Here is a 57,671-nt window from a genome sequence, read left to right on the forward strand (position 1 = left end):
AAATCACATTTATTATAGCAACCGAGTTATTAAAAACAAATAAGCCCAAGTGCTTAACTTGGGCTTATCACTCTGAAGTTGGGACAGCTTAGGGCTCGCCCGGTTCAATCCCGGTTCTAGTCCTCATATATCATTTTTCGGGTCATGCCTCCATCAATAACGAGGTTGGTCCCTGTGACAAAGGTATTGCTTGGGTCAGACAAATATAAACAAGCACGGGAGATATCCGAAGGAACACCCACACGACCGGAGGGATGCTGTTCATGATCCTCCTTTTTCAATTTCTCCACGTCTCCTGTCTCAATCCATCCCGGACTGATACAATTGACCCGAATTTGGTCCTTGCCCAGTGAGACCGCCAGCGCATGTGTCAGAGCTACAATCGCTCCTTTGGATGCGGCATAAGCTTCGGTATCCGGCTCAGACATCAGTGCACGGGTAGAAGCCATGTTGATAATGGCACCCCCGTGTTCATTGCTTTTCATATGTTTGGCTGCTTCCCGACTCGCCAAAAAGCAACTTCTCACATTGGTATTGAGTACATCGTCCCATTCTTCCAGCGTCAGCTCATAGGGTGACTTCCACTTGGCGAGTCCTGCATTATTCACCAAAACATCAATTTGTTTGAATTCTTCCACGGTTGTCCGAAACAGATTCGTAATATCCTGCTCGCTCCGAACATCACATTGGACAAAGATGGCTTCTCCGCCTTCGTTACGAATGGAAGCTGCCGCTGCCGCCCCTTCTGCTTCCTTGTAGTCGGCAAGTACAACTTTGGCTCCAGCGACTGCATAAGCCTCAGCCACACTTCGTCCTATTCCCTGAGCGGCCCCGGTTACAACAACGACCTGATCTGTAAATGACATATTGATTGCCTCCTCTATGGTAATGATCTTTTGATCATAATCTTATTAAGCCTCTTCTTATATAAAAACACGTTAGGCCCATTAAGAAACGCTTGTCCAGTAAATAATCAAAAAAAGCTCGCGCCATTCTGGCGCAAGCTGCTCAGTTTAACCCCGTAGGCGTTCAGAATATACGCGATTATATCGCTCGAAGCCTACATAACGCGTTCCTTTGAACGAGAGCCGTCCTTCATCCCCCTCAGCACACAAACCATACTCTTCGCCATTGACTTTGAATTCGAGCCGATCTCCACTTTCTACTTCAAAGGTGACGTAGTATAACGTTCGTGCTGTACTGCCCGGTTCAGATTGCGACTGACTCATCTTCATCCGTCTGCTGGTGATTCGTGAAGGCACGGTCAATAGCGGCTCCGAGTTGTTGCGTCCCCACCTCCATACCTCCTTTCCCATCGACAGAAGGACTATACCTATAATCAGAACAAATACAACCGGAAAGACGGTTCCAAACAAATCAAACATCCAGGATGATTCAATGCCCATGTCTCTCCCTCCGTTCATACAACTTAGGACAGCCGGAGTCTTGACCCGTCTCCTGTAATGTATATGCACGTAAACAAGGAACTTGTTATCCGGATTGAAATCGAACGGTGTGAAGGGAAAAACCCTCCGGCAGAATACCGAAGGGTTGCTTCATACGAAAAATAAGTACTATTTCATTATCTAATACCCTGCTGCCTAGCAGCCATGTTTTAATTAAAGGTTGTTGCAAATCGTTGATCCGACAATATAACCTGATTAACCTGTCCCTCTTTTGTCAGCATAAACGATGCACGATAGATAGCCAGATCATCTTTTTCCGCTTGCAGTGACTTCTCATCCAGGAATGTTTCCTTCTGAATATGATAGGCATAATCGATATTACGTTCAGATTCGACCAAAACATGTTCCTTGCCATACAGATCGAGAATCTCTTGATGTGTCATCCCCGCCTCTGCCCCGCGAGCCGTCTTAAAGTACCCTTTCGAGTCCTTATTCAAGATGATACTAACGACTTTGGCATCCCTATAACCAATCGTGATCCCGTTATTGTATTGATAGGATTGACCCACACCGGTTGATGTTCCCTCACCGAGGATTTTCTCCGCCTCTTCCTGACTCATTCCATACGTAATCTTATCCTCACTGTCGGTCTTCATCACAGCCAGATCCTGTTCTGAAAATTCGTTTGGATTGAATTTGCTATTGCTGCAAGCCGTGACCATGATTAATAATAATGCTGCAACAACCCATGTAATTTTTCTCCAGTGTCCATTCTTCATGCACTCACCTCTGATGTTTTTCCAATATTTTATCATATTATCTACTGAAAAAATAATTAGTAGTGACGTTTTCACCATTCCTCAAAAACAAAAAGGGTATCCGATATGTACTTACTCCTGTACCATTATCCGCTCCAACTGAGATAACAGCCTCAGGTAAAGCACTGCTATCTCAGTTCAAGCAAACCCATGTTACCGTTGTGGATGCATATTTAATAAAGTTGAGGAGAGTTTGCTAGCCTGTTAACGGACTCATGCTAATTGTGTGATCACAAGATGTGCGGATACAGGTCTAGTTCCGCCCGCAAGTGGCGTGATTGTTAATGCTGTAGCATTACCAGCCGGGTTCCGCACGGTCAGAATAGAATTAATCACGGTTGTCTGCACCAAAGCCATACCAAAAATCTGAGACGTTCCCGTTGCTCGCCCAACTACAGTAGGAGCCAAATCTGCCCCATTGAGAGTTAAAATTAATTGACCGGCTTCATTAATGCTCACCTGGAACAAAATCTGATACGTACCAATGGCTGCCAGATTGAATGAACTAGGCCCCGTACGTGCGATAGTTGTTCCACTTGTCGGCCCATCCTGAGGAAAGCTTACATCAGTACCGGGAGCAACCGTTGCTGCATTATCAGGTGGCATCAGTGCGAAAAAGTCAGCAAATCCCAGTACGCTTCCGGCTGCTCCTGTTGCACCTGTACCTCCCGTGGCTCCAGCTGGACCCGCTACTCCTGTAGCACCAGTCGGGCCTACTGCTCCTGCTGCACCGGCTGGCCCTGCCGGACCTACTGCTCCTGCTGCACCGGCTGGCCCAGCAGGGCCTACCGCTCCTGCTGCACCGGCTGGGCCTGCCGGGCCTACTGCTCCTGCAGCTCCTGTCGCACCCGTCGGCCCAACAGCTCCAGCAACACCTTGAGGCCCAATTGCCCCGGCAGGTCCAGGATTACCCTGCGGACCTTGTGGCCCTACGGCCCCTGCTTCTCCCGGAATCCCCTGTGCTCCCATAGGTCCAGCAGGCCCGACCGGACCTTGAGAACCTACCGCTCCAGCAGGACCAGGCTGTCCCTGAGGCCCTTGTGGTCCAGGTGGCCCCCCTGCTGGTCCTTGAGCTCCAGTTGGCCCTTCAACCCCTTGTTTACCTGGAATACCTTGTACGCCCTGTACGCCTTGTATACCTTGTGGTCCTGTTGGGCCAACGACAGTAGGGGTAGATATATTCACTTCTGGAGGCGGACATTTTACTTGAACGAACTTTTTGACCACTTTCAATCGGCGTTCTTTTCTTTTAACTTTACACGGATGGAATGTTGCCTTTTTTCTCTTCATACGTTTCTTCACTTCTGAATGACTCACAGTGTGGACACCTCCCTATAGACATGGTTTAACGTACGTATGTAGATGAAAAGATGCGTGGACGAACAACCATTTTAACTAAAAAACTCCGCTAATTATCAGGTAAAACAATAAAATCAGTAGCAACTGCCTATACGTTTGATCTATTTTGTTCAAAACCATTAATTGAGTCGAGCTGGTTTACGTGAGGAGATTTGTTCAAAAAAACTCATGCCATTTGGGCATGAGTTGCTTGGTTTAACTAAGCAGACGTTCCGAATAAAGCAGATTAGTTCGTTTAAAGAAATATATCTTGTCCCTTGAAAGAGAGCCGTCTTAAATCTGCATCGGGTGTACGACGATATAGGAGTTTTGAGAAAAAGGTAACCACGACCTCCATAACATGTTGAGTTCATTTATGCTGATTTTTCGATTGTAATATTCTTCATCACAATTAATCTTGTGGTCTAACGATTCTGCCAAGTAAAAATGCGTTTCATCATAACCAACGACGGGAACAAAATGCAAATAACGTTGTTTGGGATGTACTCTAATAAATAAAATAACAGGCACACCCTGGCTGATCTGTTTCTTTAACGTATTCACATTACCACGTAAGTACATTGCCTGATATCCTAGCTTCCTGAAAAAAACAACGACCGCTTTGGGATATACCGTCCCATCCAGTAATTTGCGAGGATAGGTTTCATATAGCTTTGTTCCGTTGGACTCCAAACCGAAATGTCTCAAGACAAACGCACTGGAAAATGCAGCGCATTCGTAGTTTTTCTGAATATCCAACCGATTTGAAGATTGAATGTAATATGTGCTTGGCACATTGACTGTGTACATGCGATCTTTCTTAGGAAAACTGAAATAAAGGGAGATCACCCAGAGAATAATCAACCAAAATAATACATTGAGAAACAATTCTTGACCTCCTTCGTCTCATCAAGATGTACTCTAACGTTTAAGTATGCCATTCACTAGACAGCAGACTATACGTCACAATATTCTCATAATGATCGTAAACCCATTGAGCTTCTCTGGATGTTCCCTCATATGAAAATCCGATTTTCTCAGGTATAGCCCTGCTTTTAAAGTTGTTTTCTGCACATTGAATGATTACACGATTTAACTTCAACTCGTTAAAGAGATATTTAAGCAATTGTTCTATTGATTTGGTAATGATTCCTTTGCCCTGTGCTGACTCAGCTAAAAAATATCCAATGCTCGTTGCTCGATTCGTCCAATCAATATAATGCAATCCTAACATCCCAACCAATTGTTCATTGAACCATATTCCGGAATCAAAACCGTTCTTCTCTTCATAATTATGTGTCCATACTTCAATTACAGAATCTAAATCGCTGGGTGATTGTCGTTTATCAACCCAGAGTAACCACGCTCTCAAGTACTTTCTATTCTCATCAATTAACGCATACAACTCATCTCTATCTCGAGATTGGATCAGCTTTAATACAATAGATTCATTCACTTGAAAAGGTAGCATCCTGTTCCTCCCACTCAATCTAACTATTAGGTTATTTTAAATGTTCATTCAACACACCAGTTCTTTAAAACCCATTCTTTAATTTGTTCAGCTACTCCCTCTACTGTAACTTCTGTCGTATCAACTGTTTGCATTGGCGGGTCAAACGCAGTTTCCGAATTCTGGAGTAACCAATTGGCAAAATTCTTGTGATCTTCAACCAGGTTCTCGTCCCACCCACGGGCTCTTAAACGCGTCTCGCGAGTAACATCGTCACAATGCAAATTCATATATAGAATTCGATCAAATCGATCTATGTAATCCGACGATGCAATGTTTTCCGGAACCATCGTTCCGCATAAAACAGTCCCTCGTCCACTTAGCGATATGTTATACGCAATCCTCAACCAATTCTCTTTGGCAATCTGCCAATCCACGTTATCGATGATATCCATGTCAAAGACGTCAAATTCGGGAAGTTGCTTGCGAACAAGCGAAGAGATCGTTGTTTTTCCTGTTCCACTTGCGCCTGTCACTACAAACAGCGGTAATTTTCTCATAACTAGCCCCTTTAGTTAAAATAAAATTTGATCTATTACGTTCTCCATTGATCTGCTTTCAACCCATAAATAATCCTGTTTAAATATGTACCGTTAATATATTCGTAATCTCTTAATTCACCTTCACGTTGAAAGCCTAATTTTTCAGGAATTGCGCGGCTTTTGAGATTATCTGTTGCTACGCCAATTTCAACTTTATTTAATTCAAGTTCATCAAATGCGTAATCAATTAAATTTTTAATCGATTTTGTAATAAGTCCCTTACCCTCATATTCCTGACCAAGCCAATATCCTATTTCAGTCTTCTTGTTTTCTTGATCAATGTACAAGTATCCAATAGAACCAGCAAGCTCGTCTCCACACCAGATTCCTAACCAATAACCATCATCTTGAGCATAGCGTATACGTGTTCTCTTGATGAAATTTCTTGAATCATCTTCTGTTAATGTCATGCTGGGGAACTTCAACCACGCTCCTATATGATCCCTGTTTCGATCGATCAGATTATATAATTGGGGTGCATCTTTCATTGCCAATAGCGATACATAGGTAGCAGTATCCATTTGATATTTAAACATATCCCACTCTCCGATTCATTTCATTTAATCATCGTTTTCTTGCTTTAATTACAAAGGATACAGGTAACATCTTCGCTCTTTTAAGGAGACTATCGCTATTATTATGTAATTGCATGATATCCTCATCGGATTCTTCTATCATTTGTTCAATGACAAATCCCGCTTTCGCTAACGCATTGACATAGGTTGATAGTTGACGATCAGCCAAGGTTAATTCACCCTGACAAAAGTCAGGAGATATCGCATACCACGATTCATCAGAATATGGCTTATTGAAGACAAATCTATCATTTTCTTCAACGACACATCTATGAATTGGATGAGACCAACTGAAAATAAAAATACCATCTTTCTTTAAATAAGAAGCGATTCGGCTGAAAGTACCTTCAAGATCGGTTGTCCAACCTATGGCATAAATCGAATACACAGCGTCAAAATAATTAGTAGGAATCCCACATTCCTCTTCCATGGGTGAACATATCAATGTTGCAGGAATTCCGTATGTCCTCAAGTGTTGTTGTGTCTTTTCTATCTGTTTCTGGGATATATCCATACCCCACAGTTCACCTGCTTTGCGGTCTCCATGATACTGCAAGGATTGACCATTTCCACAGCCCACCTCTAACATCTTTAATCCTGAGACATCACCAAAAAGTTGGTGTTTTTCTTCTGAGATAAATGCTCCATAATGTGGAAGCACGATTGCTCTCAAAAAGTCATTCCCTTTTGTATCCCAATAAAAGCTGTTTGTTTCATAAACACTGTACTTGTTCATCTGATAGTCTCCTTTATACACCACATTCAGAACATCACTTGTTACCTTCGTTGAAATATGTAATCTACATCGACTCGTTTCATTGATTGAACTTCCTTTCCGGAAACTTTTAAATATTATTCTTATCACTGAACTCAATGCAAAAAGGCTGCATCTCAGGTTTTAAGCAATACTCTATTCTTTCTCTGAAGTTTTTCCATTCGACTTTTAAAATGGCTTCATCGATCGGAAAGAAACCAGACTCTAAACTCTCCGATGATGTGATTAATTCTCCTCCTATTGGTCTTGCTAGAAATAATGTGTTACATATTGAATTTTCGATATTCTGAAATATTCCACAGAATTTGATGATTTCAATGTCGATTCCAGACTCCTCTTTCGTTTCTCTGATCGCAGCTTGACTTAGGGATTCTCCTTCTTCTACTTGACCGCCTGGCATTTCCCATCCTCTTCGTGGTCCTCTAATAAGTAATAATTCATTTTGTTCGTTGATCACGATTGCAGCGGCAGATAAGATATGTTTTGGAGGGCTCATTTATTCGACTCCTTCTAGAAAGATTAATATACGTTTGAAGAACAATTTATATCCAGGCTAAAAGAAGTTATATATCCCGTCTTCAAAATAATTGTATTCTTCATCCGTTATTCTTAAGTTTCCATACCCTTTATAAAATATTTCTCTATCTCTTTCATTGTCAAACGCATTATGTTTCGGTCTAATGGCTAATGCTACATCATATCTTGGGTCGCCATAAGCTGCTCCTGCCCAGTCAATAACTCCAACAATATTGCAATCATTAACTAGCACATTATCTATAGTGAAATCTCCATGAATGAAAGTGTTCTCTATTGGTTTTGGTCTTGCTTCCTTCAACTGTTGAAGTAGTTCTGCTGAGCCGACTACAGCAAAGTGAGTAAGATTATATTCTGCTTTATTAAGCATTGTATCTAACCAAGGAGTGTTATTGTTCAATAATTCAACAGGACAAGAGCATTCATGTATTTTCTTTAAACAAAGCCCAAAGTTAAAAATCGCTTTTTCTTTACTTTGAAGGTCAGGCATCTTAGAGAGAAATTCTCTTAAACTTATTCCATCAATATAATCCATCAGAAGCCATCTTGATGTGTCCTCAGTATGAAATGAATATACCTTTGGAACAGGGAGTCCCGTATGGTAAAGGTATTGGAGCACCTTATATTCATCGGATAACCATTCATTATAAAGATCGTTTTCTGTCTTCTTGATGATGTACTTTTGATCAAACGTATCCAGTATAGCCACAGTAGAAGTATGACCTTGCTTAGGAAAAGTGATTTTCTGGACTTCCCTATATGTTCTTTTATTTCAATTGGGAGATCTTGAATGTTCATAGTTTTATCCTTTCTACTATCTCGGACCTTTATCACGAATTCCACATTTTGAGTAATTTACCTTAATTATTTCTATAATAACCCATGCTGCAATATTTGCGAAGTGAATTTAAAGCGTATACATTTCTCTCCAAATCAAAAAGAACCCTCCCGCAGGAGCGTTCTCCGTGATTGATCCGTGTATCATTAGCCTAAGCGTACATTAGATCCATAAACCCGCGAGTTACTTCTCCACCTTCAGCTGGTTCGGCCTGGTCTGCCTGTGCGTGTTCTGCCATGCAAGCCTTCACTGCATCCTCTGTGGTACAACGATTCGCATCGTCACATGTGTAGCATAATTGAAGCATATATCTGGTTAATTCATCCGCCTGCGTGAATTGAGTTTGACCGTTGGTTCTCATCTTCATCACTCCTTCTCTTGTTGAGTTAAATATATCACCTTCTAGCGAATTTATTTGTGATTTATTTCACAAACTAAGCAAAAAAAGAAAAGAAACCCTTAGGCTCCTCTCCTTTCTCCTATCTTTTCACATCGATAACACTCTACTTTAGAGTACTTTCCAATGTACACCGCCATCTACCGTTTGCAATAACAACGATCTTTTGGCATCTGTATTTTCAACCAATATCCAGCCAAGCTTGGGGGTAACCATCTGCATCTTCACAATCTCCGGATAATCTTCGAGAATTTTCTCCAGTACACTGCTTGCAGGAAGAGCACTCCACGTTTTGCCCGCATCCTTGGTGTGGTAGGTTATGCCCTTTTGCATCGCCCAACCTTCCGATGCGTTCAGAAATACCGGTGAAAGGTTACGATTCGCACCCGTTTGTTTGTTTAAAGTGAAATTGGACAGCTTCCAGCTCTTTCCGCCATCGGTGGTAAAGAATCCATTAAATGTCGTGCTCTCGCCTTTAGAACAGGACATTGACATCCAAGCTGACTGCGCTTCACGTCCAAAAAATTGTGGTGAACTAACACTGAAATTACCACACCCGTTGAATTTGTTTCGATCAAAGAAGGATGGTCCAGTATTCCAGTTCTCTCCGCCGTCTGATGTTATATACAACTTCGGTGTGCCGAACTCCAGCGCTGTTAAGAAACCATGTTTTGGATCCGAGAAAGTCATGCCCGTGGTGTATCCACGTTTGGAAATCTCTTCTGCTTCCTGTTTGCCATCTTCATCACTGGATGACATCCGATTCCAGGTAATTCCACCGTCCTCGGTGAAGTAAAGTTTCTTATCCTGTTTACCAATAGCGGTATCGACCGTGGTGAGAATCCAACCTTTTTCAGGAGATACAAATGAGATCGCAGTCACTTTATCCGTCTTGGACAGAGAAGACAGGCTCCAAGTTACGCCTCCATTATTGGTGCGAAGCACCATGGTATCTGTTCCACCCATGCCTTCACGAACAATCCAACCATGTGCACGATCTACAAAATAAATGCTTTGTCCATACTTAGGGTTAGCCGGAAACTGTACATTTTCCGAAGGTGAAATATTGGTCCAGGTCTTTCCCTGATCCTGAGTGTAGTACAGGCGCAGCGCATTCCGCGTCACCCCCCACGCCAATCCTCCGTTGTCATTGAGCAACTGAAAATCGGTCAAACGGGTCTGTATTTGGTACTTGGCCATATCTGCAGATTCTGTACTGTTCACAGGGGGAACGACAGTTAATGTCTGCCCTGTATTCCCGGCGTCCTCCTGCTGCTGCGGAGGTTCTGCTACCGGAGGTTGATCTGAGTCGGTGCATGCAGCCAATACAGCTGCTATACCTATAGACAGTAATGCTGTCTGCGCGATTTTAATCCATTGCGAACGCAAGTGGGTTCCACCTCTCTCATCCAATATACAGGCGCGCATGCCTGTCCTATGGCGTTTTATTTACGATTCATCAGAATCCACTGCTCCTATTCTACCACAAACCTTATGTAAAAGGCTCATTGGCCACTTATGGTTGGCCCGCTCCCTTTTTCCAGCTCATACTCTGGGCTATAGGTCGCACATTTATTACCATTAATTTTATCCTAAACTGTTTTTCGACGGAATAATTGGTAAAAAGACATGAAATGTGAACTATTTTATAGACAACACTCGCTTTATATTCTCTAATCCCTTAATATGGATGGGAGTATAACCCAAAAAGGAGAGGATATTGAACATGACAAATAGTGCAGCTCTGAAACCAAGTCGTGTCGTAATTGTAGGCATGGGTGCGGTGGGAACAACAACGGGATACACGCTAATGTTGAGACAGCGTTCGTCCGAGTTGGTATTTGTGGATGTGAATCATGATAAAGCAACCGGCGAAATGCTGGATATGAACCACGGTCTTCCATTTACGGGAGGCGTGAAAGTATGGGCTGGCGATTATTCCGACTGCAAAGATGCAGATATCATTATTATTACAGCCGGTGCTTCCCAGAAGCCGGGCGAAACCCGGATTGATCTGCTGAAGAAAAATGCAAGCATTTTCAAAGATATTATTGAGCGCATTACTGAAGTGAATTCTCATGGTATTTTGCTGATTGCAACCAATCCTGTAGATATTTTGTCCTATACTTCATGGAAACAAAGTGGATGGCCTGCTTCCCGTGTCATCGGTTCAGGTACATTGCTCGATAGCGCACGTTTCCGTTACCTGATTGGTAAAAATAAAGGGATCGACCCGCGTAGTATTCACGCACACATTATTGGTGAGCATGGAGATTCCGAAGTACCGGTATGGAGCCTGGCTAACGTTGCAGGAACAGATCTGGAATTGGATGAAGAAACACAACAGGATATCTTCGACCGTACCAAAAATGCAGCGTATGAGATTATTAATGCCAAAGGAGCGACTTCCTATGCAATCGCCCTTGCTCTGGACCGCATTGTAGCTGCAATTCTCGGCAACGAAGGCTCCGTTCTGAACGTATCCACGTACCTTGAAGATTACAATGGTGTATCGGATGTTTATCTGGGTGTTCCATGTGTTGTCGATCGCAACGGTGTGCGCGAAATTCTGCCTCTTCCGTTGAATGAAACCGAAAAAGTGGCTTTCCAGGCTTCTGCTAACAAATTAAAAGAACAGATCGCCGGACTCGAGTAATTCAATCGCGCAATCATTCATATCGTGAACGATTCAGCACGTTAAAAGTTGTAAATTAAGATATCTGTCTTAGCCAAAAGGGCCATTTGTTTCTTCTAAAGAGAAGAGGCGAATGGTTCTTTTGTTTGATTTCTATTATAGGCCTATTTAGATTTCAGATATTAGTTTACATAATATTAATTATGTTTAAATATCCATCATCCAAATCAATAACAAAAAAAGCCTGTCACTTGGACAGACTACTTTTCGGATTAAATATTGGCTTTTTTCTTCTAATATGTCGGAAGTTTTACGTCCAGCAGAGCCATAGCCTCTTCTTTCTCCCTACTGGTGACGTGTGTGTACACGGTTGTTGTTTGAATCGATGCATGACCAAGCAGTTCCTGTACCGTACGCAAGTCGGCTCCACGCCGTAACATCATGGTCGCGAAAGAGTGACGCAGCTTATGACTGGAGTAGTTTTGACGTTGATTGGCTGGTGATTCCTGCTGGAAACGTTCAAAGGTTTCCGTAGATATGAGCTGGATGCTGCGAATCGACAGTCTCTTCCCTTTTTGCGAGACAAATAGTGCTTCCTCTTTTGGCCGCCAAGGATCGAGACGCTCAGCCATCGCTTGAGATAATACTTTTGCCACAGTCTCCGGTACAGGGAGTGAGCGCCATTTACGACCTTTACCAAATACATCCAATGTACGCCGCTCTGCATTATAGTCTTTGCAATCCAACGCATGCACTTCTCCAACCCGTAATCCCATATATCCCATCAATAGAAAAACAGCCAGATTACGTGTACGATACTTGCCTTCTACCGACTCCAGAAAACGTGTCAGCCCACTTTCATCAAGGAAAACGGGCGCACGGTTTTTCTCGGTTTTGGATTTTTTGATCCCAAACGCCGGATTATTCGTTAACAATTCGAGTTCAATGAGGGACTTGTAAAAACAGTTCACCGCCGCATGTTTGCGATTTCTCGTGGCATCACTAACCCCACGCTCCCGCGCGCGGGACAGAAAAGACAACACATGCAGCTTTTTGACCTGCTCCAGTGACTTCCCTTGAATGGAGACCAGGAATTCCACCACGTCACCCGTGTATGATTTTACCGTATGGCCTGTATATCCGGCGTCCTTCATCCATATGTGAAAAGCTTCTAGCTCGTCCGCATATTGCTCCTGAATCTCCTCGGTCATCATCTGTCTACGTCACCTCAATTCGGTTCTTTATAAATTGACTAAGATTATTTACACGGGCACTGCGATGACAGAACAACCTTCCAATCGCTGTTATCCCCAGATTTTTCTGATTCCCTTTTCTCAAGGGAAAAATCCGTGGATAAAGGCGAAGCGTATGCTTCCGAAGTAGCTTTCTTGCAGAAAACTTTTAGCTTCACTTTTTCAGGTTCTTTCTGTCCTCTCCGTTTTCGTGTAAATGATTAGTTCAATTTATATATTTATTATAAAGCAGTGCTCTACGCTTCATCCACAATGACAACATCAATCAGTGGAATGATCGTTTCGGGTTTGCCTTGATTGCGAGTAAGTACAAACGATGGCAATGGATTCTCGTGCAACCCATTCACGGATTCACAGATCTGAGTATACAGATCCATATGCAACGTCTCGCCTTCACCCGCCACATCAATAACAGGCCAATCGTTCTGAACGCAGGCAGGCCAATAAGCCAGCTCATTCGCAGGTACGATACTTAATTGCTGAATGGACGGATCAATACGGTAGATCCCTTGCCGTTCAGGTTCATCGCCCAGCTTGTCCACGGCGAGTATTCGAGCAGACTGCTCATCTGGTGCAGAATAGAGTGAATAACACCACGGAGTCACGCCCCAGGCAATTGCCATCAGCCCCTCTTCCAGCAACGTATCTGACAGATTCCCTTCGGCAAATTGCTCGATCAGATTATGGTTACCCGGTCCCATCAGTGCCTCTACGCGTTCAGCGAGTCGAGGCAGGTCAGCGAGAATAAATCCTCCTCTCCCGTAGGAGTCAAACACATGATGGTTTCTGCTCCATACAGCTTGAGATGGTGAACTCAACGACGCTGCTTGTGCCGGGAAAAGCGATATATATACGGTGATAACTTGCGCATACTTAACCATTGCAAGTTGTTCAGGTTCGAGTGTACCTTCAGCAATACGAGGTGTTTTCATATGCAGGGAGATTCGAAGTTCGTATTCCCCCTCTTGAAATGCTTCCCAACCAAGATTAACAGACTGTTCAACGCCTTCAATAGATGCAATGGAGATTGAACTATCCGGTTTCAGGTTAACAGCATACTGCACGTATGCCAGCTCCTGACCATAGATGATATTGGCATCCTGACGATTGACCGGTGAATCCAACTGTTGTGCAATGACAGATACCTTACGTCCATCCTTCAGAAGACGCTGCGGATCAATATCTAACTGTAGGTCACCTGCACCTCCTGATTGTGAAACAATTAATTGTGCCTCTGCAAGTACAGATGAGTCAGCTAATGCAAATCCAAAAGCTGCGTTTTGATGATTTGAATTCGTATGTAATGGTGTGTTCATGATACATCCCCTCTCTTATGTCTGATGGCATGTCACATCCCCAAATATATTTCATATTTGGCTTAGCCGCAACCCCGCCCCCGTGATTAAGTTCGTCACGTCCCTTATTACTTACCCATATATGAAGAAAATCCCAACCCTCCCCTGCTGTTATCTTCCTTTATCTTTCTATATAAAAAAATCCCCATCCCGCTTCGCCTAAGCGATACGAAATGAGGAAAATTGAAGATGTTCTCGGTTAAAGACGTTCTCAACTAATCTATTTATCCTTTGCCCTGAAAGCACTCGAGATCCGGCGTTTCGGATTCAGATGACTGTAATGCCTTCCATACGCAAAGTAGATAATTAATCCGATGATCAACCAAGCAAAAAACGTAATCCATGTCAGCGCCGCAAGGCGTGTCATTAAGTATACACAACCCAAGGCACTCAGAATCGGAATCAGCGGCACAAGTGGAACGCGGAATCCGCGTTTGAGATCCGGGTTATTTTTACGCAACACAATAATGCCCAGACTTACAACTGCAAAAGCAAACAACGTTCCGATGTTCGTAAGCTCCGCCAAATGACCCAACGAGATGAACCCGGAGAACAAAGCGACGATAATGCCCGCAACCCATGTCCCTACCGCTGGTGTCTGACTCTTGCCACTAACTTTGGAGAAGACAGGTGACAGCAGGCCGTCACGAGACATGGAATAGAGCAGACGTGTCTGACCATACATCATAACCAGCAATACGGTCGTAATGCCGGCAATCGCTCCAAGAGATACAATCCAGGACAATCCTTTCAATTGAACAAATTCAAATGCAAACGCAACTGGATCACTTACATTCAACTTGTTATAAGGCACAATCCCTGTGAGGATCAACGATACAACAATGTAGAGAACCGTACAGATTGCCAGTGACGCAATAATTCCAATCGGCAAATCCCGTTGTGGCTGCTTAACTTCTTCTGCCGCTGTAGAGACCGCATCAAATCCGATGTAGGCAAAAAATACCGTCGCTGCCCCTGCAGTTACACCCGAGATACCAAAAGGCAAAAATGGCTGCCAGTTGGTTGGCTCTACATAGAAAACACCTACACCAATGAAGATCAACACCACGATAATTTTAATCGCTACCATAATGCCGTTCGCACGAGCCGCTTCCTTCACCCCTCGGGTAAGCAGAAAAGTGATAATTAACGTAATGACCGCAGCTGTGATGTCAAAATAGGTTCCCTTTTCCGGGCTGAACGCACTCGTAAGCGCATGGGGTAACTCCAGCCCGAATCCGGACAACAACGTTTGAAAGTATCCAGACCATCCACTGGCTACCGCCGCACTCGCAAAACCATACTCCAATATCAGATCCCATCCCAGAATCCAGGCAATCACCTCTCCAAAAGCCGTATAGCTATAGGTGTACGCACTGCCCGAGGCCGGTATGCTTGAGGCAAATTCCGAGTAACATAATGCCGCGAATGCACATATGATACCTGCCAGTAAAAATGACAGTACAAGTCCCGGGCCGGCATACGTTGCGGCAGCTACACCAGTCAACACAAAAATCCCTGTGCCGATAATGGCACCTACCCCGAGTGTGGTTAAGTCCAACGGACCGAGCGCCCGTTTCAATGCACTGCTGTTATCGCCCCCGGAGGCAATTGGTTTTTTGCGAAATAATGAAGATCGTTGTTTGTTCTCACGCATAGTCATGTTCCTCTCGTCATGAATCTTGAATGTGCTATGGATGTAGCAGCGATTGGATGGCTTCCCATCTGTTCTATGAAAAAGTCATTTGTTCTATCTTATCGATCACCTATAAAAACCTATCGAATTCTACACGTTATCGCGTTGCTTGGTTAAATTTATTTTTGAAGATCACTTATTTTGTTCTTTTTCCGCGAAATTTATCATGATCTGTTGCACGTGGATGAATATGAAAATGGATTTAAAACAAAACTGCGTATAATTTATATTATGCGCAGTTTTTATGAGCCTTAATTTTCGTGAAAAACACCTTATAATCCCTGTTATCCGAAGTCAAGAAAAAGAGAGCTCTTTTCGTCTTTTTCTGCTGTCCCTTCCTACCTTATCCTGTCTAATTCCACGATATGAAGGCACGTAAAAGAGCCACATATCATTATGCGGCCCTTTATTTCTTGCTATAGGTAGAGGTGTATATAAAAATACGAACTGACTTCATTTCAGGTTTTTATGAAAAAGTAAATTATGAGAAAGCAATTCTCTCTGCATCTGACATCCGGTATTGGGTTAACAAATAATCTTTGCTCTGCATCGCCGCATGACGAATCGCATCCAGATCAACATTCAACAGCTTACCCTCTCGCTTCACGAGTCTACCTGCCACAAAGACCGTATCCACGTTGGATGGATTGGCAAATTGCACAACAGCGCCGATTGGATCATGAACGGGGAACATATTCAGATCGCTGGTACGAATCATGATCAGATCCGCTTCCTTCCCTGGGGTCAACGTACCCACCTTCTGCTCCAATCCCAATGCCTGGGCACCAGCTGAAGTTGCAAATCTCAGTACTTGGCTGGACTGCAAGTTCAACTCACCAGGCATCTCACCCTGCTGCAAAAGTTGTTCATTGGCTCTGGATCGTTCAGCTTGAAGTGCAAACTTCATCTGCGAGAACATATCTCCGCCTGTAGACGTCACTACATCTACACCAAGTGTAGGTGTTCCCCCATGTTCAAGAAAATAGCCGGTGGCCGGATATCCATGACCCATCATCATTTCAACCTCAGGTGTGACCGACAAGGAAGCGCCGCTATCTGCCAGCATTTTGTATTCATCCATGCCCATGGTGTTACCATGAACGATATTCACCCGTGGACTTAAGAGTCCCGCTTCGTACAAGTGACTGATCGAGCGATCCACAGATCCCCAACTGCCAAATCCGGCATGCATGGAACAGATCGCATCCAGTTCTTGTGCTAGCTCGATCTCTTTCACGGTTGTATCCCAATGACTGAACTCCGGACCACGAATGGCAAGCCCATAAGTAAGCAATTGATCCCGTGATGAAAAATAACGTTCTTTGACTCTTCTCACATCATTGATCGAATACGTGAGTTGACTATCCCGATTCCAGTAGTCCGTCTCACCAGGGACTCCGTGAGCAAATACCGCCCGAATGCCAGCATCCTGAAGTCCACGAATCAGTTCATCCGTATGGTCAGGGGAATATGGCATGCTCCAATCCATTACTGTCGTCACTCCTGCGTTAAGCGCTTCCAAGGAACCGAGCAGATTGGCAATATAACTATCTTGTGGGCGGAGCTTGCTTCCCATCGCACCATAATAGAGATTTTGCAAATAAACTGGTAACGACCAGTTGGTTCCCGCTGTTTTGACAAGTGATTCCCACATATGCCGATGCGTGTCCACCAGCCCAGGCATAATAATCATCGATGAAGCATCAATGATCTCCGCATCCGGAATATCCAGGTCGGGCTGAATCGCCATGATCAGTGAATCCTGAATCAGAACGTCCGCCCTCTTATACTGTCCAATTTTAGCATCCATCGACAACACACAGCCATTTTTCAACAGATAACTTGTCCGCACAAGAAACATCTCCCATCTATTTTGGTTTGAAAGACGATCACATCCTGCTTACGAATCTGTACTGCTTCTGACTATTTTTTCGCTAGTATATATACATTATATAGTTATTGTTAGTATTTATCAATTTTGGAATTTGCGTTTCGCCCGAAATCTTCTGACCTTCATCAGATTGCCACACATCTTATCATCACAGTACTTCTGTGTTCTGCTTCGGGTATCATCATAGAACATCCAGCGACAATCCGAATTATCACAGATCCGAATCCTGCCGCCTTCTCCCTCCACCAAAGTCATGGCAAAATCAGCAGCTACCTCAGCCATAACCTGATGCCAATGTGCTTCTACAGCTACCAGTTTGAGTTTCAGTTCCTGATCAATTGTAGTCAATGTCCTTCTCACATGCCCTGATTCCATAACGCCGTTCAACCATTGTTTTTCTATATCCGTTAATGATGCTCCAGAAGATAAGCGGGCTCCAAGAGCTATCAATTCATTCCTGAAATTTCTCATCGACAACTCCTCTTCTGGAGATGCAGGGACAGAAGCGTTAAGTTGCCATCGTTCCAGAAAATCTTGCTGCCAGTTCGCCTTCCCAAGTCTGTCCTCCGATCGATCTCCCCCACGCCAGTCGTGATAATCGCTGTTTACAAAATCGGTCCATAACCTGTCCATATATACCTCCGTTTATTGTAACCATCTAATTAAACAAAGAAAGTTACAACTCGTCTTTGATGTGTTATATTAAGTGTAACCTTATTAATCAGTTTTAGCTAGTTACATCACAAATCACAATTATACGCAAGGAGGAAAAGGCAATGACGAACACAACAGCACTAGATGTGTTACTTATTCAAAAGGATGATACTTGGGATCAATGTAATTGGATTGTACCTTTGTCGAAATCCTTGGAGGGCCTTACAGCAGAACAAGCAGCCTGGATTCCACCCTCAGGGGGATTAAGCATCTGGCAGTTGGTTAACCATATGTATTATTACAACCATCGCTTATTATGTCGCATGCAAGGTAAGGAGCCTACCCTTCCTGCTGTAGACTCCAATGAATACACATTTGGGAATCCGGGAGATGCAACGGATGCAGCTGGTTGGAATACACTGATGCAGGGTACAACTCGATTAGCCCAGCAGTTGCGAGATCAATTAGCTGCACTACAAGAGTCTGATCTTGAAGCCGCATATATGGACTCCGAAGAGAAATGGGCACACGAACTGGCTCGCTGGGTACTCCATGATGCGTATCACGCAGGCCAGATCGTGCTCCTTCGCAGACAGCAAGGAAGCTGGAAAATCGTTTTCTAAAAAAAATGCTTGAACTGCTAGCGCTTACAGGAATAAGATGAACTTATTAATGTTACAGCTTGTTCAACACACTATATAATTGAATAGGATCTTCGGGGTAGGGTGCAATTCCCAACCGGCGGTGATGTTCTTCGGAACCAGCCCGCGACTCGCTAATTGTTCTTAACGAAGGACATTCAGCGACTGACTTGGTGTGAATCCAAGGCCGACGGTACAGTCCGGATGAGAGAAGATCAACACATTGACATGCCGTTCACGGGAAGGCCTCTTTCCTGACGCATGTCCTTGGATGAGCCCCCGTTTATTTGGTATATACCAAAACGGGGGCTTTTGTCGATTTTGCCAACTGAAGATTCCGTGTTCTGACGAAGGAGTCCTGAATATGGAAAAGACATCAGCAGCATCACCTGTTTACCGCAAGGAACGAAGTAATACCGGATTCTGGCTTGTAGTTCTCGGCGCCGCCTTATGGGGTGTCGACCCACTCTTCCGCATTATTTTGCTAAATACGATGACCTCCACGCAGATTGTACTGGTGGAACATATCATCGTCAGTCTTATTGCCATTCCCGTACTGTGGAAATTTCGGGCTGATCTGAAAAACCTGCGTGCTCGCCACTGGATTGCCGTGATTTTTATCTCATGGGGAGGATCAGCACTCGCAACGGTATTGTTCACCATGGCACTAACACATAACGATCCGAATACGGTACTTTTATTGCAAAAAATGCAACCACTCTTCGCTATCGTGCTGGCTAAACTGTTATTAAAAGAAACGTTGCCACGTCGCTTCGGTGGATTGTTCTTCATTGCATTAGCAGGAACGTACCTGCTTACATTTGGCTTCACATTGCCATTAGGTAACTGGGACAACTGGATTCATGCCGGAAGCTTGTTATCCCTTGGGGCTGCTGCCTTATGGGGAGGTTCAACCGTTATGGGACGATTGATGCTGGGTCAGGCGCGTTATGAAACGGTCACCTCCCTGCGCTTTGTCGTTGCTCTTCCCCTCCTGATCTTTATGACGTGGAATGAAGGTGCAGCATGGACGTTCCCGTCCGGAACGGGTGAACAGACCGCTGTCATCCTCAACATTCTCGGTCAGGCATTGTTGCCAGGTTTGCTCAGTCTTCTGTTGTATTACAAAGGTCTGTCGTCAACCAAAGCCTCTGTTGCAACACTCGCAGAACTTAGCTTCCCGATGGCGGGTGTGTTGGTGAACTGGATTGCTTTCCGTACACTGATTACATGGGAGCAGCTGCTTGGTTTTATTCTGATCTGGGTGGCCCTCTTCGCCATTTCTAGACAGCAGGAAAGATCATCAACTGCGGCCGATGCTGCACCAAAGCTTCGTACAGAGTAAGTGGATATATGTGAGGTTCTCATATCAACAAATAGTCAAATATAAAAATAAAACCATTGCACATCAAATAAGATGAGCAGTGGTTTTTTATTTCCATGACTCGATATTACTCGATCATTTTCTCAATTAGCAAAATGATCTATTAACCCTTTGCTTTATCTCTATTTCGCAAATGCAAATCCCCCTCTTTTCCCTCCAACCTCATAACGAGTATGCATATCATCGCACTACGTCTCTTCTATCTTTTGTCTTTTGTCTAATCCGGTGGTACGATGACATATGGAATAAACAGATGAAATATATTCAGAGAGGAACGATCATAATGTCTTCATTCTCATATACCTCCTACGACGCCGTAGGTTTGGCTGAACTGATCCGATCCCGGGAAGTATCCCCGGTTGAAATGCTTGAAGCGGCGTTTGCACGCCTTGAAGAAGTGAATCCGCAACTTAATGCGGTTATTCGTACATATGAAAATCGCGCACGTGAGGAAGCTGGTTTGGTTCGCCCTGGAGAACAACCTTTTGCCGGTGTGCCCCTGCTCCTGAAAGATATCTCGCAATCCTTGGAAGGTGAATTTCTGACTTCAGGCTCCCGTTTGTTCAGCGAGCATCGTGCATTACGCAATTCCAATTTTGTCACTCGACTCCGTGATGCAGGCTTTATCTTCATAGGACATACCAATACTCCTGAATTTGGTTTAAAAAATATTACCGAGCCCCGTCTTCATGGTCCAACTCGCAATCCATGGAATATCAATCACTCCCCAGGTGGTTCAAGTGGTGGTGCCGCTGCTGCTGTAGCTTCGGGTATTGTTCCTCTTGCCGGAGCCAGTGACGGAGGAGGTTCGATTCGTATCCCGGCTTCCTTTAGCGGATTGTTTGGGTTAAAGCCAACCCGCGGGCGCACACCTGTAGGACCGGGAGTTGGTCGTCAATGGCAAGGCGCATCGATTGATTTTGCCCTCTCTCGCTCGGTTCGGGACAGTGCTGCATTGCTTGATACGTTACAAGTCATTCAGCCCGAAGCTGCGTTCCATGCTCCACTCTTTCCAGGCAGTTACTTCGCTGATATGAGCTATCCACATCAACGCAAACTGAAAATTGCATACACAACGGATTCACCCGTGGGTACACCTGTCAGCGCAGAAGCCAAAGAGTCTGTATACAAGCTCGTGCGCTGGTTGGAAGAACAAGGTCATCATGTTGAAGAAAAACTGAGTCCCGTCAACGGAGTTCGGTTGATGGAGAATTATTACATGATGAACAGTGGTGAGATGGCTGCGATGATCTCTTCCATGGAACGATCCATGGGCCGGGCTCTGACCTCCGAGGATATGGAGATTGAATCCTGGGTTCTCGCTGAAGCTGGCAAAAAGGTGTCCGCTGCGGAATTTGTACATAGTCTGGCTGAGTGGGATGTAGCTGCAGCGCAGATGTCCACTTTGTTTGAACGCTATGACTTCTACGTCACACCCGTTAATGCTTTTCCTGCGCCTAAGATTGGTGAATTAACACCTCATGACGAACAGATCCGTAATCTGATGCGAATTAGTGAATTGGACAAGACCCAGCAGCAGCAACTCATCTATGAAATGTTTGAGCCAAGTCTTACGTATACACCCTTCACCCAGCTTGCAAATCTGACAGGCCAGCCTGCGATAAGTGTGCCTCTGCATATGACACCTGAAGGTTTGCCAATGGGCGTTCAAGTGATGGCAACCAAGGGACGCGAAGATTGGTTATTACATCTGGCTGGACAGCTTGAACAATCAGACCTCTGGATCGGGATGAGAGGTAATCCACTATTTCCAGCATAAAGACGTATTATGTGGTGTGTTAAATTTACCATTGGATGTTCCTGCCTGAGTACAGAGTGCATCGCCATAAAAGTGCATGAAAGCATCATCTGCTCCACATACTGAAAGCAAACAGTAGCGGAGGAATGTAACAGATGAATACGAATCAGCGCCATAAACAGTCTTATCTTATCCCAGCCAAAACGGGATATGCCTTGAAAGTAAACAAGGGTTCTTTACTACGCATAACGGATCTGGAGGGACAGCAAGTCATTGATTTTGTGGCATATGATGCTACGGATGCTAACCATCGCTTGGATCCCGGCGTGACAATGGACGTATTGCGTACTTATCGAATTAAACCAGGACAATTTGTATATTCCAATCAGTATCAACCTTTACTCAAGATTGTCCGTGACACCGTTGGGGTACATGATTTCTTCAACTCTGCTTGTCGTCCAGAGATGTATGAGGTGTTATACCACAAAAAGGATCACGCCAGTTGTTATCACAATCTGAACACGGCACTAGAACCCTTCGGAATCTTACCGCCGGATCAACACTATCCATTTAACCTGTTTATGAAGTCCGTTGTAGACAGTGAAGGCAAGATTGATGTTGTAGCTCCCGACTCTCGTGCAGGTGATTATATCGAGATGGAGGCATTAATGGATCTCACAATTGGGCTCTCCGCTTGTCCTTGTGAAGAAAGCTCATGCAACGGATACAACTGCACCCCAATTCAATTGGATGTGGAACTTTAACAGAATAACAAGGCCTTGACGCAGTATGAGATAAAAGTAGTTTGTTCTAATTCACTCCTTACGGGAATACGATGACTTGTACCCATTTTCTGTGACGACTGGTACAATTCATCGAACCCGTTAAGGAGTGAACGTGTTTATGTCTGTACTGTTCAGTTATATCATTCTGGGAATATCATTGTCCGCTCCAATCGGTCCGATTAACGCCGCCCAACTCGACCGTGGAGCCCGCCACGGATTCATGCATGCTTGGATTCTAGGGCTCGGAGCTATGTTTGCAGATTTGGTGTATATGCTGCTGATTTATTTTGGAGTTGCCCATTTTCTGGACACGCCGTTCATGCGCTCTTTTCTCTGGTCATTTGGCAGTTTTATTCTGATTTACACGGGAGTGGAAACGCTCTCGAAGCTAAAGCAAGGCATTCAAGGTACATCTACTGCGGAAGCAACTGTTCGAAAATCTTTTATTTCCGGATTTTTGATGGCCCTGTCCAATCCACTGAATATATTATTTTGGCTGGGGATCTATGGCTCTATTCTCGCGACAACTGTGAAGCATACGGATACTGCTCATTTGCTACTCTACAGTTCAGGCATATTCATTGGTATCCTGGTATGGGATGTCATTATGGCTGGAATGGCCAGTCGATTCCACAAACATAGCAGTGAGAATGTATTGCGCTGGATCTCTATCATTTCGGGAATCTGCCTGATCGGATTTGGTTTGTATTTTGGGTACGAAGCTGTACGTTCCATATTTTTCTGACAACAAAATCAGGCTGGACAGTCACCCAACTTCCCCGACATTAATACTGTAACGGTATCATGTGGAATGGAGTTGGGAATCAATGGCGGAGCTGTATAGTGCCGACGAAATAAACACCTTGTTTGAGCGTCTTCCATCTTGGCAGCAGGACGCTTATTCGCAATTTGGTAAAATGATCGCCGACGAAGATAATACGTATCCATGTGTACCTGGACGAATGGGATTTCTGTCAGGACATTTGAGGTACGGATTTACGTGTGACCCCCGATCTGAACATGCTGCCGAAGATATGGCCGATCTGCTTAGACAATATGGTCCTGTCTCCAGAGACACCGGTCATTACGCTTCGATGGTCGTGATCTGTGAGACACCAAGTGATCTGAAAGATCATACAACGGTAGAGCAATATCAGACGTTATTCTGGCAAATGCTTAATCGGGTAAGTTCACACGATACCGAGCCGTGGCCGGAACATATTTCAACCGATCCTCATGATTCATCATGGGAGTTTTGCTTTGGCGGAGAGCCTTACTTTTGTTTTTGTGCAACTCCTGCACATGAACTCCGAGCCAGCCGGCATTTTCCTTATCTCATGTTTGCTTTTCAACCACGGTGGGTATTCGAATCCATTAATGACAACACCCCTCTTGGCCGTAAAATGAAAACCTTAATTCGCAAACGTCTCGCTGCATATGATGCTGTACCTGCTCACCCTTCGCTGATGTGGTATGGTCAGCAGGATAATCTGGAATGGAAACAGTATTTCCTGCCTGATGATGAGCAGACACCTTCCAAATGTCCATTCATGCGGATGAAGCAAGCCTTAGGCAAGTTGACGAAATAATCTTAAAGCACTCATTAATCCGTTGTACGACCTCCACGAAAGTTGCTGAGAGTTGCTTATGGTTTGGATGGTGCTGACTGCGATGCTTTCGAGCCACGTACCTTATGAACAACATACGTGATGATCCCAAGGAACACCAAAAGTCCCACACTTGCCAGCAGACCCGTTCTGCTGGCTTTTTCCATCGCTGTCCCAGCCACAGCAGCCACAATTAATACTATGGCAATCCACACTTTGATGCGATTCCACTTCACGGGCTTCATTTTTTTAATGTACGTGATGCAGATGAGCAGCCATGTATACATTAATACCAGACTACCTGCTGTCGTCACATATTCAAACAAACTCTTGGGCATCCATAATGCCATCAACGTAGACAGGACTAATCCAGCCGCTGTGCAACACAATGCCTGAAGTGGCATGTCCTTTTTTCCCCAGGTCTTCGTGAACAGCTTTGGTGCATCTCCATCTTCCGCGAGTTTCACCAACATGGACGTAATGGCATATAACGAAGCCACCATCGTCGAGAATCCGGCTATAATCAGAATTCCGTTGAGAATGTGGACCACAACAGTGAATCCAATGGTTGACATGGCTTTGACAAGCGGACTTTCATCTGGAGTTAACTGAACTGAAGGCACAAGCAACAGGATCAACGCAATTGCAATCACATAGAGTGTACTCACCGTCAATAGCATTACTCGACCTGATTTCACTGCATCTTTTGGTTCTTTCAGGTTAGCTGCCATCAAACCCATAACCTCGATCCCGGCAAAAGCAAAGAATGCATAGATGAAACCGGTCCATACGCCTTTACCTCCATGCGGGAACCATTCATTCTTCAATTGCTCGGGTGTGACTTTTACAGGTAACCAACCCAGACAAGCCGCTCCTGCTATAGCTATAAATGCAACCGTTGCAGCAAGTTTGATTACAGCAAGAATATTCTCCGTTTTGGTTAATCCCTTCGCTCCCAGTGCAGCAATGAACAGACCTATAGCGGCATAGATCGCAACAAATGCCCATAGCGGAAACTTGGGAAACCAGAATTGAGAGAACAGCCCAAGTGCCGTTAATGAGCTGCCCATGATGAGCATTTCAGAGAACCAGTACATCCATCCACTACCAAAACCAGCCCAAGGTCCGAATGCTTCGCCCGCATACGTTCGAAAAGCGCCTTCCTTTGGATCATCTGCAGTCATCTGTGCCAGCGCACCAAATACAAAGTAAGTACCTGCCGCCGCCAGCACCAACAATATAAGTACGGATATGCCGGCCCAATGAATCGCTAGACTGGTTCCCAGAAAAAATCCCGTTCCCAGTGTGCAACCCGCGCCAAACAAGGATAGGCTGAACCAACTTAGTTTTTCGTCGTCGTTTTTACGGTGTTGCTGACTTTTCATGAAGCTCCTCCTTCTGCCTTATCCCCTTACGATTTGCAGGTCATGGAGGTTTTATGTCTGTATTGCCAAAAGAATTATTATTAGTTTACATAATAATTAATATGTTATTATCATTCTTATAATTAATTTAAGCTGTATGCTTTTAGAGATTATTCATAAAGATATATTTTCAATTTGATTTAAACCCGCAAAAAAGTGGTTGACTTCAATCGCTTAAAATGGTTTTCCTTTTAAACTTGGTGGTGCGTCAATGTGGCTATATGAGAGATGGTAACTAAGGTGAGAAAATGATCTTTCTATTGTGAATTTTTCATATGTTGAAATATTATAACTTATTCGTTATTTCTTTTAAATTGAACGTAGATTGCCTATTTTTCGTATTTTCTCAATATCTTCGTCGTTTTTTATAAATTTAGTCGCTTATAAGAAGGGATATTTCCTGGGATTTTTCCTCTTTCATCCTTTGTCACCCGTTCCGTTTCGGACTAAGCTGACGTATAGACATTATCCCCTAAAATTTTTCTCAGCCCCTGATCCGAAAGTTGTTGTGAATTTTTCATATGTTGAAAATATTTTATGTTATTCATAAAAAAGCCGCCATATGGCGGCTTCGCTAATATTTCTGATTTAAGTCCGGCCAGTCCAATCTGCTCCGGCGATTTCTTTCCATCGTGCTCTAATTTCATCATACAATTCCTGTGGGAGTTGCCCTTTAGCCACAAGATCAGCATTTTGCTGCCAGCGATTGGGCTTGGCTGTTCCTACAATAGCTGTGTCTACACCTTCGGTACTTAGCGTAAAACGCAGTGCTGTTTCCACCGCTACCTGGGCATCTTCACCCAGAAAACCATAGTTCAGTTCACTTAAGCGCTTCCAGTATATAAATGGATAAGCCTCTTCTGAAAGTGTATCATACGTCCAGGCCGCATTGGCAATTGGTCTTTTGGCGATGACACCCATGTTTCTTTTTCTTGCCTCAGGCAACGTAAGATCAATTGCTTCCTGATCTGCGATATTTAATGAAGTCTCCAGGCTGTCAAATACTCCGGTCTGAATCGCATATAGCGCATCTGTTGTATCCCCACTGTATCCGATAAACCTGGTCCTACCTGATTCCTTGGCACGCTGTAGCACTTCGATCACTGCTCCTTGTCGGAGTACTTCTTCGGAGCAGCTATGCAAATGGATAACATCCACATAGTCCGTTTTCAGCCTTTTCAGACTACGGTCAATCGTTTGCTCCAGTACTTTGGCATCCCAATCCGGACCTTCGATCCCGGCAGCATGTCCACATTTGGTGAACAAATAGTAGTCATCACGCCGATGTGACAACACCTCGCCGATTAATTCCTCGCTGTCACCGTAACATTCAGCCGTGTCTATCACGTTTAATCCAGCATCCAGGGCACTATTCAGCAATGTTGCTACATCCGTTTTGGATACATTTTTTCCTATTTCCGCTCCGCCAAATCCAAGTGTACTTACGTTCATGCCAGTATTACCGTACTTGCGCGTTTCCATGGTTATCTTCCTCCAAGTTCAGTGAATTGGGTACAGATAAATAGAAATACAGATTAACTTCAACTTCCCTTATGTTATTACCCATGATTTGGTTATGCCACCCACTTTTCCAAACTGCAACCAACTTCATTTATTTAAAAGCCATAAATGGACATTCCACCGTCAACCAATAACGTCTGACCCGTTATGTATCCCGCTGCATCTGATGCCAGGAATACAACCGGCCCTACCACTTCTTCCAGTTCTCCCACTCGCTGTAACGGTGTACGGCTTACAATTTCCTGCAAATAATGGGGATCATCCAGCAACTTTTCAGTCAAAGGTGTTCGGAAATACCATGGCCCTACTGAATTGACACGGATTCCATACTTGCCCCATTCCAGTGCGAGAACTTTGGTCATATGAATTAATGCAGCTTTGGTCGCACCATATACAACCCCTGTCCGCAAAGCCGTATGCCCACCTACCGAAGAGATGTTAATGATCTTCCCAGTCCCACGTTCTTTCATATGCTGTCCCGCTAATTGCGAAGCGAAGAAAGCCGATTTTAAGTTTGTCTGCATGATGGTCTCCCACTGCTCGTCTGTTACTTCAAGTGCTGGTGTCCGTATGTTCATACCTGCGTTATTCACCAGAATGTCCAGGCTACCCATCTCCGAGATCGCCTCTTGAAACGTCTCTTCCATTTGTTCTTTTGATGTCACATCCGCAGTCAGAGCGAGCGCTTTACGCCCTGTCTGTTCATAGATGTAGGCTGCTGTCTCCTCAATTTCTTTCATCGTTCGGGATACAAGTATAACGTCACTGCCTGACTGGGCAAGTCCAATCGCAATTGCTTTTCCGATCCCTCTCCCTGCACCTGTCACCAGTGCTGTCTGTCCATCGAGATGGAATGTGGGTACGTTCATGTCACTCACTCCTTCATCAGATTCTTTATTTCAGCATTCAAGCAGAATGCTTTATATGTAGGTAAACCCCGATGGGAATCAGGTTACAAAATACTGGCTTGGATTGCCCAGTTCCGGATGGAACTTTTCTCGAAAGCGGCCTCCGGTATAATCCCCTATAATTTTTCGCCAGAACGCCTGGGCAATGACATTGTTACGAACCTGGGTCACTTTCCATCTTCCTGGAAAACGTTTGAACAGTTCATAGGCTGCCCGAGTACCCACTCCACTGCGCCGATATTTTTGCATCACAAAAAACTCAGTCAAATAGTAGTCATTATCCTTACTACCAGGCTCCAATTTCTCCACCAGAGCAAACCCTGCAGGTGCCCCATCACTTGTAATCAAAAAAGGAAACTTGCGGTCCTTTTCTGCCCAGAATGCCTCCAGACCGGGATATTCCGGAAAAATGCCGTTACTGTCCACATCAATATTCAGGTATTTGGTAAAATCATATAAATAAAATTGCATTAAATGCCGAATCACCTGACTGCGTTCCCGGGGAACCAGTTCTATTTTCATATTCATCCGGTTCACCTCCTCTGCTTTACGTATACTAATTACTTTAAAGGTTTACGCGCCGAAGGGCAAGGAAGCATACCCTACTTACTGCATGCTTTGGTGAACAAGCTGTGAGCATGTAAATTATGGTACACTAGAGCATAGAATACTATTAAATTGAATATTCATTTTATATGTTTTTCACATGGAGGTGTCGAACTTGACCAACGTGCAAAAAGAGATTGATCGACGCAAGCTGGATGACAAACTACCTTCCATGCCTTGGTTCGTTCAGCAATTCATGGACTACAAGCTGCCTGACCTGTCCCCCTCTACCCTACTCGAATATCTGAGAGATTACGAAGCTTTCTTCGGATGGTTGCGAGCAGAAGGGCTGTCCGAGGCAAGCTCTAATAAAGAAGTTACCTTGACTGAACTGGAAGTCCTTCGCATGGATTCGGTTACCGCCTATCGGTTATTTCTTACAACCAAACGGGAAGGAACCAATTCCAGAATTACCGTATCTCGCAAGCTCTCTTCCCTTCGCTCCCTTTTTCATTACCTGAGCCAGATTGCGGAAGATGAAGACTTTTATCCTTTGCTGAAGCGGAACATTATGGCCAAAATCGAGATCAAGCGTACCCATAAACCCAAGGACACCGCTGCCAAACTCAAAGGTAAAATTCTGGAGGAAGAGGAACTGCTGGAATTCATCGGCTATATTCTTGAAGGTTACGCTGTCGATATGGAGAAGAATAAGCAGGCCCTATACTCCCATGAAATCAACAAAGAACGGGACGCCTGTATTGCCAGCCTGATTCTGAATTCCGGCTTACGGGTGTCGGAAGTTGTGAACCTGAACGTCGATGATCTCGATCTGAACAACAAACTCCTGTATGTTTATCGCAAAGGTAACAATGATGAGACGTACAAAACTCCCGTTTATTTCAGGGAACAGGCCAAGGACGAACTCGCAACTTATATGAACCTGCGGCAATCACGTTACCGTACACCCAAGCGGGAGAAAGGTCTGTTCATTGCTTTGCGTAACGGAGATTCAGAAGGCAGTCGAATGACCAAAAGAGCGATCCAGGCCATGATTATGAAATATGCCAAGCGCTTTGGTAAACCCTACTTGACCGTGCACAAATTACGCCATTCATTCGCAACCGACTATTATTTGCAAAATGATATTTACAAAACAAAAGAGCAGCTTGGACACGCTTCTACGGAAACAACCGAGATCTATGCTCACCTTACCGACAAAACGATGTCCGAAGCCATTGAACGTCGTACCGACGAAGGGATGTAACATCCCGAACATAATAAAAGCAGCAAACCGCATCAAGGATTTCGATCCGAGAAAGGTCTGCTGCTTTTTTGTTTTTTTTGCATCATTCAAGGAGAAGAGCATAAGTAGAAATAATTATAGTTTACATAATAAATATTACGTTGTATTAAAAAGAATCAATCACGCTCTCTGTAAATTCAATCATATCCAGCGATCATAATATCCTACTTTTTTAACGTTTCTACGATTAGACTTCACCATTCTGCCTTCACTTGCTTTCAACCATCGCTAACAACGCTTTGGCTATATCCTCCGTTTCATGAACCGAGTACCATGTTATCTCTCTGCTTACGGCGCTCCGCTCTATAAACTGCTCTGAAGGTAGCCATGAGATTATACCCACTACCCCTTCAAGCTGATCAACCAAGGTCAGATCTTTCTCTTCTCGAACCATCACAAATTTGGGATAAGAAACATTCTTGAATCCTTCAACAACAATCCAATCATAATCCGATAGATAGCTCAGCATATCCTCCAGCTTGGTTGCCTGTCGCTCCATAATCGCAGTACGTTTCTCTGACATGATAACCACCGCCGAAGCCCCAGACTCTCCAAATCGATAAGAATCCGTTCCTTCTTGATCCATCTCAAAATGGTCATGACCATCATGCTTAATTGCTGCTACTTTAAGTCCCATAGAAGAAAAGTGCCCGATCAGCGCGGCTGTCAGGGTTGTCTTGCCTGTGTTTTTGTATCCAACAATCTGTATGATATGTGGCTTTGTATCACTCATTGTAGTCATCTACCACTACCTCACATGACCTGAGGGCAGTTTGAGAATACGTACCTGCTCACCCGCAGGAATGCCTTTTTTCTCAGGTGGAACAACAATCAGGCAATCACTGTCCTTAATGGTGATCATCACGCTGGATTCATCTACACGGGCGGCAGCCGGTATCGCGTACACCATGCCGTTGCGGATCTCTGTGCGTCCACGTACGAAACGTGTAAAATTATTAACTTTGGTGTACTCTTCTTCCAAGATCGCAGTCCATTCTTCCATATAAGGATGAGCATCCGCCTGCATGGAACGAATGGTTGGACGAACAAACAGACCAAAACCTACAAAACAAGCCCCCGGGTTACCCGAAAGTGCAAAAAGCAATTTATCTTTATATATAGCAGCTGTGGTCACACTGCCTGGTCGCATCGTCACTTTGTTAAACAACATCTCCACATGTTCTTCAAGCACAAGTTCGCCCATAATATCATAATCCCCGACGGATACTCCGCCTGTGGTCACCACGATATCATTATCTTGAATGGCTTCTTCCAGTTTGGCCCTTGCCGTATTCACATCGTCTGCAATAGAACCGTACATCACAGGCTCTCCACCTGCCTCTACAACCAGAGAGCGCAACATGTAACTGTTGCTATTCCGAATCCGACCTGGTTGTAATGGCTCATCTACATCAAGCAATTCCGTGCCGGTTGCGAATATCGCCACCTTTGGACGTTTAAATACAGGAACTTCTGCTATGCCAAAAGTAGCTAACACGGACTGCTCTCCTGCCCTGATGATCGTTCCTGCTTCGAGCAGTTGCTGTCCCTCTTGGACTTCCAGTCCGATTGGGGTGATATTAGCACCCGACAATATGTGCCGTTTCAATGCAATCCACTGTTCTCCATTCTCTACCTTGCTCTCGGTCATCTCCATCATAACTACCGCATCCGCACCTTCCGGAACCTGTGCACCCGTCATGATGCGAGCCGTCGTACCTGAAACAATGGTGTGATCCGAGGTGTAGCCGCAAGGGATTTCATCAATGACTCGAAACCAAACTTGATGATCACTCGATGCATTTATGGTATCTGTACTTATAATAGCGAATCCATCCATACCCGATCTCCGGAAGAATGGATACGGATGGGGTGCCTGAATCGTCTCTGCAAGTGTGCGGCCATGAGCAGATTCAAGGTGAACTTTCTCTATGGAGCCTACAGTAACTCTTGCAGCTATTTTGGCTTGGGCATCCGGTACCTGTACAGCTGTACGATTGAATTTGGCAGTTGTCATATCATGTGAATGTGAGTTCATTTTCAAAAGTATTCTTACCTCCTAAAGACTATCATCCTTTAAGAAAGTGTAGCCCGAATACAGTAAGATAACAAGTACATCACTTATTGATCCTGTGACAAATCTTATTTCTTACAGGTGTAACATTCCTTGACCTATGTTCAACATGAAAGGCATCTTGTCTGCCCATAATATAAGTGACAAAGGGAGGCGATGATCATGAGTAATCGATGTGAATTATGCGAAAGAGAACCTGTGAATACGACCATTCATCATCTTACACCCAAAGAAATGGGCGGAACATTTCTACCAACGGCCAACCTGTGCATCCCCTGTCACAAACAGATTCATTCGCTATACACCAATCGCGACATTGTAACCCTTGGTCTCACTGATCTGCAATCCTTGAGACAGGATGAACGAATGATTCCATTTATCCGCTGGATTCGCAAACAACCTGCTACAACGATTCCCCGCGTACGCAAGTCCAATCATGTTCGCAAATCGTAAACCAAAAAGAACAGTTCCAAGGTAAATGCGCGGATAGAGATAAATCCGTCATACCTTTTCCTGTTCTTTTTGGATTGAACTATATGTTGGGCAGCCAAGCTTATAATTAAATCATTATCTTCGCCTCTTAATTCGGCCGCCGCCCACTCTGGTTTTTGGTTTTTTGTAGGATTTCTTAGGTGAATCAAACAGCCCACCACTGCTCTTGTTGCGATCAATGGTTCCCTTACTCTGATCCTTGTTGCGGTTGAATAATCCTCCGCCAGATCCCACGCTTGAATCTTTATCGCTTCCGCGCCTTGTAATCGTACCTTTCCGATCAACAGTAATAGGTGGAGCAAGCTTCTTGTCATTACTTGTTGGTGCACGATAAGATCCTGCACTCGGTTTATACGTATCTTTATTGGTATATCCTCGATAGTTGCCATAACCTCGCCCGCCAAAAGAATCGAACAGATTACCAATTAATGTAGCGGTGAGGTAACCTTGTAAAAAAGATGAATCGTAGTTCTGCCGAACATATTCCTTGGAGTCCACCTCAACCAAGGTATCCTCCGGCTTGTTCGGGTCTTGTTGCAGGTGATAATACTCGTCCTGATACACGAGGAACATACGCTCTGTGTTCTCCGCCGATATCTGATCCGGTTGCCTTTGGTCAGACAATTCCTGAGCCACTTCCGGAACGGTACGGTCCGAAGCACGGTACACATAGGACGTTGAGTTACCACTGCCGTTAACCGATTCAAGCGGATATGTGTCCTGAACAGAAGGTGCTGCTCCGCACGCGGACAACAGAGACATGACAAGGCTGAGGACCAGCATTAATTTTAATCCATGTGCCAAGCGTTTTTTCATTGGAACCTCTCCTAGCTCGAACGAATCACTTTGATATCCGCAGGAAGAATGGACTCACCCTCATACAGTGTAAATCTTCTGTCTTGCCACTCCACGCGAAGAAGCATATTATCATCCGACTGATACTGCCATACCAATTGTTCTCCAGCCTGGCCATATGGAGTTCTACCTGCCGTTGATACCATGCCTCCATACTCTTCCTCCAGATGATATGCGCGTCCATCCAGGTCCAGCAATGTGGGCACCTCATCAGGTGCATCAAGCCTGCCATCAATTGGTGTATATAGGGCGTAACGTGTGAGTTCCCGTTCTTCGATATGCAAATATCGAAATGCGGTACCATCCTGCAGCGTGAGCACAACTGCATTTCGAGCACGATTTTGTACCCGACCAACGACTTCATAAGTGACCAGAGAAACCTCACAGATATCACCAGGTGCAAGCTGAAGCATCGTTTTCTCTGCCTGCGGTGGTTCAGGTTTCGTTAGTATTCCTTTAATTCGTTTCCATACACTCATGAGAATTACTCCTGTTCCTTATCTTATAAACAAGCTGCAATAATCAGTGCGCCCACGATATGTAAAGCGCCAGAGAACAATCCGTACCCTGTCTTCCCTTGCTGAATTCCCGTATCCAGATCCAGATTGGCCCATTTGCGAATCATAAAGTGTACAACACTCTCCAGAATCAACAAAATGATAAAGGATACAACGGAGACCAGCAGTGCTTCTCCCAGGTGACCGGCCGTAGAAATGGACGTAGCGAGTACATATCCTTGTGCAAATAATTTCATAACCATACGTGTAGTAACGGCCATATTGCCAGCCTTAACTTCAGCAAAATCCTTATATTTCGTGAACAGTGAATCAACATACATCAGGACAAACAGCAAAACCGAACCAGATCCGGTCCAGACCAGCATCGCCAAAATGTTCAAATCCATTTACACAGCCCCCACATATCAACATGAACCGCATTTAAAAGCGAAGGAGAAATACTCTTCTCCTCCGCTGGTTAACCTTGCTGACAACCAAGGTATTAGTTCTTATTATCGTACTGTTTCATCAATGCTGCGAGTTCGTCTTCAACAGCCTGATCTTTACCCAACTTCTCGAACTCTTCATCCAAAGATTTTCCTTTGGAAGACATTTCGTTGCTTGCTTCTGCCTGTGCTTCCATCTGCATCATCTTCTCTTCCATACGCTTCATACCAGCACTTGCGGTATCAGAGCCAAACCCATTCAACGCTTTGTTGATTTCCGTTTGGGCTTTTGCTGCATTGTAACGCGCTACCAGTGTTTCGCGTTTGTTCTTCATTTGAGTCAGTTGCTTACGCATCTCGTCGAGCTTGCCACGCAGGTTATCTGCAGAAGCCTTGTTTTGGTCATAGCTGGTTTTGTACTCAGCCATCTTCTCTTCAGCAACCTTTTTCTCTTCCAGAGCACGTCGAGCCAAATCTAGATTCTGAGCACGTGCCGCCGTATGCGCCTGCTCTTCACGTTTCTTCACAAGAGCTTCCTGCTCTTCGAACAACTGCTTGAATTTCTTCTCAATGGCGATCTGTTGAGCTACTGCTTTCTCCGCATCTTCCAGATCCTCTTGCATGTCACGGATATATTGGTCCGTCATCTTGATTGGATCTTCCGCCTTGTCAATAATGGCGTTGATGTTAGACATGGTTAGATCACGCAAACGTTTGAAAATGGACATTATGTTATTCCTCCTAGTCGATATTACATCGTATATAAACATACATACGTAACAATCTACAACTCGTTTCAATTTTAGCAAATAAAATCAAAACATTCGATGGCTCTTATGTCAGGAAGATCGTTTATCTTTGTTCAGATGATCCTCCATCAACCTCTCTGCAGTCTGCACGATTTCGTCGATCTGCATCCGCGTGATGGAATCAAAATGGATACCCATGATCACCGTAACGGTTACTTTCAGTTGCAAGGCTGCCTTTCGGGCAAGCCGCTCACACAGCTCTTGTTCTTTATGCCCGGGAATATGTACCGTCGTCCCGCTTACGCGCTCATGATCCACATAGAACGTGGCTACGGCGCCAATATGCGCCTTTCCTCCGGTAACGAGAAAAACCTTATCTTCTCCTGCTTCAATCACCTGTAAACGTATGGATTTCAAATCAGATGTACTCATACCCATCCACCTATCCTTTTCTATATGTTATATATGGAGGAATTATGGCTGTCATGAGCTAAATCCACAATGAAACTTCTCACACTGCGCATATTTTATGGAGCCCCCGGGTATACCAAGGAGAACGTCATTTTGAAAAAGGAGGCCGATATTATGCGCGTACGCCTCATTATGCTGATGGTTATCGTTATTTTTCTCGGGGGATCTCATGCTCCAGTTTCATCGCGGGATGTTTCAAGCCCGCCAGGTGAATCCGTATCAGGTTCGGATTCTGCGGAAGAAGAACAACTGACATTGGGACAATTACGTCAAAAATATGCCGATACGTTCAAAACCAATGGTCCTTCAACCAAGAAGGTTGCACTGACTTTTGATGATGTACCTGATCCACGGTTTACTCCACAAGTGCTGGATGTATTGAAGAAATACAATGTCAGAGCTACATTCTTCATCGTGGGTAGTCGTGCTGAGAAACATCCGGATCTAGTGAAACGCATCGTTAAGGAAGGGCATATGGTTGGTAATCACAGCTACAATCATCCTGAATTCAGTAAGCTGTCGATGAATGCCTTTCGCAAACAAATTTTACATACCGGGGATATTATTCAACGTTTGGCGGGATATACGCCCAAGATGATTCGGCCACCTTATGGAGACATTAATGAAGAACAGCTGAGATGGGCTGCCAAACAACATTATAGCATTGTGAACTGGAACGTAGACTCCCTGGACTGGAAAGGCCTTTCAAAGGAACAGGTGAAAGATAACATCCTCTCTGCCGTGAAACCTGGCTCCATCGTTCTGCAACATGCTGGAGGCGGTGTAGGGTCAAACCTGAACGGCACGATTGAGGCTTTGCCTGAAATTATTGAGGAACTACGTAATCGGGGATATGAACTGGTCACCTTGGACGAAATGCTGGGATTGCCCAAGGCCAAAGATTAGGATGACCGTGATAACAAATAATGAGAATATTAAAAGGGTGCTGTTCAATCGCGAATTAGCGACTGGCAGACACCCTGTTTGAATTCATTTTAAATGTTATTTTCTCTCTACTTCAGAATGTACAGCTCGATATCCTGAAAACCAAATGAGCTTACAGACTGTTTGCTACCCGGGATAAAGATATCAATCCGGTGACCCTTGATTGCACCGCCCACATCCCGCGCTGTGGCTACAAAAGCCTGTTTTGGCAATCCTGGATGGCTGTGACCAGTTACCAGTACTTTGGTTCCAAGTGGAATTACACTTGGATCAACTGCAATCGTACCCAGTTCAAGGTCATTTCCGAAATAATCGACTGCACCCCAGCCTCCATTTTCAGACGGATCTGCAGAGTATGCCGTTGCTTTTACGTTCACAGCTTTGCTGTAATCGAATGTTTTACCCCAGGCTTGAACAACTTTATTATCTGCGTTGACGTCCAAGCTTGCTGTAGTAACAGTCTTCGCTTGGGTCTTGCTCTCCGTTGCCGCAGCGTCTGCTACATTGTTTGCCTTACCGGGAATCGTAATTTTCAAACCACCATAAATGTTGTAAGCCGAAATGTCGTTGTTTGCTTTAATTAACGTGTTGAGTGCTACTCCATATTGTTTTGATAAGGTGTAGAAGGTATCCCCTTCTTTGGCCACATGAACTGAATCGGCGTGAGCCGGAACGGCTTGAATGAGCATTGCTGTTGTCATTAATGCTACTGCTGTTTTGGCTATACGTTTCTTGTTAATCATGGTCTTCCTCCCTCATTGTGCCTGCGAAGTTAGTTGTCGGATTCGGATGAGGAGCCCACCCTATAGGTTCTTCGTTACATTTGAAACGTTATGTACCCAATTCACCCCAAGCAGTGTGCTGTAGATCTTCCCCCTGCACAATCTGCATCGTTACATCCCCCGCACTCCCTGTCCGGAAGTTTCGGCAGAGTTCAATATATCACAATTTTGTAACCTGAACTTGTAGTAATTCTTACCAAATGGTTTTTAGCATGTAAGCATTTGTAAGAATACTGGTTAATTCAGAAAGTTTGGTTGACCCGATTCCTTTACATTTGGTAACAGAATAGTTACTTTTCCGAATCCATACGTCATTATTATCCATAAAAAATAGCGTTACCGACTCGAAGTCAGTAACGCTATTTGATCACATCGTTTAGAGTACTTTCGCAAGAAAATCACGTGTACGTGAATTTTTGGGTGCTCCAAACACCTCATCAGGTGTTCCCTCTTCCACAATAACCCCGCCATCCATGAACAAGATGCGGTCTCCCACTTCACGTGCGAAACCCATCTCATGGGTTACGATGACCATCGTCATTCCGCCTTCTGCAAGACGTTTCATGACATCCAGCACTTCGCCGACCATCTCAGGATCCAGTGCCGACGTAGGCTCGTCAAACAGCATCACATGCGGCTGCATGGCCAATGCTCTAGCAATGGCGATCCGCTGCTTCTGTCCACCAGACAGCTGATTCGGGAATGTATCTTTTTTATCGTACAAGCCCACGGTGTTAAGCAGATCAGCAGCAATTTTTTCCGCTTCCTGAGTGGATTGTTTCTTCACTTTAATTGGAGCAATCGTAATGTTTTGCTCTACCGTTTTGTGTGGGAACAGGTTGAAGTGCTGGAACACCATGCCCATTTTCTCACGAGTTGCGTTAATGTTATGCTTGGGGTCCGTGATTGACACGCCTTCAAAATCAATCTCTCCTGAGGTAGGCTGTTCCAGCAGATTCAGACAACGCAAGAACGTACTTTTACCTGAACCAGAAGGACCGATGACCACGACAACCTCACCTTTGCCAATCGTCACGTTTATGCCCTTAAGCACATCGTTATTTCCATAAGATTTGTGTAATTGTCTAACGTCTATCACTTGCACTCAACTTCCTTTCCAGTCGTCCCAGCAGCTTGGACAAAATGAACGTCATTACAAAGTAGATGGCTGCTGCAATCAAAAATGGACTCAAGCCTTGGTACGTAATGTTCTTGACTACACTTGCCTGATACATAATGTCCACCATACCGATAACGGAGATAATGGAGGATTCTTTGATGATAGTTATGAATTCATTACCGATCGCTGGTAATACAGCTTTGAAGGCTTGTGGCAATATGATATAACGCATCGCGGCGCCTCTTCCCATACCTAATGAACGCGCTGCCTCCAACTGACCACGATCCACACCTTGGATACCTGCACGGAAAATCTCCGCCAGATAGGCACCACTATTGATTGAAAGTGTAATGATACCTGCCTGAAGTGCAGTGAAGTTAATGCCAAAGCTCAGGGAAAAACCATAGTAAATAATCATCAACTGTACCAACATCGGTGTGCCACGGATCACTTCAACGTAAGCCGTACCGATCCAGCGCAAGATTGCAGCGTCATGCAAACGGAACAAACAGATGATCAATCCAATAATTACCCCGAAGATAACCCCAAGTGCAGACAACAGAAGTGTGTATCCTACACCTGTAGCATAGAAACTTTTGTACTCCCAGAATACTTGGAAAATATTTTGTGATTTGTTCGCTTTATCCGCCATCAAGAGGCTGGCGTCCGTCACCATCTGATTGATTTTATCTTCGCTTTTCAGTCGCTCCAGTGTTCCATTTACTGCAGCTAGCAGCTCGGTATTACCTTTACGAATCCCGATTGCCGCTTCTGCTTGCTCTTCGTCCGGAACAGCAGCAGCAAGTCCAATGATATCGTCCAGATAACCTACAGCAACGGTATCTTCAACGATTGCCGCGTCAATGCGTTTTGTTTGCAGTTGAAGCACGATATCCGAGATTTTATCCAGCGCAGTAAGCTTCGCTCCTGGAATACTCTGTCCGATCGTTTCCTGAATGGAGCCTTTCTGAACGCCAATCTTCGCATTTTCAAGTTCTGCCATGGTTGGATATTTGTCTTTATCCACATTGCGAACCATAATCACTTGTTTTGACTTATAATAGGTGTCGGAAAAATCGATACTTTTCTTCCGCTCATCCGTCGGCGTCATACCTGAAATCACCAGATCAACACGCCCGCTCTGCAATGAAGGCAGAAGACCGTCGAAGCCCATATCCTCAATCACAAGCTCAGCGCCAAGATCTTTGGCAATCTCTTTGGCGATCTCAATATCGAAGCCGACGATTTCATCTTTGCCATTAATCACTTTATGGAATTCATATGGTGCAAAATCGGCACTTGTACCGAGCACCAGCTTTTTACTGCTTGAATTATCTGTAGTTCCACTAGCAAGTGCCACAGGAACGGCAGTCGTCAGCAGAATAACAAAGGTCAACAGCATCATGGTGTAACGACTTATTAATTTCAACCTTTTTCTCTCCCCTTACAATACTTTGTATGCTTCTCATGTTGATGACTGAGTCATTATAAAGTACAATGCATGATTATGCAATGCATTTTGACAATACAAATCTTGACTTGTTTCTGAAAAAAATAAAGCAAACATGATATAATCAATGAATTATTTTCATTTTTGCATAAGGAGTTTACTAATGACAGCTAACAAATCACAAATTCTAACGGTTATTGATCAATATGCTTCCCGTTTTAAAACCATTTCATCATATATCGGTGCCAACCCCGAACTGGGAAATGAAGAGTATCTCGCTTCTGCCCGTTTGAAAGAAGAACTGCTCTTCCACGGTTTCACTGTAGAGGCTCCAATCCTTGGTCTGGAGACAGCCTTTATCGGAACCTATTCAGCCGCCAAACCAGGCCCTACCATTGCTTTATTGTGCGAATATGACGCCTTGCCGGAGATCGGTCACGCTTGTGGTCACCATCTGATCTGTATGATGAGTCTTGGGGCCGCTGTTGGGCTAAAATCTATTCTGGATGAAGTAGGTGGAACCATTAAAGTGTTTGGTACCCCCGCTGAAGAGACACGTGGTGCCAAAGTTCCGATGGCTGAAGCAGGTTTGTTCGATGACTGTGATGTCGCTCTCATGGCGCATCCATATTATGCCTACGAAAAGTCAGGCAGCTCACTGGCTATTGATGCAGTGCAATTTGAATTCCATGGCCGATCTTCACATGCCGCTGCAAGTCCGCACGAAGGTATTAATGCACTTGATGCTGTCATTCAAACGTTCAACGGAATCAATGCATTTCGGCAACAAGTTAAAAGCAGCGTTCGGATTCATGGTGTGATCAACAACGGAGGTCAGGCAGCAAACATCATTCCTGACTATGCTTCTGCGCAATTTTATGTACGGGCAGCAACTCGCAAAGAACTGAATATCCTCACAGAACGTGTGATTCAGATCGCTGAAGGTTCTGCTCTCCAGACAGGATGCAAGCTGGTGACATCCAACTATGAAACGTCCTATGACGAGATGGTTACCAATGAAGCATTCTCAGCTGCGTTTAGTCAAAATCTGATGGAACTTGGGATCCCGCAAGAAGAGATTGTGAGTGGTAATGATCACGGCTCTATGGACATAGGTAACGTTTCCCTGAAATGTCCTGCAATTCATCCCTACATTCGTGTTGTAGACGAGGTGCATACACTGCACTCCATAGCCTTCCGTGACCTTGCACTTCAGGAGCGTGCGCTGGATGGCATGATTCTGGGAGCCAAGGCACTTGCAACAACAGCCTATGACGTACTGAGCCAGCCAGAGCTGCTTCAAACCATCCGCACGGAGTTCGAGCAAGCTATTCGCTAAAATTCACTTTCAACATGTTATATAGGGGTGCCCTGAACAATCTTGAATTCCAAGCTGTTCAGGGCACCCTTTTTTCTAAATTAGCTGTAAGTATATTCAGCACAAAGCTGGAAATGCTGTGAAAGAAACCTTTGAAAACGATGAAAATAATACATTTTATTACAGTAAATGTGATTCGTTTGCTGGCTAACTTGGTTAATTATAACTATAAGTGCGTGTTCAAAAAGACTGGTTTTCATAACTTATCCTATATTCAGGAGGTGCTGTCATGCTGCTCGAAGCCATGTATCATGTTCCTCGTGACAAATGGGCTTATGCTTATAATTCGTCTACCATACATCTGCGCGTACGAACCAAACGTAATGATGTGCACTACGTGACTGCACTGACCGGAGATAAGTACGATTGGAACGGAACATACAAGGAAATTCAATTGGAGAAGGCTGCTTCTGATAACATGTTTGATTATTGGGAGGCTGCCGTCAAGCCACAATTCAAACGTCTCACTTATATATTTCGGATAACTGCCGGTTCAGAAGATGTTTTTCTTGCGGATAACGGAATTCATTATGAGACCCCCTATCCAACTGGAGGATATTATGAGTTCTCGTATATACATGAAATTGATGTGTTTAAGGTGCCCGAGTGGGCCAAAGAAGCCGTCTTTTATCAGATCATGACGGAACGGTTTGCTAATGGAGATCCCAAGCTGAATCCAAAAGAAACGCATGACTGGGGTGGCAAACCTGAGTTGGACAATTATTTTGGTGGAGATCTGCAAGGTGTGCTGGATCATCTGTATGACCTAACTGAACTTGGCGTGAACGCCATTTACTTTACCCCGTTATTCCAGGCCAATTCCTACCACAAATACGACACGATTGATTATAAAAAAGTCGACCCCCATTTCGGTGATAATGCCCTGCTTAAACAATTGACAGAAGAATGTCATCGCCTGGGTATACGTGTCATGCTTGACGCGGTGTTTAACCATTGCAGCGAAGACTTCCCTCCTTTTCAAGACGTTCTCCAGAATGGAAAAAACTCCAAGTATGCCGATTGGTTCCACATCAATGAATATCCGGTTCAGATCAAGGATGGTATACCAACCTACGATACATTTGGGTTCTATGGCAACATGCCCAAGTTCAATACAGCCAACCCTGAGGTTAAGGCATATCTACTTGATGTAGCTGAGTACTGGATCAAGGAAATTAAGCTGGATGGGTGGCGTCTGGATGTAGCAAATGAGGTGGACAACCATTTCTGGCGTGATTTTCGCAAGGTCGTTAAGGCAGCGAACCCTGAAGCCTATATTGTTGGTGAAGTATGGAGCGACTCCTTGACCTGGCTTATGGGAGATCAATTCGATTCCGTCATGAATTATCCATTTGCCGACAAAGTGCTTCAGTTCTTCTGTGGTTCAATGGACGGTTATCATTTTGCCAACGAGATGGGTTCACTGATTATGCGCTATCCGCAACAAACCAATGAAGTGATCTTTAATATGCTGTGCAGCCACGATACCCCACGACTGCTCACCCGGTTAGGAGAAGACAAACGCCGTTTAAAGTTGTCGGTTGTATTTCTTTTCACCTATATCGGTACACCTTGTATCTTCTACGGCGACGAAGTTGGGATTAGTGGTGATGCTGACCCGGATTGTCGAAAATGTATGGAATGGGACCCGGACAAGCAAGACAGAGAATTGTATGATTTCTATAGTCTGATGATCGATCTACGCAAAAGCAATGAAGCCCTGCGCAAAGGACGCTTCCGATTCCTCAAGGCTGATCACAATGATCCCTGTATCGTCTACGAGCGTGTGGATGACAACCTTCACTTTACCGTATGGATGAACAATACACCTCAAGATCGAACGCTCTCTCATCCTATGGAAACAAAAGACTGGAAAGACGCATTAACTGAAGAGCCTGTGTTTCCAACCGATGGAATGATGAATATTAAGCTTGACCCCTATGGGTACCGCATTTTGTATAGACAGCTTGATCCGACAACCATCCAACACTGCTGAGGTTTAAATTCTGAACAGTCATATAAAAGAAAAGAAAAACACTTCCACCGTCTCAGATGATACTTCATTCTGAACTTTGGAAGTGTTTTGTTTATTTGATTAAAAAAGCCACAGCATCATGTGCTGTGACTCATTCAAGACTACATCAATTTACAAGGTCAAGTGTGATCCGACGATAAATATCCATATATTCTTCAGCTGAGACATTCCAGCTGTATTCTCCGCCCATTGCATTTTTCACAATTTTCTTCCAGTGTTCTGGCTGTTTGTAGATCTCCTCAGCACGCCGAATGGTACTCATCATGTCATGAGCGTTAAAGCTTGTGAATGAGAAACCATTACCTTCTCCAGTAAACTCGTTATATGCCTGCACAGTATCGTTCAGACCGCCTGTTTCCCTTACGAGAGGCACACTACCGTACCGCAGAGCCAGTAACTGACTAATACCACACGGTTCGAATCTGGACGGCATCAGGAAGATATCACTGCCTGCATAAAACCGACGGGATAATCCGTCGTTGAACTTGATCTGTGCAGACATTTTAAGTGGATAACGATTCGCGGCTTCACGGAACCAGTGTTCATAGGACTGCTCCCCTGTTCCAAGTACAGCGAATTGAATATCATCATAATACAACAATTCATCCAGGATACGGCAGACCAAGTCAAGTCCTTTGGAATCCACAAGCCTTGTGACCATGACCATAAGAGGTGCATCAGGACGAACAGGAAGTCCAAGTTCCTTTTGCAGCTCAATTTTGTTTTCCGTTTTCTTGGACAGACTTGTTCTGTATTTCACCGGGATCTTGGTGTCTGTAGCCGGGTTGTAACTCTTGGTATCAATGCCATTTACAATCCCGCTGAATCGATCTCCAAGTGAACTAAGCAGTCCGTCCAGACCGTATCCGTAATAAGATGTTTTCACTTCCTGTGCGTAAGTTGGACTAACGGTTGTTACATGGTCAGCGTAGACAATTCCAGCCTTTAGGAAGTTGACATTACCGTAATACTCGGCTCCATCCACGGTGAAATATCGATCGTCCAGCTCAAGGATATCACTGAATAACTGATGCGGGAATACCCCTTGATACAACAAGTTATGTATGGTGAATACCGTACGAATATCACTGTAGAATGGATCGTGTCTGTAGTGTGCTTCAAGCACCAAAGGAATCATTCCTGCATGCCAGTCATGACTGTGCAACACGTCAGGCTTGAACTCAATCTGTGGCAACACTTCGAGAACTGCACGGTTGAAGAAGGCGAAACGCTCGCCATCATCCATATAACCGTACACTCCATCACGCCCAAAATAATACTCATTATCCACAAAATAAACTGGAATTCCATCATGAACCAGCATTTCTATTCCACAATAGGGCCTGCGCCAGCCAAGAGGCACATCCGTTGTAATTACGGGCTGTAACGCGTCTTTATACTCATCGGGAATCCCCTTGTACTTAGGCATAATCACCCGCACATCTGCCCCGCTCTTCTTCAATGCAAACGGGAGAGCACCGATTACGTCAGCAAGGCCTCCTGTTTTGATAAATGGATGTACTTCAGCAGCAGCAAATAGAATATTCATGCCTTTGTCCTCCTCTTCGGTTTGAGCGTGTTGCTTTCATTTTTATTCTTCGTTTTTGAACTGACGGAAGTTATACTCGCAGGTGATTCATCCGTTTTCCGACGTGTGTTCTTTTTTAGAATCACGATGCTAAGCGGAGGTAATACCAATTCGAGACTATGCGGATGCCCATGAAAAGGAATCTTTTCGGTAGGCAGTTGCATATCATTAGTAATGCCTGAACCGCCGTAAACGGAATGGTCACTGTTCAGAACTTCGGTATACATACCGGGACGCATGACACCAATCCGGTAACGCTCCCGCTTGACCGGCTGAAAGTTAATGAGCACAAGGAGTGTATCCGCAGGTTTTTTTCCTTTGCGTACGTATGAAATGACACTCTGGTCCTGATCATCCGGAGTGATCCATTCATAACCGTCTAGGGAATGATCAAGCTCCCACAAAGCTTTTTCACTCAAGTACAGGTTAGACAGCTCACGCTCAAACTTATGCAAATTGCGGTGACTGTCATAATCCAGTAAGAACCAATCCAGTTGATCCTCATCTTTCCATTCGATGAACTGGCCAAAGTCTCCACCCATAAACAACAGCTTTTTCCCTGGGAAAGTCATAAAATAGCCCAGAAAAGCACGCATGCCGGCAAATTTCTGCTCATAAGTTCCTGGCATCTTGTCGAGGAGCGACTTTTTGCCATGAACAACCTCGTCATGTGACAGAGGTAGCACATAATTTTCAGCAAAGGAGTATACGACCGGGAAAGTCAGCAAATGATGTTTGGAAGGACGCTCATGAAAATCAGATTCCATGTAATCAAGCGTATCGTTCATCCAGCCCATGTTCCATTTGTAGTTAAAACCCAGACCACCTTCATCTACAGGTAAAGTCACCATAGGCCATGCACTAGATTCTTCAGCCATCATCAACGCATAAGGGAAATATTTGAACACTGTCTCATTCAGCTGCTGCAAAAAGGCTACAGCTTCCTTGTTCTCAAGACCACCTTCATCATTGGTACGATATTGTCCTGGCTGCTTCTCAAAATCAAGCCGAAGCATACTCGTAACCGCATCAACACGGAGTCCGTCAAAATGATACATCTCCATCCAATATAATGCATTGGAGATCAGAAATGAACGAATCTCAGGTTTCGAGTAGTCAAAGCTAAGTGTGCCCCAGCCCGGCTTCTCTGCTAACATCGGATCTGCATACTCATACAAAGGCGTACCATCAAACATACGCAACCCATGAGCGTCTTTGGCAAAATGTGCAGGTACCCAATCCAGCAATACGCCAATCCCTGCCTGATGTAGTGTATCCACTAGATACATCAGATCTTTTGGATGCCCATAACGACTGGTTGGCGCATAAAACCCTGTGTTTTGGTAGCCCCACGAAAGGTCATATGGATGCTCACTGAGGGGCATCATTTCAACATGTGTATATTTCATTTCTAATAAGTAAGGAACAAGCAAATCAGCCATCTCGCGATAACTATAGAGGCTTCCGTCTTCATTGCGCTTCCAGGTTCCCATGTGCATTTCGTAAATATGTAGAGGTTTGTTATACATGGCACGTTGTTTGCGTCTCCAGGCTCCATCATTCCATTTGTACCCTTCGATTGAACTGGTGACAGAGGCTGTCTGAGGTCGAACCTCTGCTTGAAACGCATATGGGTCCGCTTTGAGCAATTCTGTTCCATCTTCCGTTAATATACGGAACTTGTATAAAGTTCCTTCGCTGATTTCCGGAAAAAAACGACTCCAAAATCCTGATTCGGGTATCTTATATAAAGGTTCCTTTTCGCCTTTCCATTCATTGCGGTCCAGAGCCAGTCCTACTTCTACGGCATTTGGTGCCCATACGGTAAAGCGATACCCCCGAAGGCCATCGCAAGTCTCAGGCTGCGCGCCCAACATTCGATAACTGTGATGAAGGTTACCTTCATGAAATAAATAAATATGCTCCGGCAATATGTCCGGGTGTGCTAACGGTTGAATGGCCAAGAGATCACCTTCTTCTCAAGAAAATAGATATAACAGTAACCATTACCCCAGTCTAGCCAAGTTGAAAAGAAAAATGCGGTGGTTTAGAAAATGTTGTCTTTTTTCTGAATTTTTACAGTAACAATCGTTTCATCTGCTCTACTTTGCGTTAATGATGTACTACAATGCACAATATTTTGGGAGGGAAACGATTATGTTTAATAAAGATTGCATCGCTATGCTGTTGGCGGGAGGAGAAGGGAAGCGATTAGCCCCTTTAACCTCGAGTATCGCAAAACCCGCTGTACCGTTTGGCGGGCACTACCGGATCATCGATTTTCCTCTCAGTAACTGCGTAAACTCAGGGATCGATACTGTAGGAGTATTGACGCAGTACCAAGCGGAATCTTTACACGATCACATCGGTGGAGGAGAACCATGGGGACATGGCAACTCAAGTGAGGCAGAAATATCCTTGCTTCCATCTTATCATACAGGAAATGACGAATACTTGGGAACGGCGGATGCTATTTATAAAAATATCGACTATATTGATCAACAAAACCCCGAAAATGTTCTAATTTTGTCGGGTGACCATATTTATCATATGAATTATCGCGATATGTTGGAGGCTCATCAAGCCAATAATGCCGCAGCAACGATTTCAGTTATGGAAGTTCCATGGGATGAAGCACATCGCTTTGGGATCATGGCTGCCGATGCTGATTTGCGTGTAACCGAGTTTGCCGAGAAACCGGCTGAACCAAAAAGTAATCTGGCTTCAATGGGCATTTACATGTTCAAATGGGATTATCTGAAACGCCATCTGTTGGAAGATGCCGCTAATCCTGAATCCAGCCATGACTTCGGTAAAGATGTGATTCCTCAAATGTTGAACGAAAATAATCCCCTCTTTGTCTATAACTTTAATGGTTATTGGAAAGATGTAGGTACGGTTAAGAGCCTATGGGATGCACATATGGATCTGTTACACAACGAGGAAGACTGGAGTCTGCAAAAAGAAAACTGGCCGATGTTTACTCGCGACTGGCGCTCCAAGCCAAGTGCTTACAAAGCAAGACATACAAAGATCGAACATGTTACTTCCATGATTCACGACTCTTGTGCAATCGAAGGTCGTTCAGAACGTTCCGTTATCTTCTGCGGTGCAGAAGTGGGTAAAGGCTCTGAGGTTAAAGACAGTGTTGTTATGCCTAACGCACGCATAGGCCGTGGGGTTCACATCGAACGCGCCATCATCGGTGAAGGTGCAATAATCAAGGACGGTGCAATCGTTAAAGGTACAGCAGATGAAATTGTGGTCGTTGGACCTAACGAGATCGTCTCTGCCAAACCGGCTGTCCGTACGCAACCTGTTCGTATGTTGAAAGAAGTATATGAGAAAAGTGGACGCCTGCGCACTGGCGAACTTTCTTCATAAGAATATGCAAAAAAGGTGAGCCTTGGATGGCTCACCTTTTTTTGGTGTTGATGTTGATATGGAAGTTATAAAGCGTACATGCTCGATCATCAGGTAGAAAAATCGCTTATCTTTTAAAACCTTAAGACTTTTCTAGATCTGATTTTGTATCGCTTGCTGTTCGCTCATCTGTGACTTCAGCATCACCAGACGCGGTTACAGGTTCTTCTGGACCCATCTCCGCAGCCACAGCCGGTAACGTAACCGTAACGGTTGTCCCCGATCCGAGTTCACTTTGCATCGTGATCGTTCCCTCATGCAGTTCTACCAGTTCCTGCGTAATCGCAAGACCCAGTCCCGTTCCCCCATTTTGATGATTCACCTGGAAGAAGCGGTCCCGTACTTTAATTAAATGTTCTTCACTAATTCCGATACCGGTGTCCTGAACAGCTGCAATGATCTGACCATTCTCCTCTTTGACCGACAAGAAGATCCAGGAATTCTCATGTGAAAATTTGATCGCATTATCCACAACATTCAGGAAGACTTGTTTCAGTCTGTTACCGTCTCCATGGACATTATAAGCACGAGTCTCGTCCGTTTCCAACTTGAGATGGACCTGTTTTTGTTCCGCTTTGGCCCAGACATTCAACATCGTTTCCTGTACAATTTCACGAATGTTGACGGTTCCTTTGACCAGCTTCATCTGATTCTGCTGCAATTTGGAAAAATCCAGCATCTCTTCAACAAGTCCAATCAGTCGTTCGGTTTCCTTGGAGATAATACCCATACCGATACGGGTCTCTTCCGGATCATAACCGCCTGAATCCAGTGTCTCGCTCCAGCCTTTGATACTGGTCAGAGGTGTTCTTAATTCATGTGAGATCGAAGAGATAAAATCATCTTTGATCTGATTACTGCGCACGATTTCATGTGCCATGAAGTTAAGTGTTGATGCCAATTCGCCCAGTTCGTACTTATAATTCCCCTTAACCCTGACATCCAGCCGTCCTCTAGCCATTTGGGCAGATACTGCGGTGATGTTGTTAATTGGACGTACGATGGAATTTGCCATACCAATACTGATGATCAACACTATAGCAAGCACGCCAACACCGACGGCAGCGGCGAGTAGTCCCATATTCAACAGCTTTGAATTCACATCTTCAAGTGATGTCAGATATCGAATAACATAAGTATTTTCGCCGCCCAGATCAAACTTGTGTGAAACGGCCATGACGGATTCTCCAGTACCTGGTTGTCTTCCAATCCAGCGTCCCATATCCCCATTCAGAGCCTGCATAATATCACTGGTTTGCAGCACAGCACGGTCAGATTCAAAAGCAGTCGAACTCGCCAATACGCGCCCGTTCAGATCCAAAATTTCCAATTCAGTATTGGACAATGCCAAGTTCACAAGGAGTCTAGACAGATTATTGCCATCCTCCGTAGTATTCTCACGAGCGATCGGCTCGAAAAAGTCCTTTGAATTAGAAATGTGGGTACTAATCGTATTGTAGATACTCTCATAATAATACCTTTGAACTGCCAACATAAATACGAATTCGACCAACAGCAGAGCGAGAAAAACTACAAAGAAATAATGTAGTACGATCTGCCGAGTAATGCCTTTTTTAATCATTGCTCCCGGCCCTTCCATTTGTACCCGTGACCCCATACAGTCTGCAGGTATTCGGGCTCGGAAGGATTGTTCTCAATTTTCTGACGCAGACGACGAATGTTGACATCCACAATTTTGGGATCACCCATGTACTCTTTTCCCCATACGTGATCTAACAATACATCGCGGCTGAGCGGTGTATTTTCTTTTTCCAGGAAAAACTGAATCAAGGAAAACTCCGTTGGAGTCAATTCAATCGCTTCATTCTGTTTCTTGAATTGCTTCGAGATCAGGTCCAGTGAAAATGGCCCGGACTGGAACGTAACCTTTGCCGCAGTTTCCCGATGCACGTTCACCCGGCGTAACAATGACTGAATACGTGCAATCAACTCTGTTGGGCTGAAAGGCTTGCTGACGTGATCATCTGCACCAACGGAGAGTGCGTACACTTTATCCTGTTCCTGCACTTTCGCTGTCAAAAAGATGATGCCCAGACGTTCATTGGTTTCACGGATGCGTCGACACACCTCAAATCCATCAATACCTGGTACCATAACATCCAGCAGAGCCAGATCAATATCCGGTACTGTCTGCAGTATGCGAAGCGCTTCATGACCGTCACCCGCTTCAAGCACTTCGAATCCGTTTCTCTTTAAATTAATCACTATAAAACTGCGGATGGATTCTTCATCCTCAAGAATAAGTACTTTACTCATTAAGTTCTCCCTTTCTATTCAGCTGAGAAGTATTGCTCAGTGCATCTTTACCCGCCTCTGATTGTGCTACCCGTGAAGCAATAACCCGATCTTTGGTACGCGTAATTTCCTTCCAGCTTTTACCCTTCTCCTGTTCCCACTTGGAAAGGGTGAAATATTTGATCTCTGCTACGGTTTCGTCCGTATCAATCATTTTAAATCGAATATATTTTTCCTTCTCCGATTTGGTGTCAATAGTGATCTTACCGTACCACTCTGGCTTGAGATTTAGATGGAATAAATCAGCATCATCTCGGAATTGGAATGAGACAAATTTCTTGCTATCTTTGCCATCCCACTGATAATAGGTGTAAAACCACAACCGAGAGTCAAATACGTAATGCTCCCAACCTTTTGGAGTCTCTTTGAGCCCAAACTCAATAATACCATCATTATCAACATCACCGCTTAAAATTTTGTCATCTCTATACGTTTGATCCGGTGATTTGAAAGCATTGACTAACTTGTTATCTTTAACATACATAATTTGCGAGAAGGAACTCCGATCATCCAGCTCGGCATCCAGTACAATGCCCATCTGTCCTTTGGCAATCTCTCCGCCCAGAGCATTATAAACTTCTTTAACGGTATAATCGGTCTGCACCCGATCAACTTCCTTGAAGCTGCCATCTTCGTACTGGTATAACGCAATCGTTGCAAAACCGCTGTTGTTCAGCGAAATGATAACAAAATCACTTTTACCATCTCCGCTCAAATCCAGCGTGTTCCCCTGCGCATCATCAATGATATATTGATTATACGGAACTCCACCCAAGACCTGCTCCAGTGCCCCGCCCTTGTAGGAATATGCAGTCAGGGCTTTCTGCTCCTGCAGGCTTACACCAAGAATAATATCCGGATTTCCGTCATTCGTAATATCCAATACTTTAAAGGATTGCAACTCATTTCCCGGCACATCAAATGTAAGTTTTTTAACCCATGTGCCTCCCTGCTCTTCCAAAATCATGCCATGGATTCGCACATTCTCATTTGGTGTCTCATAAAAAACAATCGCTTCCCGAGTTCCATCCCCATTCAGGTCTTCCACCCGAATCATGCTGGTATTATTCATATCCTTGGGACGAATCAATGTACTCTCTGGCGGCAGTTTAACCTGAACCACGTTGTACAGTTTCTCCTTATCGGTGGACATCATTGGTTTTCTCATCAAACCCTTGGGGTCACTTATGACTGTGCATCCGCTTAGAACAGAACCAAGCATAATTGCCATAGTTCCTGCTGCTACAAAGCGTCCCCACCGTGAATTAAACAATCTCATCACTCTTTTCAATAGTTTAAATCTGGTTTTTTTCTTGCTGTGTCAGTCTTCGTCCACGAATATCAAAAGCAATCTTGCCTTCTGCCAATCCCCAGATCCGTGTGGCATGTTTCTCAGCAAGTTCAATAGGCAGTACTGCAATGACTGTTGCACGTTCTTCTTCACATAATTTGCGCAGCGTTTCCAGCACCGAATCTGCTGTGTGAGGGTCAAGACCAATCACTGGTTCATCCGCCAAAACGACTTTGGCACCGTGAGCAAGTGCTCTTGCAATAGCAACACGCTGCTTCTCGCCACCACTGAGCTTCTCTGCTATTTGATGTGCTTTATCAAGTAATCCCAATCCTTCGAGATAATCCATAGCACCCATATAATCATCGGAACGTACCATACCGGTTACCATTCTCCATACAGGAGTCTGACCTGATCGTCCGATTAATACATTTTTAAGAGCCGTACGTCTAGGAAATAATTCTGGATTTTGTTCCAAGTATGCCCATTCCCGTTTGATTTTCCGTTTTCCGGACCAGCCTTCTTTCAAAATCTCGGCGCCATCCACCGTAAACCGGCCGGAATCCCATTTTTCCATCATGGCCAAACATTTAAGCAACATGCTTTTACCGCTACCGCTTGAGCCAACTACAGCTATCATTTCACCCTGTTGCATATCAAATCGAATATCCCGCAGAACGGGAACGCGGTCCACGCCAACGGATTTACTCAAGTTCTCTACTCTGATCATCGCGATGTCTCCTCTTGTCCATGTTTTTCCCTACCACTAGTGTACTCGGAAATGGACATCAATTTCCATGCGAACACCAGCTTCTATTTTAACACAGATTCGAGCTCAGGTTTACGACGAAATAATATACCTGCCACGCCGAAAAGAAGGTACATGATTCCGAGCAAGGTGAACATGCTTCCGGGTGAAATCCAGTTGATCATCTGACCACCCAGATTCGGTCCAATAATACTTCCAATCGTGAAATGAAAAGACGCCACAACGTTGGCTGCAGGCAGCAACACTTTAGGCAGAATATCTGCGGCATAGGCCAGGCCCAGTGAGAAAAAGGAGCCGACCAGGCCGCCTGCGATTGTTAACAATACAAGCGTCCACCAGAAATGCGTACCTGCCACTGGAACCAGCATGAAGATGATTCCCCCGCTGATGCCCGCAAACATCAATATCTTCTTCCGCCCATATCGGTCACTCAACATTCCGAGAGGTAATTGAAGGAACAAACCTCCAATCCCGATAAAAGGAAGTAACGACGAAATCTGATTGGTATCGAATCCAATACGTAGCCCATAAACGGGGAAGTTACTATTCATACCCGCTTCCATATATCCGTATAAGAGTGCTGGTAAAAGTGCATACCAGGCCCATGCCAGACTACGACGGAAGCGACGTTCAGGCAGTTGGCCATGCTCTGCTTTTTCCGGTTTTGTATCCGGAAGCTTCATTAATACCAGTATAAGCACTGCTGCTATACAGATGAACAAGACCCAGAAAGGGACAGCATCACCGAAGCCAAGCAGCTTAATTCCCAGCGGTCCAATACTGAAGCCCAGCCCGTAGGACATGCCATATAGTGATATGTAGCGTCCACGCTTTTCAGGTGCAGTAACAAGTAGCACCCAGAGCTGAGCCGCATAATGAAGTGCGCTGTCTCCTATTCCAACGATCAGACGCAATATGAACCATATTTTAATATCTGGTAAATACGGAAATAGTATTAAAGGGACCATGACTAATATCAGGCCACCTACAATCAACTTTTTGAAACCGAATGCACCCAGTAGTCTCTCCGCAACGAGAGTCATGGCAAAAGAGCCAATGTACAACGCGGCGGCGTTTAATCCGTTTAAACCTGGTGAAACCCCTTTTTGCTCCAAAAAAATCGAAAGCACAGGTAGCAAAAGCCCCTGACTTATTCCCGCCACCACAATAACCGTAATCAAAATGAGATAGTTGGCTGTCGAGTGTGATAGTTTGGGACGAGTAATCGATGACACGAATTCATTCCTCCTGCGAGCACACAAAGAAAAATCGCCATCGCTGACGACTTTTGTATGTTATACATATGGTTTTAAACTGCTATTCAAAGATCAGGGCTTTGCCCCGGACTTGAACATTATAGTGGACAACGCCCTGCAAAACAAGCCATAATAGAGGTTGTTCAAAAAGTTCACTTTTGATTACGAATCATGCCTAGTGGCATCATCAGCTTCGAAGATGAATTTCAGCCGAAATGTCCGTTGCTCACGTAGTTTTCCTACGCTCCGCTACTCCATTTCCATCTTCTTGGTACTGAAAACCAGACTTTTTGAACACGCACTAATCGTACTTAAGTCGCTGCGTACATTTAGATGTGACGGGAGGATTCTGCAACAATATGGCTTATCATGTGACAATTGATGTTTCACCGATATATGAAATGCTCAACAGCTTTCTGGTTTATGTCACGAAAAAATGGATTCAGCATCTGGATATTGGTCCTGAATGGATTCTGGAAGTGGAAGGCAAACTAAGTTCCAATGTACGAGCTGCGCTCGCACCTGCTGCCACTTGGCCTTTTGATGATTTTGATGTTTTGTTTGCATGGGCAGCCTATCAAAATGATACATCGGAGAATCGTGATTTCCTGGACATGCTTGCCGGAATGACAGCGGAAGACCTGTTTGCACGTGTTTCTCCTCTTCTGCCGGCTCTTACAATAGAAGAATCTACGCGCATTCGGAACAGTTATGTCCCATTATTGCGACTATGGGATGAACACTACTGTCAGAATATGAGCGAAGATCAGCGTGTGTGGCTGGAAGAAGATGCCGAAGAAAAACGCATTTTGCTTGATAAAATGGGCTCTGAACTGCTTATTGAATATGCTACAGCGGGCGTTCTTGTTGAACCGATGCCTGGACTGAACGAAGTCATCCTCTTCCCAACGGTTCACAATCGTCCTATTAATATGTACTGCTTCTATGAGGGTATGATGATCATGCAGTATCCCGTAGATGCACCTGAAGAGAACGAAGACCAGCCACCAACATGTCTTTTACGTTTCACCCATGCGCTGGCTGATCCCGAAAGACTTCGCCTGCTTCGTTACGTATCGGATGAACCCAAATCCCTCGCTGAGATGTGTGAAGAATTGGGTAAAGACGAAGACACGGTCAAAGACCAGGTTATGGCGCTACGCATCGCAGGTCTGCTACGGACCCATCTGCTCGGAAGTAACCGTAAAGAGAAATACAGTATTCGGCCGGATGGCGTATCTGAATTAAATATGTTCCTGGAATCCTATATTCGCATTTAATTTAGTTGAACCATTGTGGATTTACTGGCTACAAGGAGTGAGTTAGATCATGAAAATAATGAAACAACATATTTTGTTTGACCTTGATGATACACTCGTATATTGCAACAAATACTTCAACCTGATTTTGGGAGAGTTCTTTGAGAATATGCAAGAGTGGTTTGATGGACATTCTCTGACAACACAAGAGATTCGGGAAAAACAGCTGGAGATCGATGTAACCGGAGTGAACAAGCTTGGTTTTGCGAGTCATCATTTCCCGCAATCCCTGATTGATACCTATCGTTATTTCTCCGGCAAGTTCGCCAGATTAACCTCTCCCAGAGAAGAATCTTATCTGAGCAAGTTGGGTATGAGTGTGTACGATCAGGAGGTTGAACCCTACCCTCATATGGTTGAAACGCTTGAGAACCTCAAGGGTGCTGGACACTCCCTCTACTTATATACCGGCGGCGAAACCGTGATTCAGCAGCGCAAGATTGATCAGATGAAACTCTCAGCTTATTTTGATGATCGGATCTATATCCGACAACACAAAAACGTCGAGGCACTGGAAGGCATTCTGTCTAATGGTCCGTTTGATCGTCGTGCAACATGGATGATTGGCAACTCACTACGCACAGATATTATGCCTGCGGTAAAAGCCGGAATTCACAGCATTTATATCAAACAACCGAATGAATGGCAATACAACATCGTAGAACTTCAGCCTAATCCGGAAACGTCGATGTATACCATCACTGCACTGGAAGAGGTACCAAAAGTCATACACGAAAATATACAACAGCAGCAACAGAAAAGGACCCTTGGATAAGGGTCCTTTTGCTGTATGTTAACTGTTAACTAAGATCAAGCATCCTGCTTCTCGCCAGATAATTTGCCTGTTACCACATCTTGCAAAATAATACGTGCTTTCACCGTACTCCCGTCTTTTCGTTTGAACGACAATACTTGTGTACTGCCCTTCTCAATCAGCGATTTTAACATCGTACTGGTGATTTTTTTGCCTGCATACTCTTTCCAGACCACAAATGAACAGCCTTCCTTGAAACGTGAGCATCCATAACCCTTCTTGCCCTCTATAATCTGACCCGAGCAGCCAGGAGAAGGGCAAGGTGCCAGTAACTCTCTCACTCCAGATGAGCTCGCACTTGAGGACGGCGCCTTGGTGGTCGTGCTTTTCCCACTGCCAACTCTCGATGAAGATGCCGAAGTCTGACGGGACGTTTTTACAGTTGAACCGCCACTAGCCGTCTTGGCTGATGTCCTTGTATTGCCTGCCTGGGTTCTGGCTCCCTTGCCTTTCCCCCTGCCTGCCCGTGAATCTTCTCCAAAAGCATCTGCTGGTGCTGGGGCTTGTACACGCACTTTCTCAATGATGGACAAGGTGAATTTCTTAACGTTCTCCATGAACTTGTCCTGACCCGCCTCACCTTTGGAAATCTGATATAACCTTCTTTCCCATTGCCCGGTCATCTCAGGTGAAGTTAACAGATCTACACCCGCGCGACGAATCAACTCAATAGCCGTTCTGCCTTTGAGCGTTAACTGCATTTTCTTCCCTTGCAGAGTAATGTAACCTACGTTTTTGAGGCGTTCAATTGTAGCCGCACGTGTAGCCGGAGTACCCAGGCCACTATCTTTCATCGCGTCTCGCAGCTCTTCATTCTCGATCTGCTTGCCTGCACTCTCCATCGCTTTCAGCAATGTTCCCTCGGTATAACTCTTGGGAGGCTGGGTCGCCTTCTCCTTGAACTCACTCTTCGTGCATTGAACAGGCAATTCAGGTTGCACACTAAAAGCCTTGTCCGTCCACTCTTCAGCTTCCTCTTCCTCATTGCCGTTTTTCTTGGTCTTCTTCTTGCCTGCACCGCCCTGTTCCTGATCTCCAGAACCGAGAACCACTTTCCATCCGAGGGACAACAGCTCTTTGACAGATGTCTTAAACTGATGTTTCTCCACTTCGGTGAGCACGGTATGTTGCTTATACTCTGCCGGAGGATAAAAGTGAGACAAGAAACGTCTGACAATCAAATCATAGATGTTCTGCTCATCCTTGGATAAGGTACCTGGTCGCTTCAAAGTAGGTAGGATCGCATGGTGATCCTCAACCCTGCTCGGATTACATACCCCTTTATTATTCTTATGAACAAGCTCCGGCTTGGCCCCCTGCGCAAGCTCACTATAGGTACCATTTTTAAGCAGGTTTAGTGTTTTTTGCATACCTTCAATATTCTGTTCTGTAACATAGTTGGAGTTTGTCCGCGGATACGAAATTACCTTGTGTTTTTCATACAAGGCCTGTGCGATATCCAGTGTTTTTTTGGCTCCATACCCAAACTTGGCATTGGCTTCA

General features: G+C 44.6%; 55 protein-coding genes and 2 riboswitches (1 of these 57 only partly in view). Of the genes, 15 read left to right on the forward strand and 40 right to left on the reverse strand.

What is annotated here, in order from left to right:
• Positions 1–116 precede the first annotated feature (116 nt).
• From MHI55_RS17920 to MHI55_RS17980, 13 genes are all read right to left on the reverse strand, one after another.
• Positions 117–866, reverse strand: a complete 750-nt coding sequence (locus tag MHI55_RS17920; RefSeq protein ID WP_017688133.1) for a glucose 1-dehydrogenase — start codon at positions 864–866, stop codon at positions 117–119.
• Positions 867–1,013: 147 nt separating this feature from the next.
• Positions 1,014–1,406: a DUF2500 domain-containing protein gene (locus MHI55_RS17925; RefSeq protein WP_017688132.1), complete on the reverse strand. Its 393-nt coding sequence runs from the start codon at positions 1,404–1,406 to the stop codon at positions 1,014–1,016.
• Between the two features lie 209 nt (positions 1,407–1,615).
• Positions 1,616–2,221, reverse strand: coding sequence for a hypothetical protein (locus MHI55_RS17930; protein WP_340386538.1), 606 nt, complete (start codon positions 2,219–2,221; stop codon positions 1,616–1,618).
• A 216-nt stretch (positions 2,222–2,437) separates the two neighbouring features.
• Complete coding sequence (locus MHI55_RS17935) at positions 2,438–3,541, reverse strand: collagen-like protein (RefSeq protein WP_340386540.1); 1,104 nt, start codon at positions 3,539–3,541, stop codon at positions 2,438–2,440.
• A 315-nt stretch (positions 3,542–3,856) separates the two neighbouring features.
• On the reverse strand, positions 3,857–4,450 hold the full coding sequence (locus MHI55_RS17940) for a C39 family peptidase (protein WP_339193683.1): 594 nt from the start codon (positions 4,448–4,450) through the stop codon (positions 3,857–3,859).
• Positions 4,451–4,490: 40 nt separating this feature from the next.
• On the reverse strand, positions 4,491–5,018 hold the full coding sequence (locus tag MHI55_RS17945; RefSeq protein ID WP_340386542.1) for a GNAT family protein: 528 nt from the start codon (positions 5,016–5,018) through the stop codon (positions 4,491–4,493).
• Between the two features lie 59 nt (positions 5,019–5,077).
• Entirely contained in the window at positions 5,078–5,572 is a 495-nt protein-coding gene (locus MHI55_RS17950) for an AAA family ATPase (protein WP_340386544.1), read from the reverse strand.
• 35 nt (positions 5,573–5,607) lie between these two features.
• On the reverse strand, positions 5,608–6,150 hold the full coding sequence (locus MHI55_RS17955; RefSeq protein ID WP_340386546.1) for a GNAT family protein: 543 nt from the start codon (positions 6,148–6,150) through the stop codon (positions 5,608–5,610).
• A 28-nt stretch (positions 6,151–6,178) separates the two neighbouring features.
• Positions 6,179–6,925 (reverse strand): class I SAM-dependent methyltransferase, encoded by a 747-nt coding sequence (locus MHI55_RS17960; protein ID WP_127550660.1) that lies wholly within the window; start codon positions 6,923–6,925, stop codon positions 6,179–6,181.
• Positions 6,926–7,034: 109 nt separating this feature from the next.
• Positions 7,035–7,460: an NUDIX hydrolase gene (locus tag MHI55_RS17965; RefSeq protein WP_076317651.1), complete on the reverse strand. Its 426-nt coding sequence runs from the start codon at positions 7,458–7,460 to the stop codon at positions 7,035–7,037.
• 57 nt (positions 7,461–7,517) lie between these two features.
• Positions 7,518–8,240 carry a phosphotransferase gene (locus MHI55_RS17970; protein WP_340390616.1) on the reverse strand — a complete coding sequence of 241 codons (723 nt, stop codon included), beginning with the start codon at positions 8,238–8,240 and terminating at the stop codon, positions 7,518–7,520.
• A 247-nt stretch (positions 8,241–8,487) separates the two neighbouring features.
• Positions 8,488–8,697, reverse strand: coding sequence for a hypothetical protein (locus MHI55_RS17975; protein WP_339186910.1), 210 nt, complete (start codon positions 8,695–8,697; stop codon positions 8,488–8,490).
• A 147-nt stretch (positions 8,698–8,844) separates the two neighbouring features.
• Positions 8,845–10,122: a YCF48-related protein gene (locus tag MHI55_RS17980; protein ID WP_339186909.1), complete on the reverse strand. Its 1,278-nt coding sequence runs from the start codon at positions 10,120–10,122 to the stop codon at positions 8,845–8,847.
• 337 nt (positions 10,123–10,459) lie between these two features.
• Between MHI55_RS17980 and MHI55_RS17985 the strand changes: the two genes are divergently transcribed.
• Positions 10,460–11,389, forward strand: coding sequence for an L-lactate dehydrogenase (locus MHI55_RS17985; protein WP_036613729.1), 930 nt, complete (start codon positions 10,460–10,462; stop codon positions 11,387–11,389).
• Between the two features lie 272 nt (positions 11,390–11,661).
• On the opposite strand, the gene MHI55_RS17990 is transcribed toward MHI55_RS17985, so the two are convergent.
• From MHI55_RS17990 to MHI55_RS18010, 5 genes are all read right to left on the reverse strand, one after another.
• On the reverse strand, positions 11,662–12,582 hold the full coding sequence (locus MHI55_RS17990) for a tyrosine-type recombinase/integrase (RefSeq protein ID WP_047843346.1): 921 nt from the start codon (positions 12,580–12,582) through the stop codon (positions 11,662–11,664).
• Between the two features lie 275 nt (positions 12,583–12,857).
• Positions 12,858–13,937 (reverse strand): hypothetical protein, encoded by a 1,080-nt coding sequence (locus MHI55_RS17995; protein WP_340386548.1) that lies wholly within the window; start codon positions 13,935–13,937, stop codon positions 12,858–12,860.
• A 259-nt stretch (positions 13,938–14,196) separates the two neighbouring features.
• Entirely contained in the window at positions 14,197–15,633 is a 1,437-nt protein-coding gene (locus MHI55_RS18000; RefSeq protein ID WP_340386549.1) for an amino acid permease, read from the reverse strand.
• Between the two features lie 520 nt (positions 15,634–16,153).
• Complete coding sequence (locus MHI55_RS18005; RefSeq protein ID WP_340386551.1) at positions 16,154–17,533, reverse strand: amidohydrolase family protein; 1,380 nt, start codon at positions 17,531–17,533, stop codon at positions 16,154–16,156.
• A gap of 111 nt (positions 17,534–17,644) precedes the next feature.
• The gene (locus tag MHI55_RS18010; RefSeq protein WP_340030559.1) at positions 17,645–18,196 is read right to left on the reverse strand and encodes a CGNR zinc finger domain-containing protein; all 552 of its coding nucleotides are present in this window, start codon (positions 18,194–18,196) and stop codon (positions 17,645–17,647) included.
• Positions 18,197–18,339: 143 nt separating this feature from the next.
• On the opposite strand from MHI55_RS18010, the gene MHI55_RS18015 reads away from it, so the two are divergent.
• The 6 genes from MHI55_RS18015 to MHI55_RS18040 all read left to right on the forward strand — a co-directional run bounded on the left by MHI55_RS18015 (position 18,340) and on the right by MHI55_RS18040 (position 24,375).
• Positions 18,340–18,840 (forward strand): DinB family protein, encoded by a 501-nt coding sequence (locus MHI55_RS18015; RefSeq protein WP_036673799.1) that lies wholly within the window; start codon positions 18,340–18,342, stop codon positions 18,838–18,840.
• Positions 18,841–18,924: 84 nt separating this feature from the next.
• Positions 18,925–19,078, forward strand: a riboswitch (FMN riboswitch).
• Positions 19,079–19,222: 144 nt separating this feature from the next.
• Positions 19,223–20,203 (forward strand): DMT family transporter, encoded by a 981-nt coding sequence (locus MHI55_RS18020; protein ID WP_047843351.1) that lies wholly within the window; start codon positions 19,223–19,225, stop codon positions 20,201–20,203.
• Positions 20,204–20,525: 322 nt separating this feature from the next.
• Positions 20,526–22,022 (forward strand): amidase, encoded by a 1,497-nt coding sequence (locus tag MHI55_RS18025; RefSeq protein ID WP_340030560.1) that lies wholly within the window; start codon positions 20,526–20,528, stop codon positions 22,020–22,022.
• Between the two features lie 134 nt (positions 22,023–22,156).
• Positions 22,157–22,765 (forward strand): urea carboxylase-associated family protein, encoded by a 609-nt coding sequence (locus MHI55_RS18030; protein ID WP_340030562.1) that lies wholly within the window; start codon positions 22,157–22,159, stop codon positions 22,763–22,765.
• Between the two features lie 139 nt (positions 22,766–22,904).
• Complete coding sequence (locus MHI55_RS18035) at positions 22,905–23,531, forward strand: LysE family translocator (RefSeq protein ID WP_017688112.1); 627 nt, start codon at positions 22,905–22,907, stop codon at positions 23,529–23,531.
• A gap of 82 nt (positions 23,532–23,613) precedes the next feature.
• Entirely contained in the window at positions 23,614–24,375 is a 762-nt protein-coding gene (locus tag MHI55_RS18040) for a YqcI/YcgG family protein (protein WP_036613709.1), read from the forward strand.
• A gap of 56 nt (positions 24,376–24,431) precedes the next feature.
• Here MHI55_RS18040 and MHI55_RS18045 read toward each other — a convergent pair whose 3' ends face one another.
• From MHI55_RS18045 to MHI55_RS18060, 4 genes are all read right to left on the reverse strand, one after another.
• The gene (locus MHI55_RS18045) at positions 24,432–25,778 is read right to left on the reverse strand and encodes an amino acid permease (RefSeq protein ID WP_340386553.1); all 1,347 of its coding nucleotides are present in this window, start codon (positions 25,776–25,778) and stop codon (positions 24,432–24,434) included.
• A gap of 627 nt (positions 25,779–26,405) precedes the next feature.
• Positions 26,406–27,299: an aldo/keto reductase gene (locus tag MHI55_RS18050; RefSeq protein ID WP_340030565.1), complete on the reverse strand. Its 894-nt coding sequence runs from the start codon at positions 27,297–27,299 to the stop codon at positions 26,406–26,408.
• A gap of 134 nt (positions 27,300–27,433) precedes the next feature.
• On the reverse strand, positions 27,434–28,207 hold the full coding sequence (locus MHI55_RS18055; protein WP_036613702.1) for a glucose 1-dehydrogenase: 774 nt from the start codon (positions 28,205–28,207) through the stop codon (positions 27,434–27,436).
• Between the two features lie 78 nt (positions 28,208–28,285).
• Positions 28,286–28,774 carry a GNAT family N-acetyltransferase gene (locus MHI55_RS18060; protein WP_036613700.1) on the reverse strand — a complete coding sequence of 163 codons (489 nt, stop codon included), beginning with the start codon at positions 28,772–28,774 and terminating at the stop codon, positions 28,286–28,288.
• 178 nt (positions 28,775–28,952) lie between these two features.
• Here MHI55_RS18060 and xerS point away from each other — a divergent pair, with 178 nt between their 5' ends.
• Positions 28,953–30,059, forward strand: coding sequence for a tyrosine recombinase XerS (xerS, locus tag MHI55_RS18065; RefSeq protein ID WP_036613698.1), 1,107 nt, complete (start codon positions 28,953–28,955; stop codon positions 30,057–30,059).
• 247 nt (positions 30,060–30,306) lie between these two features.
• On the opposite strand, the gene mobB is transcribed toward xerS, so the two are convergent.
• Positions 30,307–30,840 carry a molybdopterin-guanine dinucleotide biosynthesis protein B gene (gene mobB / locus MHI55_RS18070; protein ID WP_051449961.1) on the reverse strand — a complete coding sequence of 178 codons (534 nt, stop codon included), beginning with the start codon at positions 30,838–30,840 and terminating at the stop codon, positions 30,307–30,309.
• Positions 30,841–30,846: 6 nt separating this feature from the next.
• The gene (gene glp / locus MHI55_RS18075) at positions 30,847–32,136 is read right to left on the reverse strand and encodes a gephyrin-like molybdotransferase Glp (RefSeq protein WP_036673991.1); all 1,290 of its coding nucleotides are present in this window, start codon (positions 32,134–32,136) and stop codon (positions 30,847–30,849) included.
• Positions 32,137–32,334: 198 nt separating this feature from the next.
• Here glp and MHI55_RS18080 point away from each other — a divergent pair, with 198 nt between their 5' ends.
• Positions 32,335–32,625 carry an HNH endonuclease gene (locus MHI55_RS18080; protein ID WP_156946171.1) on the forward strand — a complete coding sequence of 97 codons (291 nt, stop codon included), beginning with the start codon at positions 32,335–32,337 and terminating at the stop codon, positions 32,623–32,625.
• Positions 32,626–32,739: 114 nt separating this feature from the next.
• Here MHI55_RS18080 and MHI55_RS18085 read toward each other — a convergent pair whose 3' ends face one another.
• The 5 genes from MHI55_RS18085 to MHI55_RS18105 all read right to left on the reverse strand — a co-directional run bounded on the left by MHI55_RS18085 (position 32,740) and on the right by MHI55_RS18105 (position 35,643).
• Positions 32,740–33,480 (reverse strand): DUF4247 domain-containing protein, encoded by a 741-nt coding sequence (locus MHI55_RS18085; protein WP_017688102.1) that lies wholly within the window; start codon positions 33,478–33,480, stop codon positions 32,740–32,742.
• A gap of 11 nt (positions 33,481–33,491) precedes the next feature.
• Positions 33,492–33,998: a DUF4178 domain-containing protein gene (locus tag MHI55_RS18090; protein ID WP_076317633.1), complete on the reverse strand. Its 507-nt coding sequence runs from the start codon at positions 33,996–33,998 to the stop codon at positions 33,492–33,494.
• Positions 33,999–34,021: 23 nt separating this feature from the next.
• Positions 34,022–34,423, reverse strand: coding sequence for a DUF350 domain-containing protein (locus MHI55_RS18095; RefSeq protein ID WP_036613690.1), 402 nt, complete (start codon positions 34,421–34,423; stop codon positions 34,022–34,024).
• Between the two features lie 95 nt (positions 34,424–34,518).
• Positions 34,519–35,190, reverse strand: coding sequence for a PspA/IM30 family protein (locus MHI55_RS18100; protein WP_036673811.1), 672 nt, complete (start codon positions 35,188–35,190; stop codon positions 34,519–34,521).
• Between the two features lie 111 nt (positions 35,191–35,301).
• A complete protein-coding gene (locus tag MHI55_RS18105) occupies positions 35,302–35,643 on the reverse strand; it encodes a hypothetical protein (protein WP_036673812.1) in 342 nt (113 codons plus the stop codon).
• Positions 35,644–35,796: 153 nt separating this feature from the next.
• Between MHI55_RS18105 and MHI55_RS18110 the strand changes: the two genes are divergently transcribed.
• Positions 35,797–36,588, forward strand: coding sequence for a polysaccharide deacetylase family protein (locus tag MHI55_RS18110; protein ID WP_339186899.1), 792 nt, complete (start codon positions 35,797–35,799; stop codon positions 36,586–36,588).
• A 107-nt stretch (positions 36,589–36,695) separates the two neighbouring features.
• Here the strand turns inward: MHI55_RS18110 and MHI55_RS18115 are convergent, their stop codons facing one another.
• The 3 genes from MHI55_RS18115 to MHI55_RS18125 all read right to left on the reverse strand — a co-directional run bounded on the left by MHI55_RS18115 (position 36,696) and on the right by MHI55_RS18125 (position 39,958).
• Positions 36,696–37,370, reverse strand: coding sequence for a 3D domain-containing protein (locus tag MHI55_RS18115; RefSeq protein WP_036673815.1), 675 nt, complete (start codon positions 37,368–37,370; stop codon positions 36,696–36,698).
• Between the two features lie 2 nt (positions 37,371–37,372).
• Positions 37,373–37,567, reverse strand: a riboswitch (cyclic di-AMP (ydaO/yuaA leader).
• Between the two features lie 218 nt (positions 37,568–37,785).
• Complete coding sequence (locus MHI55_RS18120) at positions 37,786–38,508, reverse strand: amino acid ABC transporter ATP-binding protein (protein ID WP_036613682.1); 723 nt, start codon at positions 38,506–38,508, stop codon at positions 37,786–37,788.
• The gene (locus MHI55_RS18125; protein WP_083677436.1) at positions 38,495–39,958 is read right to left on the reverse strand and encodes an ABC transporter permease subunit; all 1,464 of its coding nucleotides are present in this window, start codon (positions 39,956–39,958) and stop codon (positions 38,495–38,497) included. The genes MHI55_RS18120 and MHI55_RS18125 overlap by 14 nt, the downstream gene beginning before the upstream one ends.
• A gap of 184 nt (positions 39,959–40,142) precedes the next feature.
• Between MHI55_RS18125 and MHI55_RS18130 the strand changes: the two genes are divergently transcribed.
• Entirely contained in the window at positions 40,143–41,318 is a 1,176-nt protein-coding gene (locus MHI55_RS18130; RefSeq protein ID WP_036673816.1) for a M20 family metallopeptidase, read from the forward strand.
• A gap of 268 nt (positions 41,319–41,586) precedes the next feature.
• Positions 41,587–43,353, forward strand: coding sequence for an alpha-glycosidase (locus MHI55_RS18135; RefSeq protein WP_339186898.1), 1,767 nt, complete (start codon positions 41,587–41,589; stop codon positions 43,351–43,353).
• A gap of 145 nt (positions 43,354–43,498) precedes the next feature.
• Here MHI55_RS18135 and glgA read toward each other — a convergent pair whose 3' ends face one another.
• Both glgA and glgB read right to left on the reverse strand, forming a co-directional pair.
• The gene (glgA, locus tag MHI55_RS18140) at positions 43,499–44,941 is read right to left on the reverse strand and encodes a glycogen synthase GlgA (protein ID WP_340386554.1); all 1,443 of its coding nucleotides are present in this window, start codon (positions 44,939–44,941) and stop codon (positions 43,499–43,501) included.
• Complete coding sequence (glgB, locus tag MHI55_RS18145; RefSeq protein WP_340386556.1) at positions 44,938–46,944, reverse strand: 1,4-alpha-glucan branching protein GlgB; 2,007 nt, start codon at positions 46,942–46,944, stop codon at positions 44,938–44,940. The genes glgA and glgB overlap by 4 nt, the downstream gene beginning before the upstream one ends.
• Positions 46,945–47,137: 193 nt before the next feature.
• On the opposite strand from glgB, the gene MHI55_RS18150 reads away from it, so the two are divergent.
• Positions 47,138–48,364 (forward strand): glucose-1-phosphate adenylyltransferase, encoded by a 1,227-nt coding sequence (locus MHI55_RS18150; RefSeq protein WP_339186896.1) that lies wholly within the window; start codon positions 47,138–47,140, stop codon positions 48,362–48,364.
• Between the two features lie 121 nt (positions 48,365–48,485).
• Here MHI55_RS18150 and MHI55_RS18155 read toward each other — a convergent pair whose 3' ends face one another.
• From MHI55_RS18155 to MHI55_RS18175, 5 genes are all read right to left on the reverse strand, one after another.
• Entirely contained in the window at positions 48,486–49,985 is a 1,500-nt protein-coding gene (locus MHI55_RS18155; RefSeq protein WP_339186895.1) for a HAMP domain-containing sensor histidine kinase, read from the reverse strand.
• Positions 49,982–50,680, reverse strand: coding sequence for a response regulator transcription factor (locus MHI55_RS18160; protein WP_017688086.1), 699 nt, complete (start codon positions 50,678–50,680; stop codon positions 49,982–49,984). The genes MHI55_RS18155 and MHI55_RS18160 overlap by 4 nt, the downstream gene beginning before the upstream one ends.
• Positions 50,673–51,887, reverse strand: coding sequence for a hypothetical protein (locus MHI55_RS18165; protein WP_143780983.1), 1,215 nt, complete (start codon positions 51,885–51,887; stop codon positions 50,673–50,675). Before MHI55_RS18165 ends, MHI55_RS18160 begins: the two co-directional genes overlap by 8 nt.
• A 127-nt stretch (positions 51,888–52,014) precedes the next feature.
• Complete coding sequence (locus MHI55_RS18170; RefSeq protein WP_036613671.1) at positions 52,015–52,740, reverse strand: ATP-binding cassette domain-containing protein; 726 nt, start codon at positions 52,738–52,740, stop codon at positions 52,015–52,017.
• Positions 52,741–52,823: 83 nt separating this feature from the next.
• Positions 52,824–54,014, reverse strand: coding sequence for an MFS transporter (locus MHI55_RS18175; RefSeq protein WP_076250248.1), 1,191 nt, complete (start codon positions 54,012–54,014; stop codon positions 52,824–52,826).
• A 380-nt stretch (positions 54,015–54,394) separates the two neighbouring features.
• Between MHI55_RS18175 and MHI55_RS18180 the strand changes: the two genes are divergently transcribed.
• Together MHI55_RS18180 and MHI55_RS18185 are read left to right on the forward strand one after the other, a co-directional pair.
• On the forward strand, positions 54,395–55,315 hold the full coding sequence (locus tag MHI55_RS18180; protein ID WP_076250246.1) for a helix-turn-helix domain-containing protein: 921 nt from the start codon (positions 54,395–54,397) through the stop codon (positions 55,313–55,315).
• Between the two features lie 49 nt (positions 55,316–55,364).
• Positions 55,365–56,129, forward strand: coding sequence for an HAD family hydrolase (locus tag MHI55_RS18185; protein WP_036613669.1), 765 nt, complete (start codon positions 55,365–55,367; stop codon positions 56,127–56,129).
• Positions 56,130–56,164: 35 nt separating this feature from the next.
• Here MHI55_RS18185 and MHI55_RS18190 read toward each other — a convergent pair whose 3' ends face one another.
• A protein-coding gene (locus MHI55_RS18190; protein ID WP_340386557.1) for a DNA topoisomerase 3 crosses the window boundary here: on the reverse strand, positions 56,165–57,671 show its 3' portion. Its footprint extends 833 nt past the window's final position; the window shows 1,507 of its 2,340 coding nt (coding positions 834–2,340); the start codon falls outside the window, past its right edge — the gene reads right to left on this strand; it ends in the stop codon at positions 56,165–56,167.

Origin of the sequence: Paenibacillus sp. FSL E2-0151, assembly GCF_037993015.1 — a bacterium.
GTDB lineage: Bacteria > Bacillota > Bacilli > Paenibacillales > Paenibacillaceae > Paenibacillus > Paenibacillus amylolyticus.

Excerpts from the sequence above, each read along its gene's own strand:
- MHI55_RS17920 (WP_017688133.1), bottom strand. The coding sequence starts at position 866 with ATGTCATTTACAGATCAGGTCGTTGTTGTAACCGGGGCCGCTCAGGGA.
- MHI55_RS17925 (WP_017688132.1), bottom strand. The coding sequence starts at position 1,406 with ATGGGCATTGAATCATCCTGGATGTTTGATTTGTTTGGAACCGTCTTT.
- MHI55_RS17930 (WP_340386538.1), bottom strand. The coding sequence starts at position 2,221 with ATGATAAAATATTGGAAAAACATCAGAGGTGAGTGCATGAAGAATGGA.
- MHI55_RS17950 (WP_340386544.1), bottom strand. The coding sequence starts at position 5,572 with ATGAGAAAATTACCGCTGTTTGTAGTGACAGGCGCAAGTGGAACAGGA.
- MHI55_RS17955 (WP_340386546.1), bottom strand. The coding sequence starts at position 6,150 with ATGTTTAAATATCAAATGGATACTGCTACCTATGTATCGCTATTGGCA.
- MHI55_RS17960 (WP_127550660.1), bottom strand. The coding sequence starts at position 6,925 with ATGAACAAGTACAGTGTTTATGAAACAAACAGCTTTTATTGGGATACA.
- MHI55_RS17965 (WP_076317651.1), bottom strand. The coding sequence starts at position 7,460 with ATGAGCCCTCCAAAACATATCTTATCTGCCGCTGCAATCGTGATCAAC.
- MHI55_RS17975 (WP_339186910.1), bottom strand. The coding sequence starts at position 8,697 with ATGAGAACCAACGGTCAAACTCAATTCACGCAGGCGGATGAATTAACC.
- MHI55_RS17985 (WP_036613729.1), top strand. The coding sequence starts at position 10,460 with ATGACAAATAGTGCAGCTCTGAAACCAAGTCGTGTCGTAATTGTAGGC.
- MHI55_RS17990 (WP_047843346.1), bottom strand. The coding sequence starts at position 12,582 with ATGATGACCGAGGAGATTCAGGAGCAATATGCGGACGAGCTAGAAGCT.
- MHI55_RS17995 (WP_340386548.1), bottom strand. The coding sequence starts at position 13,937 with ATGAACACACCATTACATACGAATTCAAATCATCAAAACGCAGCTTTT.
- MHI55_RS18000 (WP_340386549.1), bottom strand. The coding sequence starts at position 15,633 with ATGCGTGAGAACAAACAACGATCTTCATTATTTCGCAAAAAACCAATT.
- MHI55_RS18005 (WP_340386551.1), bottom strand. The coding sequence starts at position 17,533 with ATGTTTCTTGTGCGGACAAGTTATCTGTTGAAAAATGGCTGTGTGTTG.
- MHI55_RS18010 (WP_340030559.1), bottom strand. The coding sequence starts at position 18,196 with ATGGACAGGTTATGGACCGATTTTGTAAACAGCGATTATCACGACTGG.
- MHI55_RS18015 (WP_036673799.1), top strand. The coding sequence starts at position 18,340 with ATGACGAACACAACAGCACTAGATGTGTTACTTATTCAAAAGGATGAT.
- MHI55_RS18020 (WP_047843351.1), top strand. The coding sequence starts at position 19,223 with ATGGAAAAGACATCAGCAGCATCACCTGTTTACCGCAAGGAACGAAGT.
- MHI55_RS18025 (WP_340030560.1), top strand. The coding sequence starts at position 20,526 with ATGTCTTCATTCTCATATACCTCCTACGACGCCGTAGGTTTGGCTGAA.
- MHI55_RS18030 (WP_340030562.1), top strand. The coding sequence starts at position 22,157 with ATGAATACGAATCAGCGCCATAAACAGTCTTATCTTATCCCAGCCAAA.
- MHI55_RS18035 (WP_017688112.1), top strand. The coding sequence starts at position 22,905 with ATGTCTGTACTGTTCAGTTATATCATTCTGGGAATATCATTGTCCGCT.
- MHI55_RS18040 (WP_036613709.1), top strand. The coding sequence starts at position 23,614 with ATGGCGGAGCTGTATAGTGCCGACGAAATAAACACCTTGTTTGAGCGT.
- MHI55_RS18045 (WP_340386553.1), bottom strand. The coding sequence starts at position 25,778 with ATGAAAAGTCAGCAACACCGTAAAAACGACGACGAAAAACTAAGTTGG.
- MHI55_RS18050 (WP_340030565.1), bottom strand. The coding sequence starts at position 27,299 with ATGGAAACGCGCAAGTACGGTAATACTGGCATGAACGTAAGTACACTT.
- MHI55_RS18055 (WP_036613702.1), bottom strand. The coding sequence starts at position 28,207 with ATGAACGTACCCACATTCCATCTCGATGGACAGACAGCACTGGTGACA.
- MHI55_RS18060 (WP_036613700.1), bottom strand. The coding sequence starts at position 28,774 with ATGAATATGAAAATAGAACTGGTTCCCCGGGAACGCAGTCAGGTGATT.
- xerS (WP_036613698.1), top strand. The coding sequence starts at position 28,953 with ATGGAGGTGTCGAACTTGACCAACGTGCAAAAAGAGATTGATCGACGC.
- mobB (WP_051449961.1), bottom strand. The coding sequence starts at position 30,840 with ATGACTACAATGAGTGATACAAAGCCACATATCATACAGATTGTTGGA.
- glp (WP_036673991.1), bottom strand. The coding sequence starts at position 32,136 with ATGAACTCACATTCACATGATATGACAACTGCCAAATTCAATCGTACA.
- MHI55_RS18080 (WP_156946171.1), top strand. The coding sequence starts at position 32,335 with ATGAGTAATCGATGTGAATTATGCGAAAGAGAACCTGTGAATACGACC.
- MHI55_RS18085 (WP_017688102.1), bottom strand. The coding sequence starts at position 33,480 with ATGAAAAAACGCTTGGCACATGGATTAAAATTAATGCTGGTCCTCAGC.
- MHI55_RS18090 (WP_076317633.1), bottom strand. The coding sequence starts at position 33,998 with ATGAGTGTATGGAAACGAATTAAAGGAATACTAACGAAACCTGAACCA.
- MHI55_RS18095 (WP_036613690.1), bottom strand. The coding sequence starts at position 34,423 with ATGGATTTGAACATTTTGGCGATGCTGGTCTGGACCGGATCTGGTTCG.
- MHI55_RS18100 (WP_036673811.1), bottom strand. The coding sequence starts at position 35,190 with ATGTCCATTTTCAAACGTTTGCGTGATCTAACCATGTCTAACATCAAC.
- MHI55_RS18105 (WP_036673812.1), bottom strand. The coding sequence starts at position 35,643 with ATGAGTACATCTGATTTGAAATCCATACGTTTACAGGTGATTGAAGCA.
- MHI55_RS18110 (WP_339186899.1), top strand. The coding sequence starts at position 35,797 with ATGCGCGTACGCCTCATTATGCTGATGGTTATCGTTATTTTTCTCGGG.
- MHI55_RS18115 (WP_036673815.1), bottom strand. The coding sequence starts at position 37,370 with ATGATTAACAAGAAACGTATAGCCAAAACAGCAGTAGCATTAATGACA.
- MHI55_RS18130 (WP_036673816.1), top strand. The coding sequence starts at position 40,143 with ATGACAGCTAACAAATCACAAATTCTAACGGTTATTGATCAATATGCT.
- MHI55_RS18135 (WP_339186898.1), top strand. The coding sequence starts at position 41,587 with ATGCTGCTCGAAGCCATGTATCATGTTCCTCGTGACAAATGGGCTTAT.
- glgA (WP_340386554.1), bottom strand. The coding sequence starts at position 44,941 with ATGAATATTCTATTTGCTGCTGCTGAAGTACATCCATTTATCAAAACA.
- MHI55_RS18150 (WP_339186896.1), top strand. The coding sequence starts at position 47,138 with ATGTTTAATAAAGATTGCATCGCTATGCTGTTGGCGGGAGGAGAAGGG.
- MHI55_RS18155 (WP_339186895.1), bottom strand. The coding sequence starts at position 49,985 with ATGATTAAAAAAGGCATTACTCGGCAGATCGTACTACATTATTTCTTT.
- MHI55_RS18160 (WP_017688086.1), bottom strand. The coding sequence starts at position 50,680 with ATGAGTAAAGTACTTATTCTTGAGGATGAAGAATCCATCCGCAGTTTT.
- MHI55_RS18165 (WP_143780983.1), bottom strand. The coding sequence starts at position 51,887 with ATGAGAAAACCAATGATGTCCACCGATAAGGAGAAACTGTACAACGTG.
- MHI55_RS18170 (WP_036613671.1), bottom strand. The coding sequence starts at position 52,740 with ATGATCAGAGTAGAGAACTTGAGTAAATCCGTTGGCGTGGACCGCGTT.
- MHI55_RS18180 (WP_076250246.1), top strand. The coding sequence starts at position 54,395 with ATGGCTTATCATGTGACAATTGATGTTTCACCGATATATGAAATGCTC.
- MHI55_RS18185 (WP_036613669.1), top strand. The coding sequence starts at position 55,365 with ATGAAAATAATGAAACAACATATTTTGTTTGACCTTGATGATACACTC.